54 protein-coding genes and 1 tRNA gene (2 of these 55 only partly in view) are annotated in these 56,223 nt (G+C 68.6%); 26 read left to right on the forward strand and 29 right to left on the reverse strand.

Going from position 1 to position 56,223, the window contains the following annotated elements:
- Nucleotides 1-182: the 5' end (the start) of an L-glutamate gamma-semialdehyde dehydrogenase gene (gene pruA, locus ACOGXI_RS13460; RefSeq protein ID WP_419939345.1), read on the reverse strand. 1,465 nt of this gene lie to the left of the window's left edge; the window shows 182 of its 1,647 coding nt (coding positions 1-182); it begins with the start codon at nucleotides 180-182; its stop codon lies beyond the left edge, outside the window.
- A gap of 276 nt (nucleotides 183-458) precedes the next feature.
- Here pruA and ACOGXI_RS13465 point away from each other — a divergent pair, with 276 nt between their 5' ends.
- A complete protein-coding gene (locus ACOGXI_RS13465; protein ID WP_419939346.1) occupies nucleotides 459-1,892 on the forward strand; it encodes an OmpA family protein in 1,434 nt (477 codons plus the stop codon).
- Nucleotides 1,893-1,940: 48 nt separating this feature from the next.
- Here ACOGXI_RS13465 and ACOGXI_RS13470 read toward each other — a convergent pair whose 3' ends face one another.
- Nucleotides 1,941-2,159: a hypothetical protein gene (locus ACOGXI_RS13470; RefSeq protein WP_419939347.1), complete on the reverse strand. Its 219-nt coding sequence runs from the start codon at nucleotides 2,157-2,159 to the stop codon at nucleotides 1,941-1,943.
- A 13-nt stretch (nucleotides 2,160-2,172) separates the two neighbouring features.
- Entirely contained in the window at nucleotides 2,173-2,976 is an 804-nt protein-coding gene (locus ACOGXI_RS13475) for an SDR family oxidoreductase (protein WP_419939348.1), read from the reverse strand.
- 592 nt (nucleotides 2,977-3,568) lie between these two features.
- Here ACOGXI_RS13475 and ACOGXI_RS13480 point away from each other — a divergent pair.
- The 4 genes from ACOGXI_RS13480 (at nucleotide 3,569) to ACOGXI_RS13495 (ending at nucleotide 6,009) form a co-directional block, all read left to right on the forward strand.
- A complete protein-coding gene (locus ACOGXI_RS13480; protein WP_419939349.1) occupies nucleotides 3,569-3,757 on the forward strand; it encodes a hypothetical protein in 189 nt (62 codons plus the stop codon).
- Nucleotides 3,758-3,921: 164 nt separating this feature from the next.
- Nucleotides 3,922-4,293 (forward strand): hypothetical protein, encoded by a 372-nt coding sequence (locus tag ACOGXI_RS13485; protein ID WP_419939350.1) that lies wholly within the window; start codon nucleotides 3,922-3,924, stop codon nucleotides 4,291-4,293.
- Nucleotides 4,294-4,338: 45 nt separating this feature from the next.
- A complete protein-coding gene (locus tag ACOGXI_RS13490; protein ID WP_419939351.1) occupies nucleotides 4,339-4,650 on the forward strand; it encodes a hypothetical protein in 312 nt (103 codons plus the stop codon).
- 57 nt (nucleotides 4,651-4,707) lie between these two features.
- Nucleotides 4,708-6,009: a hypothetical protein gene (locus ACOGXI_RS13495; RefSeq protein WP_419939352.1), complete on the forward strand. Its 1,302-nt coding sequence runs from the start codon at nucleotides 4,708-4,710 to the stop codon at nucleotides 6,007-6,009.
- Here ACOGXI_RS13495 and ACOGXI_RS13500 read toward each other — a convergent pair.
- Nucleotides 5,908-7,341 carry a glycosyltransferase gene (locus ACOGXI_RS13500; protein WP_419939353.1) on the reverse strand — a complete coding sequence of 478 codons (1,434 nt, stop codon included), beginning with the start codon at nucleotides 7,339-7,341 and terminating at the stop codon, nucleotides 5,908-5,910. The genes ACOGXI_RS13495 and ACOGXI_RS13500 overlap by 102 nt on opposite strands.
- Nucleotides 7,342-7,343: 2 nt before the next feature.
- Nucleotides 7,344-8,612, reverse strand: a complete 1,269-nt coding sequence (locus ACOGXI_RS13505; protein ID WP_419939354.1) for an amidohydrolase family protein — start codon at nucleotides 8,610-8,612, stop codon at nucleotides 7,344-7,346.
- A 114-nt stretch (nucleotides 8,613-8,726) separates the two neighbouring features.
- Between ACOGXI_RS13505 and ACOGXI_RS13510 the strand changes: the two genes are divergently transcribed.
- Together ACOGXI_RS13510 and ppk1 are read left to right on the forward strand one after the other, a co-directional pair.
- Nucleotides 8,727-10,310, forward strand: coding sequence for an HD domain-containing protein (locus ACOGXI_RS13510; protein ID WP_419939355.1), 1,584 nt, complete (start codon nucleotides 8,727-8,729; stop codon nucleotides 10,308-10,310).
- A gap of 219 nt (nucleotides 10,311-10,529) precedes the next feature.
- On the forward strand, nucleotides 10,530-12,809 hold the full coding sequence (ppk1, locus tag ACOGXI_RS13515) for a polyphosphate kinase 1 (RefSeq protein WP_419939356.1): 2,280 nt from the start codon (nucleotides 10,530-10,532) through the stop codon (nucleotides 12,807-12,809).
- A 22-nt stretch (nucleotides 12,810-12,831) separates the two neighbouring features.
- On the opposite strand, the gene phoU is transcribed toward ppk1, so the two are convergent.
- From phoU to ACOGXI_RS13550, 7 genes are read right to left on the reverse strand one after another with little or no spacing between them, the layout of a single operon-like run.
- Nucleotides 12,832-13,500, reverse strand: a complete 669-nt coding sequence (phoU, locus tag ACOGXI_RS13520; protein WP_419939357.1) for a phosphate signaling complex protein PhoU — start codon at nucleotides 13,498-13,500, stop codon at nucleotides 12,832-12,834.
- Nucleotides 13,501-13,514: 14 nt separating this feature from the next.
- Nucleotides 13,515-14,276 (reverse strand): phosphate ABC transporter ATP-binding protein PstB, encoded by a 762-nt coding sequence (gene pstB, locus ACOGXI_RS13525; protein ID WP_419939358.1) that lies wholly within the window; start codon nucleotides 14,274-14,276, stop codon nucleotides 13,515-13,517.
- Nucleotides 14,273-15,151, reverse strand: a complete 879-nt coding sequence (gene pstA / locus ACOGXI_RS13530; protein ID WP_419939359.1) for a phosphate ABC transporter permease PstA — start codon at nucleotides 15,149-15,151, stop codon at nucleotides 14,273-14,275. Before pstA ends, pstB begins: the two co-directional genes overlap by 4 nt.
- Nucleotides 15,148-16,062, reverse strand: a complete 915-nt coding sequence (pstC, locus tag ACOGXI_RS13535; protein WP_419939360.1) for a phosphate ABC transporter permease subunit PstC — start codon at nucleotides 16,060-16,062, stop codon at nucleotides 15,148-15,150. Before pstC ends, pstA begins: the two co-directional genes overlap by 4 nt.
- The gene (locus tag ACOGXI_RS13540) at nucleotides 16,034-16,987 is read right to left on the reverse strand and encodes a PstS family phosphate ABC transporter substrate-binding protein (RefSeq protein WP_419939361.1); all 954 of its coding nucleotides are present in this window, start codon (nucleotides 16,985-16,987) and stop codon (nucleotides 16,034-16,036) included. The genes pstC and ACOGXI_RS13540 overlap by 29 nt, the downstream gene beginning before the upstream one ends.
- Entirely contained in the window at nucleotides 16,974-18,341 is a 1,368-nt protein-coding gene (locus ACOGXI_RS13545; protein ID WP_419939362.1) for a sensor histidine kinase, read from the reverse strand. The genes ACOGXI_RS13540 and ACOGXI_RS13545 overlap by 14 nt, the downstream gene beginning before the upstream one ends.
- A 22-nt stretch (nucleotides 18,342-18,363) precedes the next feature.
- Nucleotides 18,364-19,059: a response regulator gene (locus ACOGXI_RS13550; protein WP_419939363.1), complete on the reverse strand. Its 696-nt coding sequence runs from the start codon at nucleotides 19,057-19,059 to the stop codon at nucleotides 18,364-18,366.
- Nucleotides 19,060-19,377: 318 nt separating this feature from the next.
- Here ACOGXI_RS13550 and ACOGXI_RS13555 point away from each other — a divergent pair, with 318 nt between their 5' ends.
- From ACOGXI_RS13555 to ACOGXI_RS13575, 5 genes are all read left to right on the forward strand, one after another.
- The gene (locus tag ACOGXI_RS13555) at nucleotides 19,378-22,227 is read left to right on the forward strand and encodes a TonB-dependent receptor domain-containing protein (protein ID WP_419939364.1); all 2,850 of its coding nucleotides are present in this window, start codon (nucleotides 19,378-19,380) and stop codon (nucleotides 22,225-22,227) included.
- Nucleotides 22,228-22,340: 113 nt separating this feature from the next.
- Entirely contained in the window at nucleotides 22,341-23,714 is a 1,374-nt protein-coding gene (locus ACOGXI_RS13560) for a hypothetical protein (protein ID WP_419939365.1), read from the forward strand.
- 12 nt (nucleotides 23,715-23,726) lie between these two features.
- The gene (locus ACOGXI_RS13565; RefSeq protein ID WP_419939366.1) at nucleotides 23,727-24,242 is read left to right on the forward strand and encodes a hypothetical protein; all 516 of its coding nucleotides are present in this window, start codon (nucleotides 23,727-23,729) and stop codon (nucleotides 24,240-24,242) included.
- A 136-nt stretch (nucleotides 24,243-24,378) separates the two neighbouring features.
- Nucleotides 24,379-25,614, forward strand: coding sequence for an AAA family ATPase (locus tag ACOGXI_RS13570; protein WP_419939367.1), 1,236 nt, complete (start codon nucleotides 24,379-24,381; stop codon nucleotides 25,612-25,614).
- On the forward strand, nucleotides 25,611-26,225 hold the full coding sequence (locus ACOGXI_RS13575) for a DUF4276 family protein (protein WP_419939368.1): 615 nt from the start codon (nucleotides 25,611-25,613) through the stop codon (nucleotides 26,223-26,225). The genes ACOGXI_RS13570 and ACOGXI_RS13575 overlap by 4 nt, the downstream gene beginning before the upstream one ends.
- 4 nt (nucleotides 26,226-26,229) lie before the next feature.
- Here the strand turns inward: ACOGXI_RS13575 and ACOGXI_RS13580 are convergent, their stop codons facing one another.
- Both ACOGXI_RS13580 and ACOGXI_RS13585 read right to left on the reverse strand, forming a co-directional pair.
- Nucleotides 26,230-27,108 carry an NAD+ synthase gene (locus ACOGXI_RS13580; protein WP_419939369.1) on the reverse strand — a complete coding sequence of 293 codons (879 nt, stop codon included), beginning with the start codon at nucleotides 27,106-27,108 and terminating at the stop codon, nucleotides 26,230-26,232.
- Nucleotides 27,105-27,992: a nitrilase-related carbon-nitrogen hydrolase gene (locus ACOGXI_RS13585; protein ID WP_419939370.1), complete on the reverse strand. Its 888-nt coding sequence runs from the start codon at nucleotides 27,990-27,992 to the stop codon at nucleotides 27,105-27,107. The genes ACOGXI_RS13580 and ACOGXI_RS13585 overlap by 4 nt, the downstream gene beginning before the upstream one ends.
- A 160-nt stretch (nucleotides 27,993-28,152) precedes the next feature.
- Between ACOGXI_RS13585 and ACOGXI_RS13590 the strand changes: the two genes are divergently transcribed.
- From ACOGXI_RS13590 to ACOGXI_RS13600, 3 genes are read left to right on the forward strand one after another with little or no spacing between them, the layout of a single operon-like run.
- Nucleotides 28,153-28,869 (forward strand): CPBP family intramembrane glutamic endopeptidase, encoded by a 717-nt coding sequence (locus ACOGXI_RS13590; protein WP_419939371.1) that lies wholly within the window; start codon nucleotides 28,153-28,155, stop codon nucleotides 28,867-28,869.
- Complete coding sequence (locus ACOGXI_RS13595; protein WP_419939372.1) at nucleotides 28,870-29,934, forward strand: porin; 1,065 nt, start codon at nucleotides 28,870-28,872, stop codon at nucleotides 29,932-29,934.
- Between the two features lie 44 nt (nucleotides 29,935-29,978).
- Entirely contained in the window at nucleotides 29,979-30,719 is a 741-nt protein-coding gene (locus ACOGXI_RS13600) for a glycosyltransferase family 2 protein (protein ID WP_419939373.1), read from the forward strand.
- 62 nt (nucleotides 30,720-30,781) lie between these two features.
- Here ACOGXI_RS13600 and ACOGXI_RS13605 read toward each other — a convergent pair.
- Nucleotides 30,782-30,854, reverse strand: a tRNA-Glu gene (locus tag ACOGXI_RS13605).
- A 107-nt stretch (nucleotides 30,855-30,961) separates the two neighbouring features.
- Here ACOGXI_RS13605 and ACOGXI_RS13610 point away from each other — a divergent pair.
- Both ACOGXI_RS13610 and ACOGXI_RS13615 read left to right on the forward strand, forming a co-directional pair.
- On the forward strand, nucleotides 30,962-31,435 hold the full coding sequence (locus ACOGXI_RS13610) for a hypothetical protein (protein ID WP_419939374.1): 474 nt from the start codon (nucleotides 30,962-30,964) through the stop codon (nucleotides 31,433-31,435).
- Nucleotides 31,436-31,453: 18 nt separating this feature from the next.
- The gene (locus tag ACOGXI_RS13615) at nucleotides 31,454-31,915 is read left to right on the forward strand and encodes a hypothetical protein (RefSeq protein WP_419939375.1); all 462 of its coding nucleotides are present in this window, start codon (nucleotides 31,454-31,456) and stop codon (nucleotides 31,913-31,915) included.
- Nucleotides 31,916-31,951: 36 nt separating this feature from the next.
- On the opposite strand, the gene ACOGXI_RS13620 is transcribed toward ACOGXI_RS13615, so the two are convergent.
- The gene (locus ACOGXI_RS13620) at nucleotides 31,952-32,356 is read right to left on the reverse strand and encodes a hypothetical protein (RefSeq protein ID WP_419939376.1); all 405 of its coding nucleotides are present in this window, start codon (nucleotides 32,354-32,356) and stop codon (nucleotides 31,952-31,954) included.
- A gap of 129 nt (nucleotides 32,357-32,485) precedes the next feature.
- Between ACOGXI_RS13620 and ACOGXI_RS13625 the strand changes: the two genes are divergently transcribed.
- Complete coding sequence (locus ACOGXI_RS13625) at nucleotides 32,486-32,608, forward strand: hypothetical protein (RefSeq protein WP_419939377.1); 123 nt, start codon at nucleotides 32,486-32,488, stop codon at nucleotides 32,606-32,608.
- Between the two features lie 1,047 nt (nucleotides 32,609-33,655).
- Here the strand turns inward: ACOGXI_RS13625 and ACOGXI_RS13630 are convergent.
- From ACOGXI_RS13630 to lipA, 7 genes are all read right to left on the reverse strand, one after another.
- Nucleotides 33,656-33,964, reverse strand: coding sequence for a hypothetical protein (locus ACOGXI_RS13630; RefSeq protein ID WP_419939378.1), 309 nt, complete (start codon nucleotides 33,962-33,964; stop codon nucleotides 33,656-33,658).
- Between the two features lie 492 nt (nucleotides 33,965-34,456).
- The gene (locus ACOGXI_RS13635) at nucleotides 34,457-35,236 is read right to left on the reverse strand and encodes a lipoyl(octanoyl) transferase LipB (protein ID WP_419939379.1); all 780 of its coding nucleotides are present in this window, start codon (nucleotides 35,234-35,236) and stop codon (nucleotides 34,457-34,459) included.
- A gap of 35 nt (nucleotides 35,237-35,271) precedes the next feature.
- On the reverse strand, nucleotides 35,272-36,681 hold the full coding sequence (gene lpdA / locus ACOGXI_RS13640) for a dihydrolipoyl dehydrogenase (protein ID WP_419939380.1): 1,410 nt from the start codon (nucleotides 36,679-36,681) through the stop codon (nucleotides 35,272-35,274).
- A gap of 52 nt (nucleotides 36,682-36,733) precedes the next feature.
- On the reverse strand, nucleotides 36,734-38,077 hold the full coding sequence (locus ACOGXI_RS13645) for a dihydrolipoamide acetyltransferase family protein (protein WP_419939381.1): 1,344 nt from the start codon (nucleotides 38,075-38,077) through the stop codon (nucleotides 36,734-36,736).
- A gap of 36 nt (nucleotides 38,078-38,113) precedes the next feature.
- Nucleotides 38,114-39,097 (reverse strand): pyruvate dehydrogenase complex E1 component subunit beta, encoded by a 984-nt coding sequence (locus ACOGXI_RS13650; protein WP_419939382.1) that lies wholly within the window; start codon nucleotides 39,095-39,097, stop codon nucleotides 38,114-38,116.
- Nucleotides 39,097-40,215, reverse strand: coding sequence for a pyruvate dehydrogenase (acetyl-transferring) E1 component subunit alpha (pdhA, locus tag ACOGXI_RS13655; RefSeq protein ID WP_419939383.1), 1,119 nt, complete (start codon nucleotides 40,213-40,215; stop codon nucleotides 39,097-39,099). Before pdhA ends, ACOGXI_RS13650 begins: the two co-directional genes overlap by 1 nt.
- On the reverse strand, nucleotides 40,212-41,141 hold the full coding sequence (gene lipA / locus ACOGXI_RS13660; protein WP_419939384.1) for a lipoyl synthase: 930 nt from the start codon (nucleotides 41,139-41,141) through the stop codon (nucleotides 40,212-40,214). The genes pdhA and lipA overlap by 4 nt, the downstream gene beginning before the upstream one ends.
- A 255-nt stretch (nucleotides 41,142-41,396) precedes the next feature.
- Between lipA and ACOGXI_RS13665 the strand changes: the two genes are divergently transcribed.
- The 5 genes from ACOGXI_RS13665 (at nucleotide 41,397) to ACOGXI_RS13685 (ending at nucleotide 44,864) form a co-directional block, all read left to right on the forward strand.
- Nucleotides 41,397-41,645 (forward strand): ferredoxin family protein, encoded by a 249-nt coding sequence (locus ACOGXI_RS13665; protein ID WP_310757742.1) that lies wholly within the window; start codon nucleotides 41,397-41,399, stop codon nucleotides 41,643-41,645.
- A 34-nt stretch (nucleotides 41,646-41,679) separates the two neighbouring features.
- Complete coding sequence (locus ACOGXI_RS13670; RefSeq protein WP_419939385.1) at nucleotides 41,680-42,810, forward strand: hypothetical protein; 1,131 nt, start codon at nucleotides 41,680-41,682, stop codon at nucleotides 42,808-42,810.
- Nucleotides 42,811-42,858: 48 nt separating this feature from the next.
- A complete protein-coding gene (locus ACOGXI_RS13675) occupies nucleotides 42,859-43,827 on the forward strand; it encodes an Fpg/Nei family DNA glycosylase (RefSeq protein WP_419939386.1) in 969 nt (322 codons plus the stop codon).
- On the forward strand, nucleotides 43,824-44,096 hold the full coding sequence (locus ACOGXI_RS13680; RefSeq protein ID WP_419939387.1) for a DUF4031 domain-containing protein: 273 nt from the start codon (nucleotides 43,824-43,826) through the stop codon (nucleotides 44,094-44,096). Before ACOGXI_RS13675 ends, ACOGXI_RS13680 begins: the two co-directional genes overlap by 4 nt.
- A gap of 159 nt (nucleotides 44,097-44,255) precedes the next feature.
- Entirely contained in the window at nucleotides 44,256-44,864 is a 609-nt protein-coding gene (locus tag ACOGXI_RS13685) for a hypothetical protein (RefSeq protein WP_419939388.1), read from the forward strand.
- Between the two features lie 26 nt (nucleotides 44,865-44,890).
- Here the strand turns inward: ACOGXI_RS13685 and ACOGXI_RS13690 are convergent, their stop codons facing one another.
- Both ACOGXI_RS13690 and ACOGXI_RS13695 read right to left on the reverse strand, forming a co-directional pair.
- The gene (locus ACOGXI_RS13690) at nucleotides 44,891-47,059 is read right to left on the reverse strand and encodes an alpha-ketoacid dehydrogenase subunit alpha/beta (RefSeq protein ID WP_419939389.1); all 2,169 of its coding nucleotides are present in this window, start codon (nucleotides 47,057-47,059) and stop codon (nucleotides 44,891-44,893) included.
- A 65-nt stretch (nucleotides 47,060-47,124) separates the two neighbouring features.
- On the reverse strand, nucleotides 47,125-47,718 hold the full coding sequence (locus tag ACOGXI_RS13695) for a hypothetical protein (RefSeq protein WP_419939390.1): 594 nt from the start codon (nucleotides 47,716-47,718) through the stop codon (nucleotides 47,125-47,127).
- 221 nt (nucleotides 47,719-47,939) lie between these two features.
- Between ACOGXI_RS13695 and ACOGXI_RS13700 the strand changes: the two genes are divergently transcribed.
- Genes ACOGXI_RS13700 through mobA form a run of 3 tightly spaced genes read left to right on the forward strand, consistent with a single transcriptional unit; the run spans nucleotide 47,940 to nucleotide 51,508 of the window.
- Nucleotides 47,940-50,279: a DUF5916 domain-containing protein gene (locus ACOGXI_RS13700; protein WP_419939391.1), complete on the forward strand. Its 2,340-nt coding sequence runs from the start codon at nucleotides 47,940-47,942 to the stop codon at nucleotides 50,277-50,279.
- 24 nt (nucleotides 50,280-50,303) lie between these two features.
- Nucleotides 50,304-50,744 carry an arsenate reductase ArsC gene (locus ACOGXI_RS13705; RefSeq protein WP_419939392.1) on the forward strand — a complete coding sequence of 147 codons (441 nt, stop codon included), beginning with the start codon at nucleotides 50,304-50,306 and terminating at the stop codon, nucleotides 50,742-50,744.
- Nucleotides 50,741-51,508, forward strand: a complete 768-nt coding sequence (gene mobA, locus ACOGXI_RS13710; protein ID WP_419939393.1) for a molybdenum cofactor guanylyltransferase — start codon at nucleotides 50,741-50,743, stop codon at nucleotides 51,506-51,508. The genes ACOGXI_RS13705 and mobA overlap by 4 nt, the downstream gene beginning before the upstream one ends.
- Nucleotides 51,509-51,528: 20 nt before the next feature.
- Here mobA and ACOGXI_RS13715 read toward each other — a convergent pair whose 3' ends face one another.
- The 4 genes from ACOGXI_RS13715 to ACOGXI_RS13730 form a co-directional block, all read right to left on the reverse strand.
- Complete coding sequence (locus ACOGXI_RS13715) at nucleotides 51,529-53,046, reverse strand: Fic family protein (protein WP_419939394.1); 1,518 nt, start codon at nucleotides 53,044-53,046, stop codon at nucleotides 51,529-51,531.
- A gap of 104 nt (nucleotides 53,047-53,150) precedes the next feature.
- On the reverse strand, nucleotides 53,151-54,374 hold the full coding sequence (locus tag ACOGXI_RS13720; RefSeq protein WP_419939395.1) for a kynureninase: 1,224 nt from the start codon (nucleotides 54,372-54,374) through the stop codon (nucleotides 53,151-53,153).
- An 8-nt stretch (nucleotides 54,375-54,382) separates the two neighbouring features.
- The gene (locus tag ACOGXI_RS13725) at nucleotides 54,383-55,186 is read right to left on the reverse strand and encodes a tryptophan 2,3-dioxygenase (RefSeq protein ID WP_419939396.1); all 804 of its coding nucleotides are present in this window, start codon (nucleotides 55,184-55,186) and stop codon (nucleotides 54,383-54,385) included.
- Between the two features lie 41 nt (nucleotides 55,187-55,227).
- Nucleotides 55,228-56,223, reverse strand: the final stretch of a protein-coding gene (locus ACOGXI_RS13730; protein WP_419940207.1) for an FAD-dependent monooxygenase. It continues 1,413 nt past the right edge of the window; only the last 996 of its 2,409 coding nucleotides appear in the window; its start codon lies off the right edge, out of view — the gene reads right to left on this strand; the stop codon is at nucleotides 55,228-55,230.

Here is a 56,223-nt window from a genome sequence, read left to right on the forward strand (position 1 = left end):
TTCGATGTCCGCACCTCGCGGCCGCCGATGATCAGCGGGATCTCGACGACCTCGCCCCGCTGGCGGAGCAACTCTTCCTTGAGAGCGGCCCGTTCCGGAGTGCCCGGGGCGTAGTCGTAGACAGGTTCGTTGGCGGGAGCCGGAATTGCGCCCTGCTGAACCTCGCCGGCAAGTGGTTTCATGAAGGGATCCCCCTGGGTGAATTCGTTCGCGAAGGGAGCGCAATCTGGCGCTCCGCGAGTGAGATTGAAAGGTGCCCGGCGCGCGACCGCGGGCCCGTCCGCGGCCATCGGTATTCCCTCGGGGAGACATCCGCCGTCCGCCTGTGTATCGTGCTGTGTATCGTGCAGTGGACGCGCGCCGGATTCGTTTGGTTGCCGACGAGGAAGAGCACGGAAAACATGGCGTTTGTCAGGCACAGATTCCCGGCCGGGTCGCGCCCGCGGCGGGAGGCCCTATTGGCCCTGCTGGCCGTACTCGTCGCGTCCTGCTTCCTGTGTCCGGGTCCGGCCGCTGCCCAGGAAGGCGCGGGTTCGCTGCAAACGCTCGCGGCTCGCCTCGGCCAGGCGCGCGAGAACGCGATCCACCTCCTCGCGCCGTCTTCGTTCGGCGAAGCCGCGGACCGGCTGGAGGACGCGTCGCGTCGTCTGAGGGATGGCCGACAGGACGACCGGTTCGAGGAACTGCTGGGCGAGGCCGGACGCTGGCTCGAAGCGGCGGAGCGGATCGCGGCCGCGGGCCGGCCGCACTTCGCGGCGGCGCTCGCCGCCCGGGACCAGGCCCGCGCCTCCGAAGCCGGGACGCGGGCGGTCGAAGGGTGGGCGCGAGCCGAACGCGAACTGGAAACGGCGGGCCGTCGTCTGGAACGCGAAGATCTCGAGGACGTGGCGGTGCGAGCGGACCGCGCGGCGGTGCTCTACCGGCGGGCGACCCGCGCGGCGCGGCGCGACGAGTTTCTGGGAGCGGCGATGCAGGCGCGAGCCGCTGCGATGAACGCGGGCGCGAGCGAGTTGGCCCCGAATGCGTTCTCGGTGGGCGAGGCGCACATCGCGAGCGCGGAAACGGAGATCGAGAACCTCGCTCCCGTGGAGGGGCCGGCGCGGGCCGGGGAAGCCGCGTTCGCCGCCTTCTCCCGCGCCCACCGCATGGCCGCCCTGTTCGACAGCGTGCGCCGGCGCGAAGTGACGGTCGAACGGCTGCTCGACGGGCATGAAGCGGACCTGGCTCGCCTCGCCGAAGCCGCGGGCGTCGAAGCCCTCCGGAGCGACGCCGGTGAAACGACCGCGCGCATCGAGGGGGAAATCGCCCGCCTCGTGGCGGAGAACACGCGGCTGGGCGCCGAGGTGGCGAGCGAACGAGCGAGGACCGCGGAACTCGACCGCCGGGTGGCCTCGCTGGAAGACCGCGTGGCCGAGTTCGAGAGGCGCTTCACGGGAGCCCGCGACGAACTCCTCGCGATACGCGAGCGGGAGGCGCGGCTGCGCGAAGTCCAGGGCCTGTTCACCCCTGCGGAAGGGGAAGTCCTGCTCGTCGGAGACCGGCTCGTCCTCCGCCTGTTCGGCCTCACCTTCGAGCCCGCGCGGGCCGAGATCGACGAGGCGCTGTATCCCCTGCTCACCAAGGTCCAGCGCGTCATCACGACCTTTCCGGGGGCTACCGTGCGGATCGAGGGGCACACCGACGCGCAGGGCGGGACGCGCGGGAATCAGGCGCTGAGTCAGCGGCGGGCCATCGCCGTGCGCGAGCACCTGCTCGCCCGGGTGCCCATTCCGTCCTCGCGGGTCGAGGCGGCCGGCCTGGGCGAGGAACGCCCGATCGCGAGCAACGAGACGGAGGAAGGACGCGCGCGGAACCGCCGGATCGAAATCGTCCTCGACCTGGCCGGGAACTGAACCTGGCCGGAACTGAACCTGGCCGGGACTGACGCGAGCCCCGGCGCCTCAGTCCCGGGGGCGCTCCGCCTGAACCGCGGCGATCACGCCCCACACCGCGGCTCCCACCGCGAGGCCCGTCCCGATCCAGCGGCCCACCTCCGCCCAGCGTCCGCGCCGTCCCGTGCGCCAGGGCCGGGTGATCTCGCTCCGCCAGTACTCCACCTCGTCGGAGACGATCTCCCGGGCCAGGTCCGCCGCCGGTCCGGCCAGTCGCCGGGGGTCCACGTCCTCGGTCCCCTCAGTCCCCGGGCGGCCTGGAGCCGACGAAGTCCTCGCCTCCGTCGACGCGGATCGTGTTCCCCGTCATCCACCCCGTTTCCGGCGCGGCGAGCGCGACCATGCAGCGCGCCACCTCTTCCGGGGTCCCCAGTCGTCCGTGGGGGTTCTGGGCGGCGGCCTCGGCGATCATGTGTTCCGCGCCGGGAATCTTGCGAAGCGCGGGCGTGTCCGTGACGCCGGCCCGGATCGAGTTGACGGTGATGCCCTTCACCGCGAGTTCGAGCGCGAGTTGGCGGCAATGCGATTCGAGCGCGGCCTTGGCCGCGGAGACGGCTCCGTAGGAAGGGATCACGCGGTCCCCGCCGGACGAGGTCATGGCGAAGATCCGGCCGCCTTCGCCCATCAGGTCGCGCTCGAGCAGCCCCTGGGTCCAGTAGACCAGCGTATGGGCCATCACGTCCAGCGTCATGTTCATCTGCTCGGGACTCATTCCGGCGTCGTCGCCGGGCACGAAGGGGAGGAGCGTTCCGAAGGCCAGGGAGTGCATCAGCACGCGCACGGAGCCCGGCCCCGCGCTTTCCGCGATTTCGTCCAGCACTCTGTCGCGCTTCTTCGCGGAAGCCGCGTTCCCGTTGAAGAACGTCGCGCGCCGTCCGCGCGATTCGATCAGATCCCGAATCTCTCCGACGTGCGCGAGTCCCGCCCGCCGGTCCAGGTGTACGCCGTAGATGTCGTAACCGGCCTCGGCGAACGCCAGCGCGGCCGCTTCGCCGAAGCCGCTCGAGGCGCCGAGAATCAACGCGCCGGGCGCGGAATCCGTCACTCGTGTCCCTCCGTTATCGTCCGTTCGCCGTCCGTTTGCCGTCCGTTTGCCGTCCGCTTGCCGTCCGTCCCAGGGCCATCCCGCCGCCTCCGCCGCCCCGCGGGAGTTGGAGCGCACAGCATAGCCGTCCGTTCCCCGGGTCGCACGGTCGAGCGCCTCTCCGGACCGCCAACGGCGAAGCACCCGGCAACCCGGCCGCCCATCGGCGGCAATCGATATTTTTTGAAAAAAATAAGCCGCTCGCCCGTCCTTGGGAGCAGCCGTCACAGCCCGTTCATCGCCGCATGTAGCGGGCACGAACGCCGCTCGCGCGCGCCACGGACGCGACGCGGATTAGCGGCACAATCCACACATGATCGGGAGTTTTGGACGATCATTCAACAGTCACGTAACGCGCTATGATACAGCCCGTTACGATCCCCTTGCGCAATCCTCCCATCCCTACGCCAAAGGGTCGTCCGCTTGCAGGAGCCGGAACGTCGATCCTATCCTCAGAGCGCGACGGGAAATGCACGGCCCCCGACTGCCGCGGACCCCCGGGGTCCGTTCCGATACAGAGAGCGAAACCCTCGAATTTCTTGCGAGAGCATCCTTGAACATGATGGCATCATCCGACTGTAGCCTCGTCAACGTCGTCGTGGATCTCCCGAAGGAGCTTGCTGCGGATGTGGAGGCCGTACGCCAGCGGGATCCGGAGTTCCTCGAACGAGCCATACAGTACGTCCTGGCCCGCCGCATCATCTTCGAAGAACTCAAGACGCCCGCCTCGAGACACCGCTGAGAGAGGCGGCCGGCGTGCCCGCGGGGGCGCGGATCCGGTCGCCGAGCGCCGTCCCCGCCACAGCCGGAGGCGTTGACGCCCGTCCCGCCCGGAGCTAAATCGCGCGGGGTGCAGGTGAGCGGGGAGGTGAGGGGTTGGCCAGCGATTGCGAGCCGAGTATAGCCGTGTCTTCCGATACGGAGCGTCCAGCGCCCGGTCGGGATGCCGAGAGGGGATCGGAGTCCGACGAAGGCGTCCTGCGGGCCAAATACGCCGACTACTGCTCGGCTCAACTCACCGAAGTATTCCTCTCCCTGTCTGAAGAACGCATCTACGAGATCGTGGAAGAGGAAGCCCGGGCGCAGGCTTTCGGCCAGGAGCGCCTGGCGTTTCAGACGATGGTCCGACTTGCGACCAAGCGACTGCGGGAGAGCGTGCCGCTACCCGATTTCGAGACGTGGCGCCGCGACTACGAAGCTGCCCCTGAAGAGTACGACGAGTACCTGATGGGCCTGTGGCGGCAGCGTTCGGAGGAGGAGGCCCCGGACACCGATTGAATCCCGATTGAATCCCGATTGAATCCCGGTGGAATCGGAGGGGGGATGGCTGGAGATCAGTACGACGCAACCGACGGCGCCGAAGAAGGACGCCCCCAACTGCGGATGTGGGACGAAGCGGGCCAGGAGGCCCCGATCGGCAACCTTGACGACGGGGAACGCCGGTGGAAGATCCTCGTCATCGCCGAACCCGTCGCCGACGACCTCGTGCGGGGTTGGCTCTCCTTTCGCTTCGACGATGAGAAGCACGACACGGCTCCGGTGATCCTGGAGGAATCGGTGGCGCACGTCATCGAGCGGGCCGTCGCACTCCCGGAGCCCACGCTGCGACAGCTCTTCCGTTCGGCTCGGCGGTGACCCCGGCGGGTTCGCCCGCTGACGCCGGCGCAGGTCGGTGACGTCCGGCGCCGGAAAATGATCTGGCTCCTCGTGGCCGTCGAGGCGGCGGCGCTCTGGGGAATGGTCTGGGGTGGATCCGGCGCCCCGTGGCCGGCGATGCCGCTGTGGGCCGTGGCGTTCGCGGCCTATCTCGCGGCGGCCGGCTGCGCCGCCGGGCCGGGCCGGGCGGCATCGACCCGCCGGCGCATCTGGACCGCCGGGATCGTCCTTCGAGCGGGGGCCTTCCCCGCGGCGCCCGCCCTTTCCGAGGACATCTATCGGTACATCTGGGACGGCTGGGTTCAGTCCAACGGAGTGAATCCCTACGCGCATCCCCCCTCGGCGTCGGCGCTCGAAGAACTGCGCACCGCGTGGTGGCCGCTCATCAACCACGCGGACGTGTCGACGATCTATCCGCCGGGGGCTCAGGTCGCGTTTGCGCTGCTGGCGTCGGCCGGGCCTGCGTGGTGGATCTTCAAGCTGGGGTGGCTCGCGGCCGACCTGCTGGTGGCGCGGCTCATCGACCGGCTTTCGTCGGGCCGGAGCGTGCTCCCGCTGCTGCTGTATCTCTGGTCCCCGCTCGTCGTCGTCGAAGTGGCCTGGAGCGGGCACCTGGATCCGCTCGGGGTCGCGCCCATGCTGGGCGCCGTGGCGCTGGCCGGCAGCACGGCGGTGCCGGCGTGGCGGTCCGGAGCCCTTCTGGGACTCGCCGGCGCGCTGAAGTTCGCCCCCCTCGCCGCGCTCCCGGCGCTCTGGCGGCTACGCGGTCCCGGGGCGCTCGCCGCAGCGGTCCTCGTACCCCTGCTTCTCTACGTGCCTTACGTCGGCGCGGGGCCGGCCCTCTTCGACGGTCTGCGGACCTACGCGGACATCTGGGCGTTCAACGGCGGCCTCTACCGGATACTCGAGCGGCTGCCGGGGCATCCGGATCTCGCGAAGTGGATCGGCGCGTCGATCGTCGGGGCCATCGCGTGCCGCGCCGCGCTCCGCCGCTGGCCGTTGGACCGCGCCCTCCTGTGGACGATCGGATCCGCCCTCCTCCTCTCGCCGACCCTCCACCCCTGGTATCTGCTCTGGGTCCTCCCCTTCGCCTGTCTATCGGCGAATCGGGGTTGGCTCCTGTTCAGCGGCACCGTGTTCTTCGCGTACGCGGGTCGGGATACCTACCTCGCCACGGGGGCGTGGCCGGAGCCCGCGTGGCTGGCATGGCTGATCCATGGGCCGCCCCTGGCCCTCCTAGCCTGGGATGGCTGGCGGGGACGGCGTTCTCAGCGACTCGCGCGTCGTGAGAGCGTAGCCCGCGGCGAAGAGCGCCGTGAAGGGCAGGACGGCGGGTGACCCGACGAGCGCCGTGTTCACGACGGCGCCGGCGAGCGCGGCGGCGAGCGCCAGGCGCAGAAACGCCGGCCCGCCCGAGAGCCGGGCTCGATACGCCACGACGGGATGGAAGCCTCGTTTCGGCGTGCGGGCGAAGGGGGTCGGGGTCCCGCGGCAGGCCCGCGCGACGGCGAAGGTGAGGGGCACGCCGAGCCCCAGCCCCAGGAGCAGGGCCTCGACGATGCGGCGTCCGAGCCGCCGCCGCCGGCGGATCCACCCGGCGGACCCGTAGAAGAGCACGAACGGGACGGTGGCGAGAAGCACGGCGGCTACATGAACGGCCGTGGGCAGACCGAAGCCGGTCGCCGACGCCCACCCGGCCCCCGCCAGCGCCGCCGCCATCGTGAGCGTCAGCGGATGGACGACGTGTCCCGCGAGATGGGCCGTCGCCTCGACCTTGATCGCCGCCGGCACGGGGGCGCGCCAGATCCGCGGCAACAGCTTTCTGGCGCTCTGGATTCCGCCCTGCGTCCAACGGCTCTGCTGGATCTCCACCGCGCGGAGACTGGCCGGCAGTTCGGCGGGAACCCGGACGTCGTCCCGGTACACGAAGCGCCAGCCCGCGAGTTGGGCGCGGTAGCTGAGATCGACGTCCTCGGTGAGGGTGTCGCTCTGCCACCCCCCCGCCGCCTGCACGCACGCCTTGCGCCACATTCCGCCCGAACCGTTGAAGTTGAAGAAGAGGCCGGCCCGGTATCGCGCCTCGTGTTCGATCGCGAAATGCGCGTCGAGGAAGAGCGCCTGTGCGCGCGTCAGCCAACTCGCGTCGGGGGACAGGTGGTCCCAGGCCGCCTGCACCGCCCCCACGCCGGGATCCGCGAAGGGGGGGAGCAACTCCCGAATCAACTCCGGGGGCGGAACGAAATCCGCGTCGAGCACGAGCAGGAAGTCTCCGCGGGCGAGGGCCGTGCCGTGGGCGAGCGCGCCGGCCTTGTACCCTTCGCGGGATGCCCGGCGCACGTGCCGGATGTCGATCCCCCGGGCCCGCCACTCGCGCACGCGTCGCGCCGCGGTCGCCACCGTCTCGTCGTCGGAGTCGTCGAGCAACTGGATCTCGAGGCGGTCCGCCGGATAGCGCAGGCGGCACGCCGCGTCGATGAGCCGTTCGACGACGTTGGCTTCGTTGAAGACGGGCAGTTGCACCGTGACGACCGGAAGCGCGTCCTCCCAGGAGCGCGATTCCACCCTGGCGGGTCGGCGCATTCGCAGCCAGAGCAGGCGCAGCCGATGCGCCCCGAAGGGGGCGAGGAGGGCGAGGAGCGCCAGGTACGCCAGGGGTCCGATCTCGCTCATCGTCAGTTCGGCGTCTCCGGCCGGAAATCGAGTCGGTCGAGCGCGATGACGCCGTCGCTCATCACGAACAGCACATCCTGGTACTGGCCGATGTCATCGAGCGGGTTGCGATCGACGACGAGAAGGTCCGCCTCGAACCCTGCCGCGACCCGTCCCGTGCGGTCCGCGATGCCGAGCAACTCCGCCGCCACGGTGGTCGCGGCCCGGATCGCATCGAGTTCGCTCATTCCGATTCCCACGAGTTCGATCAGTTCATGGCTCAGGCGGAGGACGCTCTCGGACCCGTAGCCCGTGTCGGTCGCCGCGACGACGGGCACCCCGAGCGCGTGGGCGGCCGCGGCCGTTTCCCGGACCCGGGGGAGCATGTGCCGTCCGCGCACCTGTAGCACCGGATCGTCGTAGTCGCCACCGGGGAGCGTGAGATCCGACACGACGGCGATCGTCGGCACCAGGTACGTGCCCCGCTCCCGCATGAGGCGCAGCGTTTCCTCGCCGAGGTACGTCCCGTGCTCGATGCTTCGCACGCCCGCCGCGACCGCGGCCCGGCCGCCGCGGTCCCCGTGCGCGTGCGCGGCCACCGGCACGCCGCCGCCCCCCGCCTCCGCCACCAGCGCCGATAGTTCGGCCTCCGTGAAGAACGGCTTGCGGGGGTCGGTTTCCGGCAGGCCCGCGCGCTCGGTCGCGTTGACCTTGATGAAATCCACGCCGCGACCGAGCATCGCGCGCGCCACCCGCCCCAGCGCCTCGGGCCCGCGCACATCGCGTCCGAGAAGGTCGCTGAGACCCGGCTCATCGAGGAAGAGACCCTCCGCCGGGCGGGGCCGCACATGGTAGCCCGCGGCGAGGATCTCCGGACCCGCGAAGCTCCCGCGCCGGAAGAGTTCCCGCAGGCCGACGTCGGCGAAGAATCCCGCCCCCATGCTGCGCGCCGTCGTGACTCCGGAGAGGAGTGCCCGGCGGGCCGCCTCGAGCGTCCCGATGTGGACGTGCGCGTCGATGAGGCCGGGGACGAGGAAGCGGCCGCCGAGGTCGACCGCCTGCGCGGCGGCGGGCGCTTCGCCCCCCTCCGCCACGGAAACGATGACGCCCTCCCGCACCACGACCGTCGCGTTCGAGAGGACGCCGGTCCCCGGATCGATCACCGAGGCGCCGGTGAAGGCGATCGCCTCGCTCTGGCCCGCCGCCGACATCGGGAAGGCCAGACAGGCGAACAGGACGCCGACGCACCGGGAGCGTCGGGACGCGGTCGCCGCTGAAGTGATGACAGACATTCGGAACCTCCGGCATCGTGAGGGTGAGGCACCAACATGCCTTCGGCCGGGGGTCGGGGGTAGAAGCGGGCCGGGGGTGGCGCGCGCCGCCATCGATCCGGCTACGTTGGCCGCATGCAGCGCACCACGCTACCACTGCCGCGCGAGACCGCCGACGGTCGGGACCCGCTTCCGTTCCCGCTGCGCGTCGCCGCCATCGATGTGGGATCCAACGCGTTTCGCTTCGTCGCGGCCGAGTTCAGCGACCCGCGCCGCTACGTGGAACTCGCTTCGGAGCGGGTCGCGGTCCGGCTGGGGCATTCGGCCTTCCTCACCGGCGAACTGTCGCCTTCCGCCATCGACCGGACCGTCGAGGGGTTCCGGCGCTTCCGGGAGGAGATTGATCGCCTGGGCATCGAGCACGTGCGCGCCGTGGCCACCAGCGCGGTTCGAGAGAGCCGCAACGGCGCGGACCTCGTCCGCCGCGTAGAGGAGGAGGCGGGAATCCGGCTCGACCTCATCTCCGGCACGGATGAGGCGCGCCTCGTGTGGATGTCCGTGAAACAGCGGCTCGACTTCGGCGACGCCAAGTGGATGCTGGTGGATCTCGGCGGCGGGAGCGTCGAAGTCTCGCTGGCGGACCGGTCCGGGATCATGTGGAGCGAGTCGCACCGGATGGGCTCGGTGCGGCTGCTCGAGGAACTCACGGGGGCGGACGATGCCCCGGCCCACTTCGCGAATCTGCTCGCGGAGTACGCCGCCACGCTCCGCATTCCGCACGCGAGCAAGCACTGGACGCCGGTCCAGTTGATCGCCACCGGCGGCAATATCGAGGAGCTTGCCCGCCTCGCGGGCCAACGCGCCGCCGACGGGAACCGCCGCATCACGCGGGCGGAACTCGCCATGGCGATCGAGGAGTTCTCCCACCTCTCCTACAGCCAGCGCATCGGACGGCTGGGCCTGCGCGAAGATCGGGCCGACGTGATCCTCCCCGCCGCGATCGTCTACGACCGTGTCGCCGAACTCGCGGGGGCCGAGGAAATCCTCGTCCCCGGGGTCGGTGTAAAGGAGGGCGTCCTGTTCGACCTCGTCGATGAACTGGCGAGCGGGGCCGGTTTCGGGCGGCTGGAGCGGATCGTCCACGAAGGAGCGCTCACGCTCGGGCGCAGATATCTCTTCGACGAGGATCACGGACGACACGTCGCGTCGCTGGCCATCTCGCTGTTCGATCAACTTGCCGAGGTTCACGGCCTCGAACCGCGCGACCGGCGGATCCTGCTGGCGGGAGCGATGCTGCACGACATCGGGCAGCACATCTCCTACGCGAAACACCACAAGCACTCGCTCTACCTGATCCATCACAGCGAGATCCCGGGGATCGCGCCGAACGAACTCCCGCTCGTCGCCCTGGTGGCGCGCTACCACCGGCGCGCCGAACCGCGCCGCGGCCACTACCTCTACCGCGACCTGAATCCTCACGACCGCGGACGGGTGGAGCGGCTCGCCGCCCTCCTGCGCATCGCGGACTCCCTGGACCGCGAGCACCTGCAACGCGTGCACAGCGTCGAGGCGCGCGTGCACGAACACCGGCTCGAACTGCGTCTCGAGCGGAGGGGACGCCTGCTCCTCGAGCAGTGGGCGCTGCGCAAGAAGGGGAAGCTCTTCGCCCGCATCTTCGGCCTCGAGCCGTACGTCACCTTCGACCTGTCCTCCGACTGAGGCGTCAAAAACAAGCGGGACGGGGGGTGCAGGGCTTATAATTCGGGCCCTGCGTTCGCAAATCGTTCGCGAAAGAGTGACCGGGAGCGCCGTGTGTCGTCCGAATCGAAAGCCGAATCGAAAGCCGAGCCGAAAGAGGCGCCCCGTCGGCCGTGGGTCCACCACGGGAGCCGGCGCGCCGGCGGCACTTCTCCGACGGCGCCATCCGGCTCCGCCGCCGTGAACGGGTCCCCGACGCGCGAGGCCCGCCCGCCCGCCGATGCCCCCCCGACGCCGGACGCCCCGAGGCCGGACAGCGACGCCGACGCCACTCCCCGTCCGTCCGGCCCGCAGGTCGGCCACCGCGTAGGGGGCATCCCGGTCCTCCCGCGCGCCGCGGCGCCGAAGTCCGTTCCCGACGGCGCGAAGCCGAGCCACTCGTCGCTCTATTTCAACGCCGAACTCAGTTGGCTGGACTTCAACTGGCGCGTGCTCTACCAGGCCATGGACGAGCGGACGCCGCTGCTGGAGCGGCTTCGGTTCCTCGCGATCACGGAGAACAACCTCGACGAATTCGTGATGAAGCAGGTCGGCGGCCTCAAGCGCGTGCTCGGAGCGGGCGTGGTGAAGCCATCGCTGGACGGCCGCGGGCCCGCCGAACAGCTGGACCTCGTGCGCGAAGGCGTCCGCACCATGCGGACCCGGCTGGCGGAGGTCTGGGAGGAAGAACTCCGGCCGCGCCTCGCGGCGGAACTCGACATCGTCGTGCGCGATTTCGAGGACCTGAACGAAGAGGAACGCGAGCACGTGCGTTGCGAGTTCACCGATCGCATCTATCCGATCCTCACGCCGCTGGCCGTCGACCCGGGACACCCGTTCCCCTTCCTGTCCAACATGAGCCTCTCGCTCGCCCTGATGCTCGAGCACCCGGAACGCCGGACCCGCCACTTCGCCCGGGTGAAGATCCCCACGGAGCTGCGCTGGGTCGAACTCCCGGAGAGCGGGCACGTGGTCCCCGTCGAGCAGGTGGTGCGGCACTTCGCGGGCGAGCTCTTCCGGGGGATGAAGATCGAGAGCGCGTCGCTGTTCCGCGTCACCCGAAACGCGGATGTGGCCCGGGACGAGGAGGTGGCGGACGACCTCCTGCAGATGATCTCCGAAGAGCTTCGCGAGCGGCGCTTCGCGCGCGTCGTGCGTCTGGAGGTCGAGCCGGGCATGCCCGACGATGTGCGTCAGTTCCTCGTTCGCCAACTCGAACTGGACGAGGAAGATCTGTACGAGATCCCGGGCCTGCTCGAGATGTCGGGTTTCTGGCAGATTGCGGCCGAGGGTCCCTGGGAACACCGGCACGAACCCTGGGAGCCGATGATCCCGCCGCGCCTCATCCGCGAAGGCGAGACGGAGGACCGTCCCGACATCTTCACGGTGATTCGGGCGGGCGATCTCATGGTGCACCACCCGTACGAGTCCTTCACCGCCACGGTGCAGCAGTTCATCGAGGAGGCCGCCGCGGATCCCGCGGTCGTGGCCATCAAGCAGACGCTCTACCGGACGGCGGAGCACTCGCGGATCATCGCCGCGCTGGTGCGGGCGGCCGAGGCGGGCAAGGCGGTCGCCGTGCTCGTGGAGGTCACGGCCCGCTTCGACGAGGCCGACAACATGGAGTGGGCGTCGGTTCTGGAGGAGGCGGGCGTCAACGTCACGTACGGTCTCGTCGGGCTGAAGACGCACGCGAAGGTCGCGCTCGTCGTCCGCGAGGAAGAGAACGAGATCCGCACCTACTGCCACATCGGCACCGGCAACTACAACTCCGAGACCGCGCAGATCTACGCGGACATCGGGATCCTCACGGCGCGTCCGGAGATCGGCCGCGATGCGGTGAACCTGTTCCACTACCTGACGGGGTACGCCCCCGACCAGCAGTACGAGGAACTCATCGTGGCGCCCCGCGACCTGCGACGGGCCCTCATCGCCCGGATCGAGCGCGAGGTTTCCCATGTCGAGGCCGGCCGGAGGGGGCGCATGATCATGAAGATGAACGGCCTCGACGACCCGAAGGTGATCCGCGCCCTCTACGCGGCGTCCGCCGCCGGCGTGCAGATCGACCTCATCATCCGCGGCCAGTGCCGGCTCCGCCCCGGGATCCCCGGCTTCAGCGAGAACATTCGCGTGCGCAGCATCGTCGGACGCTTCCTGGAGCACGACCGGATCTTCTGGTGGGAGAACGACGGGAGCGCCGAGGTCTGGATCGGGAGCGCGGACTGGCGCCGCCGAAACCTCGACGACCGCGTCGAAGTGCTGCTGCCCGTGCGCGACAAGCGGATCCGGAAACGCCTGCGCAAGACGCTGCGCTTCGCCCTTCGCGACAATCAGCGAGCCTGGGAACTGCGGCCGACCGGAGAGTACGTGCTGTGCGAGCCCGCGCCGGGCGAGCGCCCCATCGACTATCAGAGCCGGATGTTGAAGGCCGTGCGGAAACGCCGCCGCAAGGTGGACGACCGCTGGAACGCCTCGCGCTGACGCGGGGCGCTACCGCCGGCCGCTAGGCCGGATCCGCCGTGCCCTCCTGGTGCCGGATCATGATGCCCTGGACCATGTAGACGACATCCTCTCCGATGTTCGTCGCGAGGTCGCCGATCCGCTCGAGATTGCGGCCGATGAGGATGACCTGCAGGCACGCCGACAGGTTGTAGTCCGGCATATGCGTGATCATCACCCGGCCCAGCGAGTCCTGGAGCTGGTCCAGCCGGTCGTCCCGGGCGATCACCGAGCGCGCGTCGTCCGCGTTGCGGTGTACGAAGGCGTCGAGCGCATCGCGCAGCATCGCCCTCGCCATGCGGCTCATCTCGTCCAGTTCGGGCGGGATGGGAACCTTCTTTTCGGCCCTCGCCAGCCGCTCGGCCGCTTCGGCGATGTTCACCGCATGGTCGCCGATCCGCTCGAGGTCGTTGTTGATCTTGAGGACCGCGACGAGCACGCGCAGGTCGCTCGCGACGGGATGATGCAGCGCGAGGATCTCCACCGTCGACTCCTCGACCTCCACCTCGACCCGGTCGATGGCGTCGTCCGCTTCCCGGATCGCGTCCGCGTCCACGACGGGTTGGCCCACGAGCGCCACCGCCCGCTGCACCAGTTGCTCGATGTCGTGCGCCATCCGGTGCAGCATCCGCGTGACATCGGCCACCCGATCGTCGAACTGCCTGAAGGACATCGCCGGCGGCCCTTCTAGCCCCGCCGGCCCGTGATGTAGGCTTCGGTCCGCTCGTCCTCGGGATTGGTGAACAAGCGCTGCGTCTCCTTGTACTCGACCAGTTCGCCCATGTAGAGGAAGGCCGTGTCGTCGCTGATGCGCGCGGCCTGCTGCATGTTATGCGTCACGATCACGATCGTGTAGTCTCCGCGCAGATCTCCGATGAGGTCCTCCACGCGGCCGGTCGCGATCGGGTCGAGCGCGCTCGCCGGCTCGTCCATGAGGAGAACCTCCGGTTCCACCGCCAGCGCCCTCGCGATGCAGAGCCGCTGCTGCTGTCCGGCCGAGAGCCCGAGGGCGTCCGCGTCGAGGCGGTGGCTCACTTCGTCCCAGAGCGCGGCCGCGCGGAGCGACGCCTCCACCCGATCGCCGATGTCGTCCCGGAAGCCGTTGATCCGCAGGCCGAACGCGATGTTCTCGAAGATCGACTTCGGAAACAGGTTCGGCTTCTGGAACACCATCCCGATGGTGCGCCGGACATCGGCCGCCTCGACGCCGGGCGCGTAGAGATCCCGCCCTCGGAACAGGACCCGGCCGGTGACGCGGGCCGTCGGCACGAGGTCGTTCATGCGGTTGAAGCAACGCAGGAGCGTGCTCTTGCCGCAACCGGAAGGCCCGATGAAGGCGACCACCCGCCTTTCCGGTATCGTGAGCGAGATGTCCCCGATCACCCGGGTTTCGCCGTAGCGAACGCCGAGCCCGACGGTCTCGAGGACCGCATCCGACGCCACGGTCACCTCTCGTATCGGTTACGAATCAGAATCGCGGCCGCGTTCATCATGAGCAGCACGCCCAACAGTACCACAATGGCTCCTGCCGCCAGCGCATGGAACTCCCCGCGTGGATCCGTGGTCCAGTTGAAGATCTGGATCGGCAGGACCGTGAAGGGATCCATGGGCGAGACCGGGTCGAACGCGATGAACGTCAGACCGCCGATGATGAGCAGCGGGGCGGTCTCCCCCCCCGCGCGCGAGAGACCGAGGATGGCGCCGGAAAGGATTCCCGGCATGGCCGCCGGGAGCACGTGATGCCGGATGGTCTGCCAGCGCGTGGCGCCGAGCGCGTAGGCAGCTTCCCGCAACGCGTCCGGGACGGCGCGGATCGCCTCGCGGGCCGCGATATTGACGATGGGGAGCACGAGCAGCGACAGCGTCGCCGCTCCGGCGAGCAGGCTCCGCTCCAGCGCCAGGAAGCGGACGAACACGGCGAGGCCGAGGATGCCGTATACGATGGAGGGCACGCCGGCGAGGTTCGCGATGTTCGTCTTCAGCAGGCTCGTGAAGCGGTTCCTCGGGGCATATTCCTCGAGGTACAGCGCGGCGCCGACTCCGAGCGGAAAGGACATCGCCGCCGCCAGCGCGAGCATCCACGCGCTCCCGAGGATGGCGGAGCGAATACCGGCACGCTCCGGGAAACGCGACGGATGGCTGGCCAGGAACTCGAACGACAGCACCGGCAGCGCGTCCGCCAGGATACTCGCGAGGAGGACGACCAAGGACGCGACCCCGAAGGCCACCGCAAGGCGGCACAGCCACTTGAACCGGACCCCGGCGCGGCGACGGGCCTCGAGGCGCGGGTCGAAACGGCCTCCGCGGAGCGCGCCGGGACTCACTGGAAGCTCCCCCGGAAGCTCCCCCGGAAGCGCGCAGCCATGCGCTGGCTCAGCAGGTTGAGGGCCAGCGTGATGAGGAAGAGAAGGAGGCCGACGGCGAACAGGGTCCGGTATTCGACGGACCCCGGCGGGGCGTCTCCCAGGCTCACCTGCACGATGTAGGCCGTCATCGTCTGAACGCTCTGGAGCAGATCCAGCGTCATGCCCGGGGTCGCGCCCGCGGCCAGCGTCACGACGATCGTCTCGGCGATGGCGCGGGAGATCGCGAGGACAAAGCTGGCGGCGATGCCGGGCAGACCCGCCGGCACCACGATCCGCGTCACCACCTCGTACGGGGTGGCCCCGACGCCGTACGCGGCCTCGCGCAGAGCGTCGGGGACCGCGCTCAGCGCGTCCTCGGAGAGAGATGACACCATCGGAAGGATCATGATGCCCACGACGATGGCGGCGCTCGCGGCATTGAAGACGCCCGCCGACGGGAAGAACGACCTGAGGATCGGGGTGACGAGGATCACGGCGAAGTAGCCGTAGACGACCGTCGGAATCCCCGCGAGAATCTCGAGCGCCGGCTTGACGGTCCGCTTCGTCCGGATCGATGCGAACTCGCTCAGGTAGATGGCCGTGGCCAGTCCCACCGGGAGTGCGATCAGCGCCCCGCCGGCCGCGACGAGGAGGGTGCCGTTGACCAGCGGGAGGATGCCGAACGACCGCGGCACGAGGTCCGGGGACCAGCGCGTCCCCGCGAGAAACTCGACCGGGGATACTTCGGCGAAGAAGCCCAGCGACTGGGTGAGCAGCACCACGACGATCCCGACCGTCGTCAGGATGGAGAGCGCTCCGCAGCCGAAGAGGAGCGCCCCGATCAGGCGCTCGCCGAGGGTGCTAGCCGATCCGGGCTCGGATTTCCGCATACGCTTCCGGCTCGAGCGGTATGTACCCCGTCTCCGGGATCAGGGTCGCCGCCCGCTCGAGGAAGAAGCGCACGAATGCCCCGACCTCCGGTCGATCGAGCGCATCGCGCCGAATGTAGATGTACATCGGTCGAGCGAGCGTGTACGTACCGTTCAGGATCGTTTCGCGGGACGGTGCGACGCAACCGGCGCCCCCGTCGACCTCAATGGCGCGCAGTTGCTCCCGGTTGTCCTCGAAGTACGCGTAGCCGAAGTAGCCGAGCGCGCCCGGATCGCCGCTCACGCCCCCGACGAGCACGTTGTCGTCGGCGCTCGCGGTGTAGTCGCTCCGGCTGGCGCCCTCCTCGCCGACCACGGCCGCCGTGAAGTAGTCGAAGGTGCCCGAATCGGTGTCGGGTCCGTACAGCTTCAGTTCCTCATCCGGCCAGTCCGGGCGGAGCTGGCTCCAGCGCTCGACCTCGGACCCGGGCGCCCATAGCCGCCGGAGCTCGGCCACGCTGACGCAGGCGACCCAGTCGTTGGAGGGGTGCACGACCAGCGTCAGGCCATCGCGGGCGATCTGCACTTCGACGGGCTCGATGCCCTCCGCCCGGCAGGACGCGGCCTCGGCTTCGTCGATCTGTCGCGAAGCGTTGGTGATGTCCGTCTCGCCGTTGCAGAACCTCTGAAACCCTCCCCCCGTGCCGGAGACGCCCACCGACACGCGAACCGCGCGTCCGCCGGCGATCTGGAATTCCTCGGCCATCGCCTGGCTGATGGGGAAGACGGTGCTCGACCCATCTACCTCGATCAGGCCCGACAGGCCTCCGTCCGGGTCGGCGCCGCAACCCGCGAGAGCAAGAGCCGCCAGCGTCGCCCATCCCGCACCGGAGCGACCGAAGCGACCGAAGCGACCGGGGCGAAGCAGCCTGTCAGGCGGGGACATCGAGGCTCTCCCTCCTCGAGGGCCGGGCGGCATCCGGGAGCGTGAACCAGACGGTGGTTCCGTGGCCCAGCACGCTCTCGATGCCGATCCTGCCCCCGTGCGCCTCGACGAAGTGCTTCACGATCGAGAGTCCGAGGCCGGTTCCCCCCCGGGCGCGCGAACGCGCCGGATCCACTCGGTAGAAGCGTTCGAACACGCGTTCGACGTGCACGGACGCGATCCCCGGGCCGCGGTCGGAGACCTCCACTCGCTGGAACCGTCCGTCCGATTCAATCCGGACCCTGATGTCCGGGTCCTCATCGCTGTAGCGCGCGGCGTTGTCGAGGAGGTTCCGGATCACGTGGCGGATCGCATCGGGGTCCGCCCAGGCGGGCTGCTCCGTTCCCGACACGCGCAGGTCGAGGTCGGCGGCCCGAACCTTCGGCGACAGCGTCTCCCACGCCTCCCTCGCGAGGGCGCCCACCGAGACCGCCTCCGGCTCGGGGTTCCAGTTGCCGGACTCGAGAAGTGAGAGGTCCAACAGGTCATCGACCAGGTACCGCATGCGGGTCGCATTGGAAAAGATGCGGCGTGCGAAATCGTCCGCCTGGTCCGCGTCGAGTCCTCCCTCCGCCAGCGCCTCGGCAAAGCCCACCACGCTCGTGAGCGGGGTCTTGAGTTCGTGCGACACATTCGCCACGAAATCCCGGCGGACGCCCTCGAGTCGCCGCATGACGGTGAGGTCGCGGAGCACGATGATCGCGCCCGACCGGTGGGGTCGGACCGACATCAGCACCGTGTTCGCGCCGAGTTCGACTTCGGCCGTCGTGGATTCGCCGCGCCCCGCCGCGTTAACGGCTTCGGCGATCCCGGGAGAGCGGAAGAGCGTGCCGACGCGAGCGCCGGGCGCCACCTCACGTCCGGCCCAGCGCTCGAAGGCGGGGTTGCAGAGGCTTACGAACCCCTCCCGATCGATGAACGCGAGTCCGTCCTCCAACCCGTCGAAGAGCACTCTCAGGTCACTGGACTTGCGTTCGGAGACCTCCACACGATCGCGCACCTGTCCGGCCATGCGGTCGATCGCTCGACCCAGGGAACCGACGGAACCGACGGAACCGGAACCGGTCGCGCCGATCGAGGGATCGAGGTCACCGGAGGCGATGCGATCGACGGCGTCCCGCGCCTCTCCGAGCGCCGACTCGATTCTCCGGGCCACCAACCAGGAAGCCGGCCACAGCAGGAGCAGGATGCCTCCGAGCACGGCGGCTTCGACCGCCACGCCCGTCGCGTCGAGCCGGAGGGTAAACCGGGCGGCGAAGTACGCCACCACGAACACCGCGGCCGCGGCCAGAAAGAAGCGGGTGGCCAATCTCACCGAACGGGCTCCGCCGCGCGAACTACTTGTCGAGCGCGCGGAATCGGTAACCGATCCCCCGAACGGTCTCGATCAGGGGAGCGGCGTCCCCGAGCTTGGTCCGCAGCCGGGCGACGTGCATGTCGACCGTGCGCGTTTCGATCGCGGCATTCGTGTCCCACACGGCCTGAAGCAGTTGGCGGCGGGTCTGTACGCGTCCACGCCTCTCGAGCAGCACTTCGAGCAGGCGGTACTCGAGACGCGTCAGGTCGACCTCGACCCCGTCCGAGAAGGCCCGGTGCGCCTCCCGGTCCAGTTCGACCGGTCCCACGGCGATCCTCCTCGTCGTCGACACCGGTTCCGCCTTCGACCGGCGGAGAAGCGCCTCGACGCGCAGCGTGAGTTCGCGCGCGCTGAAGGGCTTCGTGATGTAGTCGTCCGCGCCGACCTCGAAACCCTTGACCCGCTCCTCCTCTTCCCGTCTCGCGGTGAGCAGGATGACCGGCATGGAACTCGTGCGCTCCGCGCGCCGCAGCCGCTGCAGCACCTCGTATCCGTCCATGCCCGGCAGCATGAGGTCGAGGATGATGAGGTCCGGCTGGTCGGCCTCCGCCGTCGTCAGTGCGCCCGGTCCGTTGACGGCCGTGGTGACCCGGTATCCTTCCCGGCTCAGGTGATACACGAGCACGCTGAGGATGTCCGGTTCGTCATCCACAACCAGGATCTGTGCGTCCGGCATCATCATCATCCGCGTCAGATGGGCTCAACTTGGGCTCAACCATGGAGGCGTCCGCCGCACGGACCCAATCTCCGCAGAATTCTGGACCACGTGTGCAGGCCGTATCGTAACACATTCGTAACCATCTCGTGAACGACCGCCGGAGCGCGCCGCGTCCCCCGACCTCGCGAGGATTCCGGTCCGTCCAACCCGGTAACCCGGCGCGCTTCGCGCCGTGACGAACCTGTGACGTTTCCTTGTCTGGAGGCGTTACTGAACCCGCCTATCCTCCGCCCCGGTAGCAGAACCCTGCAGTGAACGCCCGGAGGATCCAGAGTCATGAAACGAGTCATGAAACTCAAGCAGCGACAGCACAAGTCCCGGCTTCAGGCCGGTCTTGCCGTCCTTTCCGCTTGCCTCCTGCTCGGCCTGGCCGGTGCAGTTGCGGCGCAGGAGGCGGAACTCGGCAAGATTTCGGGTCGAATCGTGGATGAAGAGACGGCGAGGCCGCTGAGCCTGGCGCAGATCTCCGTCCCCTCGCTGAACGCCGGCACGCTGAGTGACGTCGACGGCCGCTGGACGCTGCAAGCCGTACCGGCCGGCACATACGACATCGTCGCCCGCCTCATCGGTTACGCGAGCAAGACGATCACGGGCGTACTGGTCGTCTCGGGAGGGAACGCGACGATAGACATCTCGCTGCCGCCCCGGGCGATCGAGTTGAACGAGCTGACCGTGACGGTCGCGGACCAGCGCGGCACGGCCTCGGCCGTCCTCCAGAACCGGCGGACCGCGCCGGCGGTAACCGACGCGATCGGCCGCGAGCAGATCGCGGACTCGCCGGACTCGGACGCGGCCGCGGCGCTGGCCCGGGTCCCCGGCGTCTCCATCGTCGACAAGAAGTTCGTGTTCGTGCGAGGCCTCGGAGAACGCTACGGGAACACGACGCTCGACGGCGCGGTCATGCCCTCCCCGATCGCGGACCGCAAGGCGGTTCCGCTCGACCTCGTCCCGGCCAGTTTCATCGAGAACGTCTCCACCTCGAAGAGCTATCTCCCCCGGCAGCCCGCCGACTACGCGGGCGGACTCGTCCAGATCGAGACGCGCAGGGTTCCGGGAGAGAGCTTCTTCAAGATCGGGTTCGGCACCGGCATGGAGACGGCGACGACCGGCAAGAGCGGCCTCGGCTACGCGGGCTCCGGCCTCGACTTCCTCGGCATCGACGACGGGCTGCGCGCCCTTCCCGACCTCCTGCCGGCCGACGCCCCCGTCAACCGGCGCAACTTCAGCTCCGCCGAACTGGAGGCGATCGGCGAGGCGTTCGCGCCCGGCTGGGCCGGCACCCCGCGCGACCTCCCCTTCGGGCGTAGCGGCGAACTCGCTTTCGCGACCGAGATCCCGCTCGGCGCGAAGAATCTCGGCCTTCTCGCCGCGGCCCACTGGGACGATTCCTGGAGCCGCCGCGAGGGCTATGTGGAGCGGGTGTTCGCTTCCTCGGGCCTCGCGGATCCCGAAGTCGACTACGGGGGCGACCAGTCGGCGCGAGCCGTCACCCTCGGCGGCCTTCTGAACATGGACTACACGCTGGCGGCGAGTCACCGGATCTCGTTCAACGGGCTCCTCAACCGGGTGACCGAAGACCAGTCCCGCATCCTCGAGGGCTTCAACCTCGACTCGAACACGAACCAGCGGAACACCCGAATCCAGTACGTCGAGAACTCCCTCGTCCAGGGGCGCCTGAGCGGGAGGCACTACTTCAGCGCCTTCGGCGACATGACGGCGGAGTGGAAGGCCGCGTACTCGCGCGCCGGCCGCTACGAGCCGAACACACGCGAGGTTCTGTACCGCGAGTCCGGCGGCGTCTTCCTGTGGGACAACTTCATCCAGAGCGGCAGCATCTTCCATCAGGATCTGACCGAAGATGCGATCAACCTCAACGTCGACATTCAGTTCCCGATCCGCGTGAACGGGCGGGCGGGGACGATCGAGGTCGGCGCCGCGAGGCTCACGCGTGACCGCGACGTGCTCAGCCGGCGCTTCCGGTTCATCCCCAACCGGTCGATCGCGAACGAAGTCAGGGCGTCGTCGCCCGACCGGATCTTCTCGCCGGACAACATCGGCCCGGGTCCGCGACAGTTCGAGATCCAGGAGGCGACCTTCCGCCCCGACAACTACGTCGCCGACCAGACCACGACCGGGGCCTACCTCATGGCCGACTTCGAACTCGTGCCGCGCCTCCGCTTCGCCGGCGGGGCCCGCATCGAGCGCAGCCGGCAGGTCGTCGAGCCGAGGGACGTCTTCACGCTGGGCGTCGAGCCGCTCACGGGCGCGGAACTCGACAACACCGACTTCGTCCCCGGCGCCACGCTCACCTGGGCGGCGAGCGACCGGGTCAACCTCCGGGCCGCCGCTTCACGCACGCTGGCGCGGCCCGAGTTCCGCGAGCTGGCGCCGTTCTCGTTCGCCGACTTCGCCGGCGGGTATCTCGTCGTCGGGAACCCGGTGCTCCAGCCCTCGCGGATCACGAACTTCGATCTGCGCTGGGAGTGGTTCCCCCGCCCCGGCGCCGTCATCGCGGTGAGCGGCTTCTACAAGAATTTCAGGGATCCGATCGAGGAGGTCGTGTTCCCGAGCAGCGAGTTCATCAAGAGCTGGCTCAACGCCGGGACCGCGAACAACATCGGGACCGAATTCGAGCTGCGCTCCGACCTCGGCTTCCTCTCGGAGTCGTTCGAGAACTTCGCGCTCAACCTCAACCTCACGCTGGTCGATTCCGAGGTGGAGACGGGGAGCGTGGCCCAGATCTTCGTCCCCGGCTCGGGACCGCTCGAGATCGACGTGGTGGGGCAGAAGCGCCGCCTCCAGGGCCAGTCGCCCTACGTCGTCAACGCGGGCGCGAACTGGGCCAGCCCGTCCGGCCGGACTTCGGTCTCCCTCCTCTTCAACCGGTTCGGGCGCCGCATCAGCCAGGTCGGCACCCAGTTCCTCGACAGCGTATTCGAGGAGGGCCGGAACCAGTTCGACCTCGTCGTCGAACAGGGGATCGGGTCGAAGATCTCGGCCAAGCTCAGCGCCACGAACCTCTTCGCCGCCGACTACCGCTTCACGCAGGCCGGCGATCTCCTTCGCGGCTGGCAGCCCGGCAGGGCCTTCTCTCTCGGCATGACCTGGCAGCCGCTCGACCGCTGACAAACGATCCGGGCCGCCGCTCCGTCACGGGCGGCGGCTCTTCCGGCCTGCGACTCATGCTCCGGTCGCGGGGGACTCCGGACAGGCGACGGAGCGTTGAGGAGAAACACACGATGAATCTGGCACGACGCAACCGGCGGGTCGGACTGTTTCTGACCGGGCTGCTCCTGAGTGGCTTCCATGTGGCGTGCGGGGGCGAGGAAGATCCCGTCTCGCCTGCGCCGCCTCCACCGCCGCCCCCGCCCCCCGTGGCGCCTCCGCCGCCTCCACCACCGCCGCCGCCGCCTCCCCCGCCGCCGACCACGGCGACGCTGTCGGGGACGATCGAGCAGTCGATCGAACTGGATCCGAGCCTCACCTATTTCATCCAGGGGACGACGGTCATCGAGGACGGCGCGACGGTCACGATCCCGGCCGGGACGGTGCTGAGGGGCGACGTCGACTTCACCGGTTCGGCGCTCATCGTCCGTCAGGGCGGCCGGCTCGTCGCCGAGGGCACGGCGGAAGAGCCGATCGTGTTCACGAGTTCGAATGATGAGGGCTCGCGCCGCCGCGGCGACTGGGGCGGGGTCGTCCTCAACGGCCGTTCGAACTGCAACTTCCCGGCGGATGAGTGCGTCGGCGAGGGCAACTCGGGTCCGTACGGCGGCAACATGCCCGACGACGACAGCGGCGTGCTGCGCTACGTCCGCATCGAGTACGGCGGCTATGAAGTCAGCTTCGGGAACGAACTGAACGGCCTCACGCTCAACGGGGTCGGCTCGGGCACGCAGCTCGAGTACGTCCAGTCGCACTTCGGCTCGGACGACGGGATCGAGTTCTTCGGCGGCACCGTGGACCTCAAGTACGCCTACGTCACCGGCGCCTCGGACGACTCGTTCGATTACTCGACGGGCTGGCAGGGCCGCGGGCAGTTCTGGGCGGCGCAGCAGGATCCCGATGACGCGGACAACGGCTTCGAGATCGATGGAAACGAGGAGAACTTCGACGCCATGCCGCTGACCGACCCGACGATCTACAACGTGACGCTGGTCGGGAAGGAGTCCGGAACGGGCTCCGCCGGCGAGAGCACGCGGGGGATCATCTTCCGTCGCGGCACCGACGGAACGGTGTACAACGCCGTGATCCTCGGCTTCGAGAAGGGCTTCGACGTCGACCAGTCGGAGACGGTCGGCCGAGTCGAGATCCGGAACAGCTACCTCTACGGCCAGCAGGAAAGGATGTTCGAGGGCGATGACGACGGGATCGACGAGGAAGCCCTGTGGATGACGGAGGACTGGGCCAACTCGATGGACGATCCGATGCTTAGGGACCCGTTCAACCTCATGATGCCCGACTTCCGGCCGGCCGACGGCTCCCCGCTCACCGAAGGCTTCGCCGAGCCGCCTGCGGGCAGCGACTTCTTCGAGGCGGTGGACTACATCGGCGCCTTCGCGCCGGACATGCCGCAGTGGATCGAAGGCTGGACCACGTCGGACCAGGGCTAACAGAACACACGTATGCGTCGCACCAGCCTCATCCTCGTATCGGGTCTGCTACCGATCCTTTCCGGATCCTGCGGGGATGCTCCGTCCGTTGGAGGGCAGAGACTGCCCGGATCCGCCGGCTCCCTCGCGGAGCTGGCGACCACGGTCCTCGTCGGGCTGGCTGCGGCGGATACCCTTCGCCTCGAAGGCGTCCGTCTCACCGAGATCGAACACAACGAGATGGTGTGGCCGGAACTCCCGGCCTCCGCGCCGGAAGTGAACTACCCCGTGGACCTCGCGTGGAAGAATATCCGGACGCGGAACCGCGCGGCGCTCTCCGACCTCTTCGGCGTGTACGAGAACCGGAAGCTGCAGTTCATCGACGCGGAGTGCCGCGGTCCCACGGAGGCGTTCGAGAGCTTCGTCGTGCACACCGACTGCTGGGTGACCCTCGAACGCGACGGGGACCTGATCCCGCCCCAGCGGATCTTCAAGGATGTCCTCGACTGGGACGGCGAACTCAAGATCTTCCGCTACTACGAGCCGTAGGTCACTACTCCAGCGTCCAGCCCCGGCGACCAACCGATCCGTCAAGGGCATCAGCCTCCTCCCCTGCTTGGTAGCAAGTTCTGGCGAGGTGCGCCATCTTCGTGACCCGTGATCCCTCCGAAGAACGGAGACGCACATGGCCGAGCCATATGGCCCCCTTCTCACAGGGATGACCGTCGAGGGTTTTCTCTCGTTTGGGGATGCTACGGAGATTCGCCTGGAGCCGTTGAACGTTTTCATCGGGCCGAATGGGTCCGGGAAGTCCAATCTGGTTGAAGCCGTAGCCGTGCTGCGTGCCGTACCGAGGGATCTACCCCAGCCGATCCGCGAGGGCGGTCGGAGCGTGCGGGATTGGCTATGGAAGCCCGACCCTGCGAGCACGGAGCCCGCTTCCAGAAAAGCTGCGCACTCCGCGCGCATCGAGTTGGCGTTCACGGGAGGGCGAATCGCCCAGCACCATACGAAACCGGCAGTCCGATATCGGCTGGTCTTCGGGGCCCAAGGCGATTCGTTCGTAGTGTTGGACGAGCGGCTGGAGAACGCCGATCGGCCTTCTGACAAGGAGAAGCCATCCTTCTACTTCGGGTACGAGCACGGTCGCCCGATGCTGAACGTGCGCGACCGCGGCCGGGGTAGCCGACGCGAGCTTCGACGAGAAGCCCTGGACATGACCCAGTCTATCCTGTCCCAGCGAAGGGACCCTGAGGAGTATCCGGAGTTGGGTCGGCTGACGGATGCCTTGGAGCGGATCCGAATCTACCGGCGCTGGCAGTTCGGCCCGGCTGCCACCGTCAGAGAGGCCTGCTCCCCGAGCGTGCGCGCGGATCATCTATCCGAGAACTTCGACAACCTTCCCGCGCGCCTGGCCGTGCTCAAACGAGACCCTATCGTCAAGCGTCGGATGCTCGAGCTGATCCGTGAACTGAGCCCGGGATTCAACGACTTCGAGGTCGTTCCGGAAGGCGGAGTGCTGACCCTCTACCTCATCGAGGGCGACTTGTCCGTTCCTGCACGCCGCATTTCCGATGGTACGCTACGCTTTCTTTGTCTGCTGGCCATTCTGGTCGACCCAGCGCCGCCGCCCTTGATCGTCATCGAGGAGCCGGAACTGGGGCTGCACCCGGACATCCATTCGCAACTGGCGATGCTCCTGCTCGATGCGAGCAGTCGTACACAACTCATCGTGACCACTCACTCGGACATAATGGTCGATGCGCTCACCGAAACGCCCGAGTCGATCGTCGTCTGCGAGAAGGTTCGCGGTTGCACGCAACTGAAGCGGCTCAGCGCCAAGAGACTCGAACCCTGGCTCAATAAGTATCGACTGGGAGAGCTGTGGTTGCGCGGAGAAATCGGAGGGACTCGCTGGTGAGCATCAAGCTCTACGTGGAGGGCGGTGGGGACTCCAAGGCGCTCACGACCGACTGTAGGCGAGGCTTCCGGAAGTTCTTCGAGAAGGCGGGCCTTGCGGGCCAGATGCCGCGCATTAAGGCCTGCGGAAGTCGCCAGGACGCTTACGACGACTTCAAGACGGCCCTCAAGAACGGGCGTGAAGTCCCGATGCTTCTCGTGGATGCAGAAGATCCGTTTACGGCGGCAAGCTCCTGGGAGCACCTTCGCAATCGGAACGGGGACGGTTGGGACCGTCCGGACGGGGCCAGCAACGATCATTGCCACCTCATGGTCCAGGTCATGGAGTCATGGTTCCTGGCCGACAGGCCGGCCCTGGAATCGTTCTACGGTCAAGGATTCCAGGCGAGTGCGCTCCCCCCCAACCCCCACCTTGAGCAGGTCATCAAGGCTGACGTGTTGCACGGCCTCATCCGTGCCACCCGGAATCTGAAGACGAAGAAAGAGTCCTATCGGAAGGGATCGGACAGCTTCGAGATCCTGGGCAGGATCGATCCGTCTCGTGTCGAGTCGGCCGCACCATCTGCCAAGTTGCTCCTCGACGTTCTTCGCGCCGGGGGGCCGAACCCGTGAGCGTTCAGTAGTCCACCGGTCTCAGATACCACTCTCCGATCGCCGTCGGAGAGATCATCGCGACCGTCGGCAGGTGCCGCTTCCAGTGCGTCCGCTCGAGCCGCCCCGCCACGATCTCCACCTTGTCTCGCTCGAACCCCGCTTCGATCAGTTCATCCCGCACGCGCCCCGAAACCAGGTGATGGAGGATGAGATCGGCTTCCGGGTAGGTGACGCCGAGGTCGCCCTCGTCCGTCTGTCCGTGGATCAGGTCCGCCGTCGCGGGCTTGTCGATGATCTCGGACGGTACTCCCACGGCCCGCGCGAGCGCCCACACCTGGCTCTTGAACAGGTCTCCGAGCGGGTTCACCGGGGGAGAGTCGTCGGCGTGCCACGTATAGTAGCCGAGCAGCCGCTCCGACTTGTTGCCGGTGCCCACGGGGAGAGCCGACAGCTTGAACGCCTGGTCGAAGAGGACGATCATGCGCTGGCGCGCGGCCACGTTGCCCCTGCGGTGCCCGCCGGCGCCGGGTTCGAAGTCCTCGAGATAGCCATCGACGGCCCGCGTGATCTCGATCGTGTGCGTCGGGATGCCGAACGCGTCCGCCACGAGAAGGGCGTCCTCGCGGCTGCGCGGGCTTGACGTCCGGTAGGGAAGGAGGAGGGCGAGCACGGCTCCCGGGCCGAGAGCTTCCGCGCACAGCGCAGCGGTGAGAGCGGAATCCACCCCGCCCGACAGCCCGACCACCACCCGCCGAAAGCCGCGCCGCCGCTCGATCTCCTCGCGGAGGAACTGAGCGAGCCAGCTTCGCACGAGGCCCACATCGAGGTCGAGCGGGCTCGGGTCGGCGGGGTGCGGTGAACGGCTCTCGGCGACCCCGGCAGGCGGCCATTCCCCGTTCATTCGATCTCGGCGGCGGGTCGGTCGACGCCCGAGCCCGGGCTGTTCACGAGCAGACGCGTCCAGGAACGCTCCAGGTCGGAGAAGAGCGGTTCATCCGCGCGGGCGCGGGCAGCCTCGCCGAGATCCAGCCGCACGGGGAGCAGCGCTTCCTCCCACAGCGGCCCCGCGACGATGCGGTGGCCGCGCGGATCGTACGCCGCGGACCCGCCGGCGAATCCCTTGCCGCCCTCGAAGCCGACCAGTTGCGACACGAGGACGTAGACTCCGTGCTCGGCGGCGACCGCGCTCGCGAGCGCGTCCCAGCGAACGAGGTTGTCGGGCGCCCCGGCCCCCGGGGCCGCTCCGCGTGCGGGCGAGGCGCTGAGGATGAGGATGATGGAGGCGCCGTCGAGCGCCGCGAGCGTGCCCGAGATCGAGTGGAAGCCGTCTTCGCAGATCAGGAGGGCGGTGCGCCCGAGCGGCCCATCGAAGGCCCGGATGCCGGCTCCGGCCTCGACGAAACGCTCCTCCTGGAAGACGCCGTAGGTGGCGAGGAACACCTTCCTGTGAACGTGACGAATCCCCCCCGCGGGCCCCAGCGTCGCGTACAGTCCGGAGTTGTAGATCCCCCCCGCATCACGTTCATAGAACCCGATCGCGATGTCGAGACCCTCCACGCTCACACGCGAGTTGAGCGCCTCGAACAACCGCGGGGCCGAGAGCGCCTGTTCGCGCACGCCTCCTTCGAGGAAATACCCGGTGAGCGCCGTCTCGGGAAACACGACCAGACGCGGCCGGGGTTCCTGCGCGACGGCTCGTTCGATCGTCGCGGCGCACGCGTCCAGCGTCCGGTCGAGGTCGCCCTTGGCGGGCCGGAACTGGGCGATCGCGATATCGAGCGGCATGCGTTCGGAGCCGTCGTTCGAGTGAAGGGCCGAGAGGCCGGCGGCCCCGAGAGACCGCCCGCGGGGAGAACGTCCCCGAACCTCGCGGCGGTGTCAACGGCCCCGAGGCCCTCGGCGTCACGAGTTGCACCCCGCACCTTCTCCTCGTATCCGTCCGCCCATGCTCGAGACTCCGAGTCCGATCGCGGCGGCCTGGGCGCTGCTGCTTCTGGTCGGCATGCCCGTCCTCGCCGCCCTCGACGCTCGCCGCGGGGCGGATCTCGCCGCGGCGGCGCAACACCGCGTGCTGCTGTATGTGTCGGTGGGGGCATCTCTGCTCGTCCTCGGACTCCTGACGCTCGGCGTCGCGGCGTGGCAGGATGTCCCGGCGGCCGCGCTCGGCTGGACGGTCGGCGCCCCGGCCGGGGCGTTGCTATGGGGCCTGGGGGTCGCCGTCACGGGCTTGGTGCTCGCCTGGCTCCTCACGGCGGCCGCCCGGCTGGCCGGGCTCCGGGAGACCGCCGCGGTGATGATGCTCATGCCGCGGGATGCCGCGGAGAAGCGAGCCTTCCTCGTGCTTTCCGGGATCGCGGCGGTGTGCGAGGAGTACGCGTATCGGGGGTTCGCGTTGTGGGCCCTCGCGGCGTGGACGGGAAACGCCTGGCTGGCCGCGCTGATCGTCTCGATCTCGTTCGGTCTCGGACACGGGTACCAGAAGCTGGCCGGCGTGATCCGCGCGACCGCGCTGGGCGTTGTGCTCGCCGCAACCGTCATCTGGACGGGGAGTCTGTTCCCCGCCATCGTCGGGCACTTCTGGATCAATGCGACCATCGGCCTGGGAGGCTGGCGCTACCTTCACGCGGACTTCGACCCCGCCGATACCGATGAGGAGAACTGAATGATCGCGAGAGTGTGCGCACGAACGGCCATCGCGCTGGCCCTCACCCTGCCGGGGGCGGCGGCGGCCCAGGAGTCACTCCCGGTCGAAATCGGGGGACTGCTGCGCGCGGGCGCTCGCGCGCATTCCGATTCCGGCATCGGGGCCCAGGGATTTCAACTCTTCGAGTCGCGTCTCAAGGTGAGCGGGTCGGTCGGCCTGGTCTTCGACTACAAGTTCGTGACGCGCTACGATGCGTCGCGCGACGCGTTCCGGATTCACGACGCCGTGGTCACGATGCCCCTGATGCCGGAGTTTCGGATCACGTTCGGCATGTTCAAGCCCAACTTCAGCCACGAAGCGGTCGTATCGCGGGCCGACATCACCTTCGTGAATCGATCGCAGGCGGTGACCGCCATCAAGCCCGGCCGGCAGATCGGCGTCGAGGCGGGCGGCGAGGCGCTCGAGGGCCGGTTCTCGTACGGGGCCGGACTGTACAACGGGAACGGACGCGACGTCACCAACGATGACGACAACTACATGTTCACCGGCCGCGTGCAGTTCAACTCGATCGGCACGATCGCCTTCTACGATGAGTTCGTTGCCCAGGCGGGCGTTTCGTTCGGCTATTCGACGGACACCTCGGCGTCCCTCGGCACGGGCATCGTCACGGGAGATCGATCCGCGGCGCCGCGGATCACCTCCGATTTCGCCGGTGAACGCCTCCTTTGGGGCGCGGACATGGAGCTTTCCTACCGCGGCTTGACGCTGTCGGGCGAGTACCTGCGGGCCGACTTCGATCTCGATGCCTCTCTCGGCGGCGCCGGGCCCTCGGAAACGGAGGCGTACGGCGGGTACGCTCAGTTCGGGTACCGGCCCTGGGGATTGATCGAGGGCGTCGTCCGCTACGACGGCTTTCGGCCCGCTCTGGGCGCCGACCGCGAGTTCATGGTGTTCGGCGTGAACATGTATCCGGACGGCTACGCGAGGTTCGGCGTGCAGTACGCCACCGCGCTCGGGGATTCTCCCAACGCCCCGACGCTGTCCGACGGGCAGTTCATGTTCCTCGCCCAGGTGGACTTCTGACCGACGATCCGTCGCGCGCCGGAGTCGCCTGAGGGCCGGCCGGCGTGTACGCGGGAATGACGGTCGGCGTGGTCGTGCCGGCGCGGGACGAGGAGCGGAATATCGGCGTCGTCGTCGGCGACCTGCTTGCGCTGCGCGACGATCGGGGCAGGCGCGTGGTCGACGACTTCGTCGTCTGCGACAACGGATCGACGGACGGGACCGCGACCCGCGCGCGCGAGGCGGGGGCGCGGACGGTCCGGCAGGATACGCCGGGCTACGGACTCGCCTGCCTCACGGCCCTCGCGCAACTGCGCCCCGTCGACATCGTGCTGTTCACGGACGGCGACCGGTCGTTCGAGGCTGCGCAGGGCCTCGGGCTGCTGGAAGCCGTCGCCGCCGGAGCGGACCTGGCCATCGGATCGCGCGCGCTGGGCCGGAGGGAGCCGGGCGCCCTGTCGGCCCCGCAGATCGCGGGCAACCGGGTGGCCGGCGCGCTCATACGTCTGCTGTGGGGGGCGGCGGTGACCGACCTCGGCCCCTACCGCGCCATACGGGCCGAGGCTCTGCGCCGGCTCGACATGCGGGATCGCACCTACGGCTGGACCGTGGAGATGCAGGTCAAGGCCATCCAGCAGGGTCTGCGGGTCGTTGAAGTGCCGGTGGACACCTTGCGGCGCCGCTTCGGCCGCTCGAAGGTGGGCGGAACGGTCCGGGGCGTCGTCGGCGCCAGCGCCGGCATCCTCTCGATGATCGCCAAACTCCGCTGGCGGCAGGCACGCGCGGGGCGAGGCTCAGGAGCATAATGCAACGGACAGCGGCGCGCTCCGGACGAAGGGGACCGTCCCGAACACGCCGCGGTGCTTCATACCCCCTAGGGGAATCGAACCCCTGTCTCCTGGCTGAGAACCAGGTATCCTGGGCCACTAGACGAAGGGGGCGGAGTTGGGAAGCGATATTCTAGTCGGGCTGGAAGGCGTGTCAAGATGATGAAGAGTCGAGGCGCCGCACGGAGCCGGAGCGCCGCACGGAGCCGGAGCCGGGCGCCGTGAGCTGGGAACACCTGCACATCGTCTCCCACTCGTTCCCCATCGTCCTCGCCGCGTGCGGGAGCGTCGTCGGCCTGTACGGGTGGGCGCGGGACCGCGAGCCGCTCGAGTTGTGGGGGCTCGTGGCCCTCGTCATCGCCGGCGCCTTCGTCGCCCCCGCCTACCTGACCGGCCTCGCCGCCGCCGATGTCGTGGCGGAGCGCACCTTCGTGCGGCCCGGCATCGTCCAGACCCACCGCTTCTGGGCCACATGGGCGGCCGTCCCCGCCTTCACCGCCGGCGCGCTCGCCGCCTTCGCGCTGCACGAGCGGGACGACCGGCGGCTGCGGCACTTCGTGCTCCTGGTGGGTCTGTTCGCCACCTTCATGATCGGGTTCGCGGCCTGGCAGGGCTCGAAGATCGTCCACGGACCGAATGAGACCGCCGGCGCCGGGGTACCCGCCACGACGGTTCAATCCGCTTCGGGCGAATGAAAGGGAAGGAGTGAGATAATGAGTGTACGGCTGGAAATCCTCCTGGTCGCGCTGGCCGTGACGGTCCTGGCGAGTTTTTCCGGTTGGACGGTCTGGGCTACGGCGGGAGGCGTCGCATCTCCGTGGTGGCTCGCGGTGCTGATTGGCGTGGGGGTCGTGGTCCCCGGGATCGGCGCCCTGGCATGGGCGGGTTGGGGGCGCTGGCTGCTCGAAAAAGCGGACGCGAGCGCCCGGTCGCGCCAATGGTGGCGGCTGTGGTTCCTGCCCTGGGCGTTCTGGGTCGTGAACTTCGCGGCCGGCGATGCCGTTGACCGACTCAACGAGTACTTCCACGGATCCACGGAAGGGCTTTCGCTCGTGCTGCTGGTGCCGCCATCCATCGTCGGCACCGCCGCCGCGCTGGCCGGCTTCGTGTTGGTCCTCGCCTTCGCGTTCCGGGAGATCGATCGCCTTTCCCGGAAGCGACGAGCCGCCCGCTAGCAGCCCGCCGCCAGCTAGCTGGCCGCGGGAGAGCGGCTAGGGCGTGGCAGACTCGAGGAGGACGACGAGGCCGAAGAAGATGAATGCGGCGGCGAGCATCGCGGCCGTCTGCAGCACGCGTTCCAGGAAGGACATCCTGGCAAGGTGTCCGAGCATCAGGGCGACGACGACCGTGCTGATGAGCAGGATCCCGAGAATCATCATCATCTTCGCAAGCCATCCTTGTGCGAGGGCGGCGGTTTTCGGCGGCGAACATCGGGCCACCCGCACAGGCGGGCGACGCGCCACAAGGTCGGCCCAAGCCCGCGTTACGGCAACGTTCCCGCCCGCGATGCCGCAGCCGCGGTGCGGACGGTTCCGGTTGTAGGTCTCGATGTAGGCGTCGAGATCCTCCTGCATCTCGCTGACCGACTCGTACCAGTTGGCCCGGAGGTGGAACATCGCGAAGAATGCCCGGCACCTGCCCGGTACGGGGGGTGCGTCGAGCCGGAACGGGCCGGCTTCGCGGTCGCCCGGATCATGGACGGGCGCCTCGTCGCATTCACTCGCTCACCGGGCTCCGAAGTCCGCGTGACCCTGGACCTCGAGGGGCACGCCGGGGAGAACGGTTATCCGAAGAATGTCGTCGACATCGCGAAGGCCAACGCCCGCGACCTGAAGATCGGCGGGGAGTCGTTCGGGTTCGAGCGGTGACACGGAGCAAGCAGGCTCCTGCACGCCTTCCAACAGGTACGCAGCGGAGTGCAGTCGGCTGAACCCCAGCAGCAAAAACAACTAGATCGCGTTGGCGCTAGTCGGTGCCCTTGTCCCCTCTGGCACCGAGGAAGTACCCAAACCCCACCCCGGCACCGAGGGACATCGCGTGCCCGATCACCTGAAGGGCTTGTTGCTGCTGGTCGGAACTGCCAAAGAAGAGGAACGTCAAGATCGCAACAGGCAACCCGATTGCTGCCCCTATGAGAACCCACTGCTTCTTGTTCTTCGAACGCCAGCGCTCCGTCTGATGGCCATGTTGCTTTTCAAAGCGGTTCGAGTGGAATTGGTACTGGCGCTCGTTGTCCGCGTCCGCGACCTTGAGGGCTTCGGCCGCAATTCTGCTTCCTTGGTGGATACTGCAACCCGCGTTGTCTCCAGTTCCAGAGCCTTGGACATCAACTCCACGAGAACCCGAAGATCGGGTGGCTGCTCGTCTATTTTGGCGGGGAGGTTGACAGCCTCGTCACTCATCCAAGTACACCTCGCCGTATCCGTGAGTACCGCGGACCAAGACTCTTCCACCCGCTGTTCCGATGGCCTTGGCCACGGCTTTCGCCGGAACACTAACGACGACATACCCCCCGTAGGGAGACTTCCGGATCCGGGTCACGGCACCGGCTGTCACCTCAGCCCTTCGACGCCTCGCTTCCGCGAAGGCTGCCGCGTGAGAATCGCAATGCGTGTCTGGGACAACGCGCGGCAATGCTAGCTCAGTCGCTTCGCTCATGCTCTTTCTCATTTGTCAGCGTCCCGTCGGTTCCAAGTATGCGATCCGACACACCGGTCCGGCTTCCCGTTCCCTGAATCTAACGGTCGGAGCCTTTGGCGACACTTGTAGCGGTCCCGGTTGTCTGGACAGAGGGGCGGCTTAACCATCGGGCTGCCCGGCGGCTGAGCTGCTCGCGGGCACGGTCCGGGGTCAGGTACCCGTGCCGCTGGAGGAGCCAGCTGCGGTTGTAGCGCTCGATGAAGGCCCCGATCACCTCACGGGCCTCCTCGAGCGTCTCGAAGTCGTTCAGGGTACAGACACTCCGCCTGAAGCTCCACCCGCATCGTCATCTCCCCCAGCTTCGCACGGGTTCGCATCAGCTCCCCGTCCGGCGCGTTCTTCGTCTTCAGTCCCTCACACGCCCCCTCCAGGAACAGCCGCCGCCAGCGCTCCAGCTCCGGCGGCGGAACCCGGATCTCCCGGCTCAACTCCTCGCCCCGAAGCAGCCGCAGCACCACCTCCGACTTCCGGCGCGCACTCCAGCGCTTCGGCAGGCCCTCGGCCTCCGTCGGCTTCTCCGACATCTTCGCACCCCCTCTCTCCGGACCCCGTAACGTTGAACCGTGCTAAACGAGTGTCCAGAAAGTCCGGGTGCGCTATAGGCTCGTAGCTCGGTCGCGATCTCATCGTAGCTCGAGAGTTGGATCAGGGCCGAGAGACAGTCCAGCACACTCCACCAGCTCCGGACGTCCGTGGGGCAACGCGACTTCATGTCGGTCAGGAGATCGGTCGGCCAAATCTTGGATCCACAGCGCCGACCCAAGGGCCGGGACCGCGGGGAGATCTTCGCGGGAGGCCGAGAGGAGCGCTTTAAGGGGGAGGAGTGGGTCGGCGTCAGGGATCGCGCCGGCGCGATCGGCCGGAGCGAACTCCCAAGTACCCCGCACCGGGTCTCAGTGTCAACACAGGCATGATTGTTACTGAATCAGCAACATAGGCCCGTCGCGTGACACCCCTGTGGCTGAGACTTCCCTGATGATCTCCGAGATCGCCCGGGTGCTGCGCCCGCGGGAACGTCAGGCGCGCAGGGCGACCTCCGGCGCCGGTGACGGCGCGAGGCCGGGGAAGGCCGCGGGGAAGGCGCGCACCACCGCTTCCCCGGCTTCTTCCATGGCAAGTGAAGCGCCCTCGGACGCGAGGCTCGTCATGCGGACGCCCTGGATGCCGCACGCCACGATCCCGCTGAAATTGATGAGCGGCTCGGGCGTCACGTTGAGCGCGAAGCCGTGCGACGTGATCCAGCGGCTCGCGTGCACGCCGATCGAAGCGACCTTGCGGATCGATCCGGCCCCGATCAGGGCGTCCGCGCGTCCGGCGGCGACCGTTCCGAACCCGTCGTCCTCGACCGTCTCGAGGCTCCCGGCGGGTGGAGAACCCGTCCACGCTCCCGTGTACGACTCGACCCGGAACGCGGGGAGACCGCACTCCGCGAGGACGCGCAGCAGCACCTCCTCGATGCGGCGCAGATACCAGTGGAGGTCCTTCCGGTGCGCGTGGAGGTCGAGGATCGGGTAGCCCACCAGTTGGCCGGGGCCGTGATACGTGAGGTCGCCGCCGCGCTCGATCTCGACCACATCCAGCCCCGCCTCGGCGAGCCATGTCTGGTCGGGGGGCGTGACGTCCTCCCTCGATCCCCGCCCGACGGTGACCACCGGCAGGTGTTCCACGAGGAGCAGGAGGTCGTGGTCCGGCGGAGAACTCCGACGCCAGCGGGCGATGGAGCGCTGAAGCTCGAGCACCTCCCGATACTCGCGGCGCCCGAGGTCGACCACCCGGAGCCGCCGCCCCCCGCTCATCGAAGCACCGCCTGCCCCCCGTCGGCCTCGCCCGCCTACATGTGGATCGAGCGTCCGAGCGCGGCGAACGCGGCTTCCATCACGGCCTCGGCCATGCTGGGGTGCGCGTGCGCATGACGCACGAGCTCGTCCAGCGTCGCTTCCAGTTCGCGCGCCATGCCGACCTCCGCCACGAGTTCGCTCACGTTGTGTCCGATCATGTGGACGCCCAGCACTTCGCCGTACTTGGCATCGGCCACGATCTTCACGAACCCGTCCGCGGATTCGGCGGTCAGCGCCCGTCCGTGCGCCCCGAGCGGGTACTTGCCGGTGACGACCTCGTGGCCCGCTTCCTCGGCCTGCGCCGCGGACATGCCGATCGAGGCGACTTCCGGGTGGCAGTATCCGACGGAGGGGATGTTCCCGTACGTCATCGGGTGCTTGGCCACGCCCGCGATATGCTCGGCGGCGACGATGCCCTCGTGCGACCCGACGTGGGCCAACATCGGCTGCCCGGCCACATCCCCGATCGCGTAGACGCCCGGCTGGTTCGTCCGGCACCAGCCGTCGATCCTGATGAAGCCGTCCTCCACCGCGACCCCGTTCTTCTCGAGGCCGAGATTCTCCGTCACCGGCCGCCGCCCGACGGCCATGAGCACGAGGTCCGTCTCCTCGGCGGTCTCGCTGCCGTCCGGGTTCACGAGCGTGAGAACCATCGGGCTCGCTTCACGGTCCAACTGCCTGACCCGGGTGTTCGTGAGGCTGCGGATCCCGCGCTTCCGGAACGAGCGCTCGAGCGCCTTCCCGATCTCCGGGTCCTCGAAGGGCACGAGCGTGTCGAGCGCTTCGATCAGCGTGACGTCCACGCCGAAGGCGTTGAAGACATCGGCGAACTCGACGCCCACGAATCCGGCCCCGACGATCGCCATCTTCGCGGGGAGTTCCTGGAGTCCGAGCGCTTCGCGGCTGCCGATCACCTTCTCGCCGTCGAGTTCGAAGCCGGGGAAGGTCTTCATCACGGAACCGGTCGCGAAGATGACATTGCGGGTGGCGATCTCCCGGGTCTCGCCGTCCGACTCGACCGCGACGCGGCCCGCCCCCGCCAGCCGGCCCCGGCCCTGTACGATGTCGACCTTGTTCTTGCCGAGCAGGTATTTCACGCCGGCCGTGAGCTTGCGCGTGATCATGCGGCTCCGCTTCACGGCGGCGGGGAAGTCGTACTCCACCTCGACGGGCTTCACGCCCATGCGGGCGCCGTGGTGCTGGAGGTTGTGCGCGAGCGCGGCGCTCTCGAGCAGCGCCTTGGCGGGGATGCAGCCCCAGTTGAGGCAGGTGCCGCCGAGGCCGCCCTCGTACGACCCGCTCTCGACGCAGGCGGTCCGGAGTCCGAGTTGCGCGGCCCGGATCGCACACACGTAGCCGGCCGGTCCGGCCCCGACCACGACAACGTCGTAAGTCTCCGACATCTATCCCTTCACTCTCTCATTCTCTGGTTCTCAGGAAGTCCCGCCAGCCTGCCTACAGGATCATCTCGAGCGGGTTCTCGAGCATCGCCTTGAAGGCGCCGAGGAAAGCCGCGCCCGTGGCCCCGTCGATGACGCGGTGATCGCACGACATCGTCACGCGCATCCGTTTGCGGACGACGACCTGGCCGTTCACCGCGACGGGCTTCTCGACCGTTTGTCCGATGGCGAGGATGCCGGCTTCCGGCGGGTTGATGATCGCCGTGAACTGGTCGATCTCGAACATGCCGAGGTTGCTGACGGAGAACGTCCCGCCCTGGTATTCCTCCGGCGCGAGCTTGCGCGCCCGCGCCCGCGCGATGAGGTTCCGCGCCTCGACCGAGATCTGCCGCAGCCCCTTGCGGCCCGCGTCGCGCAGCACCGGCGTGATGAGGCCCTCGTCGAGCGCCACCGCGATGCCGAGGTGGACGGCGCCGTGGTAGCGGATCGCGTTCTCCTCCCACGAAGCGTTGACCCCGGCGTGCCGGTTGAGGGCCTCCGCGGTCGCCTTCAGGAGCAGGTCCGTCACGCCGATCTTGCCGTCCGCGAAGCGGGCGTTGAGGTCCGCGCGCAATTCGAGCGCCCGGCCCATGTCGACCTCGGTCGTGAGGAAGAAGTGGGGGACGGGCCCGATCGACTGGCCGAGCCGGCGCGCGATGGCCTTCCGCATCTGGCTCGCCTCCTCGACCCGGTCCTCGAGGCCGGGCGCTGGCGCGACGAGCGTGGGCGCCGGTGTTGGGGCCGGCGTAGCTGCCGGCGCGCGGGCCGGCGTGGGCGTGGGGGCGGGGGACGGCGCAACGGCCGGGCCGCCGGCCAGCGCGGCTTCGACGTCGGCCTTGACGATCCGGCCGCCCGGCCCGGAGCCGGCGAGGCCGGCGAGGGCGATCCCGCTCTCCGCGGCCATGCGCCGCGCCACGGGCGAGGCCTTGATGCGGCCCCCGGCCGCCGCTGCGGGCTCGGGCGCGGCCGCGACAGGCTGTCCGGTTCCGGCCGCGGGCTCGGACGGCCCGGACGCCTCGCCCGTCGCGGGAGCCGCGGGCACCGGCGCGTGCACTTCTGCCGGGCCGTCCGCGAGCCCTTCCCCCGCCCCGGCGCCGCCGGCCGCCTTCGCCTCGGCGAGCAGGGCGTCGATCGACTCGTCCGGCGCGGCGATCACGCCGATCAGCGCCCCCACGGGGACCGTGGCGCCCGCCTGCACGACGATCTTGCGCAGCACGCCGCCGCCGAGCGCCTCGACATCCATGTTCGCCTTGTCGGTTTCGATCTCCGCGACGACATCTCCCTGCGCCACGGCATCGCCCTCGGCGACCTTCCACTCGATGAGCTTGCCCTCCTCCATCGTCGGGCTCAGCTGCGCCATCACGACTCTCGTTGGCATATCGGCCGGCGTCCGCGGCTAGTCCGCGTAGCACACGTGGCGGACCGCCGCCGCCACATGGTCCGCGTTCGGGATTACGAGCTTCTCGAGGTTCTTCGCGTAGGGCATGGGCACGTCCAGCCCGTTCACGCGCGCCACCGGCGCGTCCAGCGAGTCGAAGGCCTCGCGCTGAATGTCGTCCACGACCTGGGCTCCGACGTTGCACATCGGCCACCCCTCTTCCGCGACCACGGCCCGGTTCGTCTTCCTGACCGACGCCACGACCGCGTCCACGTCCAGCGGACGCACCGTGCGCAGGTCCAGCACCTCGACGTCGATATCCTCCTTCTCCAGCGCGCGCGCCGCCGCGAGCGCCTGGTGCACCATCTTCGAGTGGCACACGACGGTCACGTCCGATCCCTCGCGCTTCACCTCGGCCACCCCGATCGGGGTCACGTACTCCTCCTCCGGCACCTCATCCCGGACGAGGTTGTACATGATCTCGCTCTCGATGAAAACGACCGGGTCGTTGTCGCGGATCGCGCTCTTCAGGAGTCCCTTCGCGTCCTTCGCCGTGGCGGGCGCGATCACCTTCAGCCCGGGCACGTAGCTGTACCAGGGCTCGGGCGACTGCGAGTGCTGCGCCGCGAGTTGGAGCGCCGCGCCGCCCGGTCCCCGGAAGACGATGGGGACGTTGTACTGCCCCCCCGACATCTGGAACAGCTTCGCCGCCCCGTTCACGACCTCGTCCATCGCGAGGAAGGCGAAGTTCCACGTCATGAACTCGACGATCGGCCGCAGGCCCGCCATCGCCGCGCCCACGCCGAGCCCCGCGAACCCCAACTCCGCGATCGGGGCGTCCCGCACGCGCCATTCCCCGAACTGGTCGAGCAGCCCCTTGGTGACCTTGTAGGCCCCGTCGTACTCCCCCACCTCTTCACCGATGATGAAGATCGAGTCGTCGCGCTCCATCTCTTCGCGCAGGGCGTCGTTCAGCGCTTCCCGATACGTGAGGACGGCCATCAGCGCAGCTCCTTCCGCCACGCGTCGCGTCGCCGCATGTCGTCCGGATACCCGTCCGAATACACGTAGCGATACAGCGCTTCCGCATCCGGGAAGGGGCTCCGGTCCGCGAAGGCCGCGGACTCCTCGGCGATCTCCTTCGCTTCGCGGTCCATCGCCTTGTACGCCTCCTCCGTCAGACGCCCCGCGTCCATCAGCTGCCGGGTGAAGGAGAGGATCGGGTCATCGGAGCGCCACTTCTCGACTTCCTCGCGCGTCCGGTACGTCCCGTGCATCGGATCCGCCATCGAGTGGCCCATGTACCGGAAGCAGCGCGCCTCGATGAAGCTGGGGGTCTTCTCGTTCCGTCCCCGCTCGATCGCCTCCTCCGTCGCCTGGCGGACGGCCAGCACGTCCATGCCGTCCACATCGAGCGAGGTGAGGCCGTCGTATCCCCGGCCGCGGTCCTTGAGTTCCTTCACCGCCGCCACGCGCCGGTAGTCGGTCCCCATCCCGTAGCGGTTGTTCTCGAGGATGAAGATGACGGGCAACTTCCAGCGCGCCGCCATGTTCATCGACTCGTGGAACGCGCCGATGTTGACCACCGAGTCTCCGAAGAAACAGACGCAGACCTGGTCCCCGCCCCGGTACCGGATCGCGTATCCGGCCCCGATCGCGATGGGGAGGTGGCTCCCGACGATCCCGTGTCCGCCCATGAAGTTGAGCGACTTGTCGAACATGTGCATCGAGCCGCCGAAGCCCTTCGAGCAACCGTCCACCCGCCCGTAGAGTTCGGCCATGACGGCGTTCGGCGTCATCCCGCGCGCGATCGCCTGGGAGTGGTCGCGATACGCGGTGATCACGTAGTCGTCGTCCCGCAGCGGCGTGATCGCTCCCGCGGAGACCGCTTCCTGCCCAATATAGAGGTGGCAGAAACCGCCGATCTTGCCGACCTGGTAGACCTCCGCCGCCTTCTCCTCGAACCGGCGCTCGATGATCATCTCCCGCAGGAGCGCTACGCATTCCTCCCTCGAGAGTCCGAGAAATACGTCGGGGTCGTCGGTCGATCCCTCGGGGGCTCCCCCCGCCGGCGCGTCGGAGACCGTGGCCGCGGACCGGCCGGAGTTCGCCGCGCTCATCCCGCCGCCAGCGCCGCAACCCTCCGGCGCAGTTCGACCACCTGCTCGCGCGCGTGATAGCTGGACCGAACCAGCGGCCCGCTCTCCACGTGCAGGAACCCTCGCGATTCTCCGATCTCCTTCCAGCGCATGAACTCCTCCGGGGACACGTAGCGGTCGATCGGAAGATGGTCCGGCGACGGCCTCAGGTACTGCCCCAGCGTCAGGATCTGCACGCCGGCTTCGAGCGCGTCGCCCATGAACTCCTCGATGTCGGCGGACGTCTCCCCCAGTCCGAGCATGATCCCCGTCTTGATGAGGACCCGGTCGTCCAGTTGGCGGCCCGTCGTCAGGACGTCCAGGGAGCGCTCGTAGCGCCCGCCCGGCCGGGCGACCCGGTGCAGCCGGCGCACGGTCTCCATGTTGTGGTTGAAGATCTCCGGCCGCGCGTCGATCACCGTGCGGATGGCCTCGGGATTCCCCCGAAAGTCCGGCGTCAGGACCTCGATCGAACACTCGGGACGGCGCCGCCGGATCTCGCGGATCATCTCGGCGAAGATCCAGGCGCCGCCATCGGGCAGGTCATCGCGGTCGACGGACGTGATGACGCAGTGGTTGAGTTGCAGTCGCTCGATGGCCTCCGCGACCCGCCGCGGCTCGTCTTCGTCGAGTTCCTCCGGCCGGCCGTGGGCGATCGCGCAGTAGGGGCAGTTGCGGGTGCACACGTCGCCCATGATGAGGAACGTCGCCGTGCCCGCCTCCCAGCACTCTCCGATGTTGGGGCACTGCGCCTCCTCGCAGACGGAGCTGAGTTCCAGCCCCCGCATCAGTGCCTTGAGACGCTGATAGTTGGGCCCTCCCGGCGCCCGCACCTTGAGCCATCGCGGTTTCCGCGAAGGCCAGGCATCGGCCGGGCTCCCTCCCTGTATGACCTCGAGTGGCTTCACGCCTGCCGCCTTCTCGCTGTGTGATCGCCTCTATGTGATCCGCCCTGTGATCCGCCCTGCGTTTCCCGGTCCCGCGCCCCCGGCCGCACCGTCCGTTCGCTCTCCGCATGCTCTCCGTATGCCGTCCGTATGCCGTCCGCCGGGAACCGCCCAAGATACCGGCTGTTGCGCGGCGGACCAACCCGCCGCCCCCCCGCTCCGGCGGGCGGCAACGCGGAATTGCTCAGCCCTCAGGCCTCGGGTATCTTCCCGCGCATGACCTACATCATCACCGAACCATGCATGAGCGAGAAGGATGCATCCTGCGTGGATGTGTGCCCCGTCGACTGCATCTACGAGGGCGAGGACCAGTACTACATCCATCCCGAGGAGTGCATCGACTGCGGTGCCTGCGTGCCGGAGTGCCCCGTGGAGGCCATTTATCCGGACGACGAAGTGCCGGAGCAGTACGACGCCTTCACCGCGAAGAACTACACCTACTTCGACGTTCCACCGCCCGACTGATCCTCGAGTCCGACCGCTGAGGGGAGCCACCGCGATGTGGAACCGGCGCCCGCGCGGCCCTGTGCCGCACCTCGTCACCCTCGGCCTCCTGCTGTCGCCGCACCCGCTGGCGCCGGCCACCCACGCCGCGCAGGAACACGCCCACGGAGCTTCGGCCCGTGCCGGCGAGGCGCACGCCGACGACTCGGCCCCGCCGCGCCAGCCCGCCGCGAGTCCGCTCATCGACGTGCGCGTGCACGCGGCCGATCGCGAGTTCGAGATCGTCGTCGGCCCCGTCTCTCTGCCGGCCGGCGGTCCGCACCTCCGGCCCCCGGTGCAACTCGCGGAGGTGCCGGTCGCGGGCTGGATGCACGGTTTCTCGTGGCAGATGAAGGACCGGGAAGGCAACCCGCTCCCCGAACGCCTGCTCCATCACGTCAACCTCATCGACCCCGACAACCGCGAACTCTTCTCCGCCGTCCCGCGCCGGGTCCTCGCCGCGGGCCGCGAGACGAAGAGCGAGTTGTTGCCGGGCGTGCTGGGGTATCCCCTCGCGCCGGGCACCCGGGTCCTCGTGAGCGCGATGTTCGCCCCGCTCCCCGATGCGTCGCACGACGAAGCCTTCCTCCACATCCGGCTGCCGTACACGCCGTTCGAGGATCCGGGCCTCATCGGACCGGTGGACATCTATCCGTTCTATCTCGACGTGATGGGCCCCGTCGGCGAGAAGGAGTTTCCGCTCCCGCCGGGGACGCACGGGATGAGTTGGGAGGGCAGCCCCGCCGTGGACGGCCGGATCCTCGGCATCGGAGGGCACCTGCACGACTACGGGGACTGGATTCGGCTCGAGGACGTGACGGCGGGCAAGGTGATCTGGGAAACGGGGCCGGAGGTGGACGGCGAGGGCCGCACCATCGGGGTGCCCACGAGCCGGCTGTGGTGGCGCGGGGGCGTGCGGATCCGGAAGGACCATGTCTACCGCATCTCCGTCCAGTACTCGAACCCGCTGGAACACCCGGCGCCGGACGGCGCGATGGGCGCGATCGGCGGCATCATCGCTGCGGATGAGGAATGGCCGGAGTTCAGCCGCGAACACCCGGACTACGTCCAGGACCTTCGCAACACCCTCGAGAAACCGAACGAAGCCGCCCACGGACACGGACACGCATCCCGCCCGGACGGCTAGCGCGGAGACGCCACGCTGGCGTTCGGGGTGCTTCGCCGGACGGTGCCGATGCCCGAACTGCCCGACATCACGATCTACCTGGAAGGGCTGGAGGCGCGCGTCCTCGGACGTACGCTGGAGCGGGTGCGGCTCGGCAGTCCGTTCCTGCTGCGGAGCGTCGACCCGCCCCTGGCGGAGGCACACGGACGCGAGGTCGTGGCCCTGCGCCGGCTGGGGAAGCGCATCGCCATCGGACTGTCCGCCCGCGACGAACGCGAAGACGCACAGGACGCACGGGACGCACAGGATCTGTGGCTCGTCCTCCACCTCATGATCGCGGGTCGGCTCCGGTGGCGGGACCCCGGCGTGAAGATCCCGCGACGGCTCGGTCTCGCCGCCTTCGACTTCGCGGACGGGAGCCTCCTGCTCACGGAGGCCGGGACGAAGAAACGGGCGTCGCTGCACGTCGTGCAGGGCGCCGAGGCCCTCGCGCGGCACGACCCCGGCGGCATCGATCCCCTGACGGCGGACCCGGCCGTCTTCCGCGAGACGCTCACGGCCCGCAACCACACGCTCAAGCGCGCGCTCACGGACCCGCGGCTCTTCTCGGGCATCGGCAACGCGTATTCCGACGAGATCCTGCACGGGGCGAAGCTGTCGCCGATCAAGTGGACGAGCCGGCTCGATGACGAGGAGATCGGCCGGCTCCACGAGGCCACGCGCCGCACGCTCGAGCGGTGGACGTGCCGGCTGCGCGATCAACTTGCGGGGAAGTTCCCGGAGAAGGTGACCGCGTTCCACGCCGAGATGGCCGTACACGGGAAGTACGGGCGGCCGTGCCCGGACTGCGCGGCTCCGGTGCAGCGGATCCGATACGCGGACAACGAAACGAACTACTGCGCCGCCTGCCAAACCGGCGGGAAGGTGCTGGCGGACCGGGCCCTTTCCCGGCTGCTGGGAAAGGACTGGCCCCGCAGCCTGGAAGCGCTCGAGGAACTCCGGTCGGGAGGGCCGCCGGTCTCCGGGGAGGGCGCATGATCCGCTACCACTACCACACCTCGCGGAAGGACATCTCCCGCCTCGGGATCTCGAAGGGGGACCCGCTGTGCCACGTCTACAGCGATGCCTCCCGCGAGGAACTGGAGGCGTGGGGCCGGCGGCACGGCCTCGAGCCCGCGTGGATCCACGACTCGACGCTCCCCCACTTCGACGCCTTCGGGGCTCGCCTGGAGTGGTGCGGTCCCGGCGTGTCGCGGGCGGAACTCAGGGATCACATCCGCGCTTGGCGCGCCCGCCGCAAAGCCTGAGGCAACGGGCCGCCCCGAACCCCGGAGCGAGCAACCGGTGGTGATGATACGAAGATGATGAGGACGAGGAGGATGGGGAGTGACCCGACTCGGATCACGATGCGCCGGGTGTGGGTATGTTGTGGTGGGCAACCGATTCTTTCTCGGAGCGTTTGATTCATGGAGAACGGCCAGATTCTTGGCCTACCGGCGGGAGCTGCGATAGCTCTCGCCATCGCAATCGTCGCTGGTATTTGGGCGCTTGTCCGTCACATCATCAAGAGAGCAGAGTGGCGCGGCGCCGTTGATGAGAGCCGGAGGCATCTTGAGGGGTTCGCGGAATGGAAGGGGAACGTTGATGTAGAGCGGAAGAATTTTGGGGAATTCATGGCGAGGATCGAGGAGAAGATCACCGGAATTTTCGACCGTCTTGGCACCGTAGAACGTGCCCTGGGCTTCGCCGTTACCGAAATTCGGAGTCCCATCCGGCTGAACAAACTCGGCGAAGACATCGCCGAGGAGATTTCGGCGAAGGATTGGGCCGCCCGCCTCAGCACTCCCATCCAGTCTCGCACAAAGGGTATGGATGCTTACACCGTGCAGCAGTTCTGCTTCGCGTACGCTGACCATACACTCGAGTTTTCCGATGATGAGCAGGTGCTTGTCAACAAAATCGCTTTCGAGCGCGGGGTGGAGGAGCGCGACATCCGGCGCGTCATCGGTATCGAACTCCGAAACAAGATTCTAGCTCTGCGGGGAATGCCGCTGGCGGATACCGACCAAACCTAGCTCGGTTTGGGCAATACGGTATCGATCTACCAGGTGGCGAGTTCCACGATCGCTTCGGCGATGTCGTCGACCTGCGGCAGCGACGCGTCCTCGAACGACGGCGCGTAGCCGATGAAGGTGTCCGTCGAGGTGATCCGCCGGATCGGCGCGTCGAGCCACTCGAACAGTTCGTCGGCCAGGCGGGCCGAGATCTCCGCCCCGTAGCCCCACGACTTCGCGTCCTCGTAGGCCACGAGCACGCGGTTCGTCTTCATCACGGAGCGCCGGATCGTGTCCATGTCGACCGGGTTCAGCGACCGCAGGTCGATCAGGTCCGCCCGCACCGGCTCCCCCGCGCGGTCCAGCTTCGCGAGCGCCTTGCGCGTGCGTTCCACCATCGCGCCGTACGTGACGATCGTGAGGTCGTCCCCCTCCGCCACGAGCGCGGCCTTGCCGAACGGGATCATGTACTCGGGGCCCGGATAGACGCCCTTGTTGTACGTCTGCCGGTACAGGTGCTTGTGCTCGAGGAAGAGCACCGGGTCGTCGCACCGGATCGCGGTGCGCAGGAGCCCGTTCGCGTCCGTCGCGTTCGACGGACAGATCACGTGCATGCCGGGCGTGTGCGTGAAGAGCGAGGCGCCCGTCTGCGAATGGTACATCGCGCCGCCCGAGATGTAGCCCCCGTACGTGGTCCGGATGACGAGCGGACACTTCCAGGTTCCCGCGGAGCGCCAGCGGAAGGTCGCGACCTCGTTCCGGAACTGGTGGTAGGCCGGCCAGATGTAGTCGAAGAACTGGACCTCGGCGACCGGCTTCAGCCCGCGCACGGCGAGGCCCACGGCGCGTCCGACGATGTTCGCCTCCGCGAGGGGCGCGTTGTACACCCGAAGCGACCCGAACTCGCGCTGCAGGCCGTGCGTCACCTTGAAGACGCCGCCCTTGCCCTTGACCTCTTCGAGGATTTCCTCGCGGCTCGCGTCCGCCACGTCCTGCCCGAACACCACGATCCGGGGTTCGCGCCGCATCTCGTCGCGGATGCAGGCGTTGAGCAGGTCGACCATCGTCTTCGGATTCCCCTCCGGGTCGGGCCGGGCCTGCGTCTCGAAGGCGCTCGACGCGGGATCGACGTCGTGCGAGTACACGTGGGCGTAGACGGTATCGGGGTCCGGCTGCGGGCGGGCCATGGCCCGATCCGCCGCGTCGGCGACGTCGGCCTTGATCTCCGCCTTGAGCGATTCGAGGGCGCCGGCCTCGATCACGCCTTCCCGGACGAGGTAATCGGCGAAGGTGACGAGCGGGTCGCGCGCGGTTTCGAGTTCCCGCTCGCTCTCGGACCTGTAGAGGCGCTCATCGTCGGACATCGAGTGGCTGTAGGGCCGGGTGACATGCCCGTGAACGAGTGCCGGACCGCGGCCGGACCGCACATGCCGCGCGGCGCGCCGCATGACGACATAGCTCTCCAGCGGATCCGTTCCGTCGACTTCCTCGATGTGGAGGTTCGGGAAGTTTCGCACGAGACTCGAAATGCTGCCCCCGGCGGTGTTGACCTCCACCGGCACGGAGATCGCGTATCCGTTGTCCTCCACGAGGAAGAGGATGGGAAGCTGCAGGTTGGAGGCGGTGTTGATCGCCTCCCAGAACTCTCCTTCCGAGGTCGTGCCGTCCCCCGTGCACACGAGCACGATCTCATCCGATTCCACGTGCGGTTTGACCGCGTCGAGGGCGTCGAGGCCGGCGGCCCGGGCGCGAGCGATGCCTTCCGCGCACCCTACCGCCTGGTTGAACTGCGTGCCCGTCGGACTGGAAGGCGTGACGAGGTGCAGGGGCGGAGAACCGAAGTGCGCCGGCATCTGCCGTCCGCCCGTGGACGGATCCTCCTCCGCCCCGACCGCGCCGAGGAACATCTCGTACGGAGACATGCCGAGTTCGAGGCAGAGCGCGCGGTCGCGGTAGTAGGTGAAGAACCAGTCGTAGCCGGGTCTGAGCGCGCGTCCCGCCGCGACGAGGAGCGCCTCGTGTCCGGCGCCGGAGATCTGGAAGAAGATGCGGTTCTGCCGCTTCATCGCGATTTCGCGGTCGTCGATCGTTCTCGACGTGTACATCGTGCGATACATCGCGAGGAGGTCCTCGGCCTGGAGATCCCGCCATTCGGGGCGGGCGAGGGCGCTGAGTGCGCGCTCCAGGTCGTCGGTCTGGTCGATAGGGGTTGCCATGTATATCCAGTATGTCCAGCGTCATCAGGAAGAGTTCGGCGGGAATCTAATCGTCCCTCCGGCGTCTAGAAACCGACCGACCGAAAGCGGCGCAGCCGCGGGAGAATCGAGGCGGCGTGGTCCGCGATCGCGTCGCCCCGTCCACTCTCGGGCATGAGCTGGCTCAGCGCGTGCAGCATCGCGACGGCGTAGTCGGAGAACGCCCGGTAGGGCGGCGCGTGGCGAAACCCCCACGCTCCCGCCGGCAGCAGCAGGAGCCAGCGCAGGTCGCCCGCAAGCTGGATCAGGTCCCCTTCGTCCAGCGCCATCTCCGGTTCGCCCATGGCCAGCCGCGTCAGCGCGGCCATGAAGAGGGCCGACGCTTCCGGCGAGAGCAGCTCGAGATCGGGGTACCGCGCCAGAACCCGGGCGGCGAAGGAAGATTCTTCGGGCGCGGCGAGTCGCTCGGCGATGGTCGTCGGCTCTCCGTCGCCCAGAATCAGCCACTCGAGCCGGAGGGGAGGGAAGGCGCGCTTCAGCGCTGCCAGGAATTCGGCCCGGGGGCCCGCCCTCGACGACCCGGCGGCCTCCCGTTCGTAGTTCGAGAGCGTGCCGAGGCTTACGCGCGCGTGCTCCGGCAACTCCGCGTTGACGTGGCCGCGAAAATCGCGCAGCGACAAGCACTGAAGCTCCTTGCGGAAGAATCGCAATCGTGATTGAACGGTGTCCATACATCTGAACATAGCGGCGGCGGGTTCTCCGTTGCAACCGTGCGGAGCGGGTACGTGTTACTTTTTTCGACCTGGCGTGCGCAGGTCGATCCTTCGTCGATCCTTCAAGGTGCTGATCCGTGTTCATCCAAGCGGGTTCATCCAAGGTGTCCATCCAAGGTGTTCATCGCATGAGCTTCCGAAGAAACCATGGTCTGCCCGGGCTGGCAGCCCGCGGCAAAAGCGCTGACGCAGGGTTTTGCCACGGGCTGCTCCGCTTCGGGGTCGCCTGTCTCATCGCCGGGCTGGTCGTCCTGTCCGTGCCGGCGCCGGAGTTGCGCGCGCAGGACGGTCCGGGGCAGCACGAACCGGAAGAGGCACCGCCTCCTCCGCTGGAAGGCCTGGCGGTCCGTGCGGAGCAGGCTCCCGTCGTCGATGGAGTCCTGGACGATGCGGCCTGGAACGGGGCGCCGGTGATGACGGACTTCATCCAGCGCGAGCCCTTCGACGGGCAACCGGCATCCGAGCGCACCGAAGTCCGCATGGTGTTCGACGACGAGGCCATCTACATCGGCGTGTGGGCCTTCGACGAGGATCCGGCGGGGATCATCTCCGGGGACCGGATCCGCGACATGGAGGTCTCCGAGGCCGACCACATCCTGCTCGCGTTCGACACCTACCACGACTACCAGAACGCGTTCGTGTTCGGGACGACGCCGTCGGGCATCGAGTACGACGGACAGGTCGCCAACGAAGGCCGCGGCGGCGGTTTCTTCCTGGGGGGCGGTTTCAACACGCAGCGGCGCATGCAGTCCGGCGCCGGCGGGGGCTTCAACAAGAACTGGGATGGCTCCTGGAACGTCGCGACGAGCCGCAACGGCGAGGGCTGGTACGCCGAGTTCCGGATTCCCTTCAACACGCTCCGCTACGGGACCGACTCGACCTGGGGCTTCAACGTCTCCCGCCAGATCCGGCGCCGGAACGAGGAGTCCTTCTGGTCCGCCGTCCCCCGCGAGTTCACCCTCTACCGGCTCAACTACGCGGGGCACCTGACGGGGCTCGAGCTTCCCTTCCGGCGCCTCGGGTCGGTCACGCCGTACATGCTGGGGTCGACGGAGCGAGACTACGCGGGCGGGCAGACGGCGTTCGACCGGAACTACGAGTTCGGAGGCGAGGCCAAGCTCCAGCTTACGCGGGGCGTGACGCTCGACGCGACGTACAACACCGACTTCGCGCAGGTGGAGGTGGACGACCAGCAGGTCAACCTCACGCGCTTCAGCCTGCTCTTCCCCGAAAAGCGCCCCTTCTTCCTCGAGAACGCGGGCTTTTTCGCGGTCGGGGGCGGCGGGGCCGATCTCTTCTTCAGCCGCCGCATCGGCATCGCCAACGGCCGGCAGGTTCCGATCACCGGCGGCGCCCGCGTCTCGGGGCGCGCGGCCGGGTTCAACGTCGGGATGCTGCACATCGGGACCGACGGGGTCGAGGGTGTGCAGGGCGCGAACGCGTACTCGGTCGCCCGCGTGGCGCGGGAACTGCCGAACCGGTCGCGGGTCGGCGCCGCCTTCATCAACCGCGACGGGAGCGGTTTCGACGACTACAACCGGACCTACGCCGTGGATGGACAGTTGGGGCTGGGGGAGGCGTGGACGCTGACGGCTTGGGGGGCGAGGACGGAGACCCCCGGCCTCACGGACGCGGACCGGGCCTTCGATGCGACCTTCGGTCTCACGACCCGCAAGTGGCGGGGGAACGTCCAGTACCAGCACTTCGGCGAGAACTTCAACCCCGAGGTCGGCTTCCTGCGCCGGGCGGGGCACCGGTACTACCAGGTCTTCCTGATGCACAACATCCATCCGGCCGAGACCTTCCGCGAGATCCGCCCGCACGTCTCCTACTACACCTTCCGGAGCGACAAAACCGGCGTCGCGCAGGGGTTCGAGGAGTCGGCGCGGCTCCACATCGACACCCACTGGGAGTTCAACGACGGGATGGAGGCCCACACCGGCGTCAACTGGGTGCGGGAGGGGCTGTACGAGCCGTTCCCTCTCCCCGGCTCGGACGTTACGGTGCCCGCCGGGACGTACGACGGCTGGGAGAGCCAGGTCCGCTTCTGGACGGACGAGTCGGCGAAGGTCTCCTTCAACAGCGGGGCGAACATCGGCTCGTTCCTGTCGGGGTCGCGGCGCAGCCTGAACGGGACCCTGACCGTGCGCTCGGGTTCCTCGTTCAGCACGTCGCTCCGGCTCGACTACAACAACGTCACGCTGGAGCACGGAGATTTCGTGGCGACGCTGGCCGGCGTGAACTTCGGGTACTTCTTCTCGCCGCGCGTCTACCTGCAGTCGCTCGTCCAGTATTCGACGCAGCTCGACACCTTCTCGGCCAACGTGCGTTTCGGGTGGCTCAACACGGCGGGGACCGGCCTGTTCATCGTCTACAACGACATCCAGGGGATCCAGGATCTGCACGGGCCGCAGGGCCGCTCGCTGATCGTCAAGTTCAGCCGGCAGTTCAACGTCCTCGGGGGCTGACCCGGCCGAGCCGGCGAGAACCCCGTGCGACCGCGGCTCCTCTTCGTCTGCGTGGAGAACTCCTGCCGGAGCCAGATGGCGGAGGCGTTCGCCCGCCTGCTGGCGGGTGACGGCGTGGAGGCGGCGAGCGGAGGATCGCGGCCTTCGGGCGTGGTGAACCCGCGGGCGATCGAGTCCATGGCGGAGTTGGGCTACGATCTCGGCGCCCACCGGTCGGAGGGGCTGGACGACGTGCCGCCCGGACCGTTCGATGCGGTCGTCACCATGGGGTGCGGCGACGCGTGTCCGCATGTGCCCGCCCGGCGTCGCGAGGACTGGGAGGTGCGGGACCCGAAGGACCTTCCGGCCGAGGAGTTCCGCGCGGTCCGGGATGACATTCGCCGCCGGGTGGCCGCGTTGCTGGCGGATCTCGGCGTGGCGGGCCGGGCGAAGGCGACGGGCCCCGGGGGGCCTGCCGGAGCGTGAGCGGGCCGGACAGGTCGCTCGTGATCGTGGCCGGCGGGCGTTCGCGCCGCCTCGGCCGCAACAAGCCGCTGGTGGAGATCGGCGGCCGCACCGTGCTGTCGCGGATCTTGGAAGCGACGGCGGATATCGCGGACGTGGTCCTGGCGGTGCGCGAGGTTCCGCCCTTCCGGCGCGCCCTCGCCGCGCAGGGCTGGGAGTCCGGAGCGGAGCGCGCGGGCCGCCCGCGCGGCTCGGTCGCGCTCCGGCACCCGAAGGGCCGCGCCCTCCGCGTCGTGCCCGACCCGGTACCCGACCTCGGCCCCCTCGCCGGCGTGGCCTCCGGGCTGGCGGCGGCGGACGGCGCGATCTGCGTCGTGCTGGCGGGCGACCTTCCCTTCGTCACGCCGCATCTCGTCGACCGTCTGAGCCGTGAACTCGCGAGCGTCGCGGAGTCGGATGCCCTGGATGCCCCGGATGCCGTCGTGCCGCGCGCCCGCGGCCGGGCCCAGCCGCTGTGCGCCGCCTATCGGCGGGACGTCGGCCGGCTGGCCGCGCGGCTCGTGGCGCGGGGCGGCGCGCGCGGGGACTCGTCTCCCTCCTCGTCTCCCTCGATGATGAGCTTCCTCGAGCGGTTGCGGGTGCGATACGTCACGACGGAGGATTTGGCCGGGGCGGGCGACCTCGAGACGATGGTCCGGGGCGTGGACAGCCGGGCCGACCTGGACTGGGCCGTGCGCCGCGCCTCACGGCCCGATGGCTTTCCCTTCGAGCCGCACACGCCCTGACGGCCGGACGATACGAACGATCAACGCTCCTTCGCCGCAGCGGACATCGCTCGTTGCACCGCGTCTTCCATCGCAACTACCTCGTCATCGGTCAACTCCGCAAATCGAGCGCGCTTCCTCGCGGCGAGCCGTCCACCGTTCTGCATGCACAGCCGCACCAACAGCGACGCCCGGCGATCCGGCATGTCGACGATCTCAAGGACACCGCCGAGGGCTTGGTCGAACACCGCGAGGAAATCGAGTTCTTCCCTCAAGTCGCGGCGCACCGAGTCCGCCAGCCGATCGTACAGATACTCGGCCATGGCGGTGGCGTCGAAGTAGCGGTAGAAGTGGGCACTGTCGCTCTTAACGACCACGCGACGGCCTGGCGCGTGCCCGTTCGCCCACTCCCAACGAATGAGGTCCATTAGCGGCGTCGAGAAGCCGGCAAGAACATCGTCGTAGCGGCGGCGGTCGCGCAGAATCGCCGCGGATACCGGGAGAATGATGCCGGGCGGTCCGTAGCCACGCATGGCGAGCACATGGTGCATCATGAAGCGGTGGATCCGGCCGTTGCCGTCCTCGAAGGGATGGATGAAGACGAATGCGAACGACGATACGGCTGCGGCGACAACCGGATCCACGCCGCCTTCGAGGATTCGCCTGGTCAGGGCAACCCACGCGTTCATGAGGTCGGGGACATCTTCCGGCCGCGGACAGATAAAATGGACCTTTTCCCGATACCCGCCGAGGGTCTCGCCGACGAAGTTCTGGATGTCGCGCCAGCCATCGGCCGCGTAGCGCGAGTCGACGATCGTGCGCTGCAAGGCTACGAGCGCGCTCTTTTCGGAGGGATCGAAAGCGGTTGCGGATTGTAGAGCCGCCACAAACCGTTCGGCGCGGCCGGCGCTCGGCGTCTCGCCTTCCAAGGCGAACGAGGAACGCGTCTCCTTCGTGTACAGGTAGTTCACGGCGCGCGTGAGACGGTGGGGGTCGTAGCCTTCGGTGAGTGCGCGAGCCTCGCTGTCAAGGTTCGACTCCATCGCTTCCCGCAACTTCCCGGTCAATCTCACCGCGGGGCACAAGCCCGGCTCTCCCAAGAGGTTGTCGGCCACCCGGTGGCGCCTGGAGTTGCGCCGCGCCGCAACCACATGCCGGCTCGGGTCGAGCGCGCCGACGTAGTTGCCAACGCTCGCATCGGGCAGGTCCAGTGTCCGCCCGCTGAAGGTCTCATAGAGGAACCACGCCCGCCGGCTGAACGCGCCCGTAGGCTGTGCGCGAACCCAGGCTTCGATCTCTCCGGGGTCGATCGCCCGGAGCGCGCCGACCAATACCCCCAGGTCGAAGGCCTCGTGCCGCAGCGCGAAACGGAGGTGCGACACCGCCGAGTCCTCCGGGGCGTACCGCATCGGATACGACTCGCGGGTTCGCGGCCCGTGCGTCTCGGTGCGCCGGGCGCCGGCCACGACATAACTCTCGATGGCGGGTGGGGGCACGGCCAAACCGAGTTCCCGGATCAGCCAGGTCTGCCCTACGGGCATTCTGCCGGTCTTGCTCACGGACACCGTCGTGGGAAAACCGTTAGGAGCGTGGCGAAACGATTACGTAACGGAAAGTCGGTGGAAAATCAATTGCTGCGACGCTACCGGGATAGAGAAATCTGCTAGAGGCTAGAGGCCGCTTCTCCGAGGGCGGCGACGGCGTCGTCCAGTTGGCGGTCGGTGAGATAGGGGGCCGGGCCCAGTCGCAGGAGGTCGTCGCGGTAGTCCGTCGCCACGCCCCGCGCCGCGAGGGCTTCGTGGAAATCGCGCGCCCGCGGCGTCCGCAGCGCGAGGAAGCCGCCCACCGCCCCGGGAGGCGTCTCCCGGTCGCGGTCGATGAGTACCGGATCCGCGTCGATGGCGTCGAAGGCCTCCGCCAGGCGGCCCACCTGATGCCGGCTCACCTCGCGCAGCAACTCCGGCGTCAGTCCCCGCTCGCGGAAGAAGTCGAACACCTCGGCTGCCCGGTAGTGGCTCGTCGGATCGTAGGTGCTGCCCGCGAACCGCTCCGCTCCCGGGCCGTAGCTCACGCGCCTCGCGTCTTCCCCCTCGTGCAGGGCCGAAAACTCCGCGAACCAACCCGTGACGGCGGGACGCAGCCGACAGTCCGGCGGCACGCGCAGGAAGCAGTTGCCTTCCCCGAGTTGGCAGTACTTGTAGCCGCCCCCGGTCACGAACGCGCCTTCGAGTCCCAGGCTCGAAAGATCGAAGGGGACTGCGTTCAGCGCGTGATAGGCGTCCACGAGGAGTTCGGCCCCGACCCGTTGGCAGCGCTCCGCGACGGAGCCGAGTCCGTCGACGATGCGGGCGTCACGGTAGAGGACGGCGGAGACCAGCACGGCCGCCGCCTCGTCGTCCGTCGCGAGACGGAGCCGCTCGGAGAGCGAGTCGATGGGGTCCACGGGCACGCGCACGATGGTCAGCCCCTCCTCCTCCAGCCGGTCGAGCTGGCGACGGATGGAGTGAAACTCGCCCGCGGTCGTCACGAGTCGCGGCCGCGCGCGCAGGGGCAGGGCGGAGAGAAAGCGGATCACGAGTTCGTGCGTGTTCGAGCCGAGGGCGTAGTCCCCGTCGTCCGGACGCTCCGGGCGCCCGAGGAGTTCGGCATACCCGGCGCGGACCCGATTCCCACGCGCGAACGCCTCCTCCCACTTCCCGTCCACGAGGCGGGCGGCGTCCTCCCAGGCCCGGAGCTGCCCCGCGAAGCCGCAGTCGGGCCACGCCTGGTGCGAATGTCCCGTGAGGAGCAGCCGCTCCGCGACCCGGAAGCGGGAATAGTGCGGAGCGAGCGCGTTCGGCTCCCGGTACAGATCCTCCGGCGCGGGGCTCGTCGCGGGGCTCGTCACAGGTCCCGTCACAGGTCGGTGCGGATGGCCCACAGGTCGGGAAACACGGGGCGGTTCAGCGACTTCCTCAGGTAGTCGGCGCCCCCCGTCCGACCGGTGCCGGGGCGCGCCCCGATCGTGCGCTCGACCATCTTCACGTGCCGGTAGCGCCATTCCTGGAGCCCCTCGTCGAGATCCACGAACCGTTCGCACAACTGGACGAGTTGCGGGTCCTCGCGGTACAGCCGGACGAGGGCGGCCTGCACCCCCGCGGATGGCTCGGTCGGCGCCGTGACATCCCGTTCGAGGTCTTCCGCCGGGATCGGGTACCCGCGCGCGTGGAGGAAGCGGACGAAGGCGGTCCACAGCGAGGGCTCGCCGTAGCGGGCGTCGAGTCGGCGGCGGGCGTCGCTCCCGGCCGGGTATCGGTCGAACACGCTGGTCCGCTTGTGGCCGAGAATGAATTCGAGCTCGCGGAACTGGTACGACTGCAGTCCGCTCGCCTCCTCGAGCCGCTGCCGGAAGGCGAGAAACTCCAGTGGACGCATCGTCTCCAGGATGTCCAGTTGGGCGACCTGGACCTTCAGGATCGTGAGGATGCGTTGCATCGTGTGCAGGAGCCGCGGCATGTCGTCCGCGTCCATCCGGCCGCGCGCGAACTCGAGTTCGTGCAGGAGCTGCTTGAACCACAGCTCGTACACCTGGTGGATGATGATGAACAGCATCTCATCGTGCTCGCGGTCCCCGTCCACGCCCGACTGCTCCTGCTGGAGCGACAGCAGCTCCTCGAGGTGCAGGTAGCCGGCATAGGTGACGTATTTGTCGTGCGCCATGAATCTCCCTTCAGCGGCCCGTTTTCAGGGCGCCCGCGTGCTCAGTAGCCCCACTCGAACCTCGGCGTATAGCCGTCCAGCGACGAATACTGCGGCGGCCAGGGGATCGGCGCCCCGGAAGCGTAGGCCGCGTGCCGAGTCCAGTATGGATCCCAGAGGTGCGCGCGGGCGAGACAGCACAGGTCCGCCCTCCCCGCCGCGAGGATCGTGTTCACGTCCATGAACGAGGAGATGTTGCCCACGGCCATGGTCGCGATCCCCGCCTCGTGCCGGATGCGATCCGAGAAGGGCGTCTGGTACTGCCGGCCGTACACCGGCTTCTGCCAGGGTACGGTCTGCCCCGCCGAGACGTCGATGATGTCCACGCCCGCCGCGTTCAAGCGGCGCGCGACCGCGACGGCTCCGTCCGCCGTCATTCCGCCCTCCGCCCAGTCCACCGCGGAGATCCGGACGGAAATCGGCTTCTCCGGCGGCCACGCGGAGCGCACCGCCGCGAGCACTTCGAGGGGGAAGCGCAGCCGTCCGTCCACGTCTCCCCCGTACTCGTCCTCGCGGAGGTTCGTGAGAGGAGAGATGAAGCTGGCCAGCAGGTAGCCGTGCGCGAAGTGGATCTCCAGCAGGTCGAAGCCGGCTTCCTCCGACATTTCCGCCGCTCGCCGGAACTCCGCCGTCACCCGGTCCATGTCCCGCCGCGTCATCTCGCGGGGAACCGGGCTGTGCTCGAACCAGGGCACCGGGGAAGCGGCCATGATCGGCCAGCCGCCCTCGTCCAGCGGCTCGTTGTCGCCCTCCCAGGACAGTTGCGTGGACGCCTTCCGGCCCGCGTGTCCGAGCTGCATCCCGATCGCCGCGTCGGAGTGGCGGTGCACGAAATCGACGATCCGCTTCCACGCGCCCACATGCGCGGGAGCGTACATGCCCGTGCAGCCCAGCGAGATACGGCCTTCCCGGCTCACGTCCGTCATCTCCGACATCACGAGTCCGGCCCCGCCGATCGCGCGGCTGCCGAGGTTCACCAGGTGCCAGTCGTCCGGCGT

The organism is Candidatus Palauibacter sp. (genome assembly GCF_965208055.1).
GTDB lineage: Bacteria > Gemmatimonadota > Gemmatimonadetes > Palauibacterales > Palauibacteraceae > Palauibacter.

Coding starts and splice junctions, on each gene's coding strand:
- ACOGXI_RS13490 (WP_419939351.1), top strand. CDS start 4,339: ATGGCTGGAGATCAGTACGACGCAACCGACGGCGCCGAAGAAGGACGC.
- ACOGXI_RS13495 (WP_419939352.1), top strand. CDS start 4,708: ATGATCTGGCTCCTCGTGGCCGTCGAGGCGGCGGCGCTCTGGGGAATG.
- ACOGXI_RS13500 (WP_419939353.1), bottom strand. CDS start 7,341: ATGAGCGAGATCGGACCCCTGGCGTACCTGGCGCTCCTCGCCCTCCTC.
- ACOGXI_RS13505 (WP_419939354.1), bottom strand. CDS start 8,612: ATGTCTGTCATCACTTCAGCGGCGACCGCGTCCCGACGCTCCCGGTGC.
- ACOGXI_RS13510 (WP_419939355.1), top strand. CDS start 8,727: ATGCAGCGCACCACGCTACCACTGCCGCGCGAGACCGCCGACGGTCGG.
- phoU (WP_419939357.1), bottom strand. CDS start 13,500: ATGTCCTTCAGGCAGTTCGACGATCGGGTGGCCGATGTCACGCGGATG.
- pstC (WP_419939360.1), bottom strand. CDS start 16,062: ATGCGGAAATCCGAGCCCGGATCGGCTAGCACCCTCGGCGAGCGCCTG.
- ACOGXI_RS13540 (WP_419939361.1), bottom strand. CDS start 16,987: ATGTCCCCGCCTGACAGGCTGCTTCGCCCCGGTCGCTTCGGTCGCTTC.
- ACOGXI_RS13550 (WP_419939363.1), bottom strand. CDS start 19,059: ATGCCGGACGCACAGATCCTGGTTGTGGATGACGAACCGGACATCCTC.
- ACOGXI_RS13555 (WP_419939364.1), top strand. CDS start 19,378: ATGAAACGAGTCATGAAACTCAAGCAGCGACAGCACAAGTCCCGGCTT.
- ACOGXI_RS13560 (WP_419939365.1), top strand. CDS start 22,341: ATGAATCTGGCACGACGCAACCGGCGGGTCGGACTGTTTCTGACCGGG.
- ACOGXI_RS13565 (WP_419939366.1), top strand. CDS start 23,727: ATGCGTCGCACCAGCCTCATCCTCGTATCGGGTCTGCTACCGATCCTT.
- ACOGXI_RS13570 (WP_419939367.1), top strand. CDS start 24,379: ATGGCCGAGCCATATGGCCCCCTTCTCACAGGGATGACCGTCGAGGGT.
- ACOGXI_RS13580 (WP_419939369.1), bottom strand. CDS start 27,108: ATGAACGGGGAATGGCCGCCTGCCGGGGTCGCCGAGAGCCGTTCACCG.
- ACOGXI_RS13585 (WP_419939370.1), bottom strand. CDS start 27,992: ATGCCGCTCGATATCGCGATCGCCCAGTTCCGGCCCGCCAAGGGCGAC.
- ACOGXI_RS13590 (WP_419939371.1), top strand. CDS start 28,153: ATGCTCGAGACTCCGAGTCCGATCGCGGCGGCCTGGGCGCTGCTGCTT.
- ACOGXI_RS13595 (WP_419939372.1), top strand. CDS start 28,870: ATGATCGCGAGAGTGTGCGCACGAACGGCCATCGCGCTGGCCCTCACC.
- ACOGXI_RS13615 (WP_419939375.1), top strand. CDS start 31,454: ATGAGTGTACGGCTGGAAATCCTCCTGGTCGCGCTGGCCGTGACGGTC.
- ACOGXI_RS13620 (WP_419939376.1), bottom strand. CDS start 32,356: ATGTTCCACCTCCGGGCCAACTGGTACGAGTCGGTCAGCGAGATGCAG.
- ACOGXI_RS13630 (WP_419939378.1), bottom strand. CDS start 33,964: ATGTCGGAGAAGCCGACGGAGGCCGAGGGCCTGCCGAAGCGCTGGAGT.
- ACOGXI_RS13635 (WP_419939379.1), bottom strand. CDS start 35,236: ATGAGCGGGGGGCGGCGGCTCCGGGTGGTCGACCTCGGGCGCCGCGAG.
- lpdA (WP_419939380.1), bottom strand. CDS start 36,681: ATGTCGGAGACTTACGACGTTGTCGTGGTCGGGGCCGGACCGGCCGGC.
- ACOGXI_RS13645 (WP_419939381.1), bottom strand. CDS start 38,077: ATGGCGCAGCTGAGCCCGACGATGGAGGAGGGCAAGCTCATCGAGTGG.
- ACOGXI_RS13650 (WP_419939382.1), bottom strand. CDS start 39,097: ATGGCCGTCCTCACGTATCGGGAAGCGCTGAACGACGCCCTGCGCGAA.
- pdhA (WP_419939383.1), bottom strand. CDS start 40,215: ATGAGCGCGGCGAACTCCGGCCGGTCCGCGGCCACGGTCTCCGACGCG.
- ACOGXI_RS13665 (WP_310757742.1), top strand. CDS start 41,397: ATGACCTACATCATCACCGAACCATGCATGAGCGAGAAGGATGCATCC.
- ACOGXI_RS13670 (WP_419939385.1), top strand. CDS start 41,680: ATGTGGAACCGGCGCCCGCGCGGCCCTGTGCCGCACCTCGTCACCCTC.
- ACOGXI_RS13675 (WP_419939386.1), top strand. CDS start 42,859: ATGCCCGAACTGCCCGACATCACGATCTACCTGGAAGGGCTGGAGGCG.
- ACOGXI_RS13680 (WP_419939387.1), top strand. CDS start 43,824: ATGATCCGCTACCACTACCACACCTCGCGGAAGGACATCTCCCGCCTC.
- ACOGXI_RS13685 (WP_419939388.1), top strand. CDS start 44,256: ATGGAGAACGGCCAGATTCTTGGCCTACCGGCGGGAGCTGCGATAGCT.
- ACOGXI_RS13690 (WP_419939389.1), bottom strand. CDS start 47,059: ATGGCAACCCCTATCGACCAGACCGACGACCTGGAGCGCGCACTCAGC.
- ACOGXI_RS13700 (WP_419939391.1), top strand. CDS start 47,940: ATGAGCTTCCGAAGAAACCATGGTCTGCCCGGGCTGGCAGCCCGCGGC.
- ACOGXI_RS13725 (WP_419939396.1), bottom strand. CDS start 55,186: ATGGCGCACGACAAATACGTCACCTATGCCGGCTACCTGCACCTCGAG.